General features: G+C 37.6%; 54 protein-coding genes and 1 pseudogene (1 of these 55 running past the window's edge). 45 read left to right on the forward strand and 10 right to left on the reverse strand.

The window, feature by feature from the left end:
* Nucleotides 1-43: 43 nt before the first annotated feature.
* Together ACLIBG_RS03060 and ACLIBG_RS03065 are read left to right on the forward strand one after the other, a co-directional pair.
* Nucleotides 44-1504: an IS1182 family transposase gene (locus ACLIBG_RS03060; RefSeq protein WP_439311245.1), complete on the forward strand. Its 1461-nt coding sequence runs from the start codon at nt 44-46 to the stop codon at nt 1502-1504.
* Between the two features lie 244 nt (nt 1505-1748).
* The gene (locus ACLIBG_RS03065; protein WP_439311246.1) at nt 1749-1982 is read left to right on the forward strand and encodes a hypothetical protein; all 234 of its coding nucleotides are present in this window, start codon (nt 1749-1751) and stop codon (nt 1980-1982) included.
* A 57-nt stretch (nt 1983-2039) separates the two neighbouring features.
* Here ACLIBG_RS03065 and ACLIBG_RS03070 read toward each other — a convergent pair whose 3' ends face one another.
* Nucleotides 2040-2192 carry a hypothetical protein gene (locus ACLIBG_RS03070; protein ID WP_439311247.1) on the reverse strand — a complete coding sequence of 51 codons (153 nt, stop codon included), beginning with the start codon at nt 2190-2192 and terminating at the stop codon, nt 2040-2042.
* Between the two features lie 267 nt (nt 2193-2459).
* A complete protein-coding gene (locus ACLIBG_RS03075; protein ID WP_439311248.1) occupies nt 2460-3311 on the reverse strand; it encodes a DMT family transporter in 852 nt (283 codons plus the stop codon).
* Nucleotides 3312-3513: 202 nt separating this feature from the next.
* Between ACLIBG_RS03075 and ACLIBG_RS03080 the strand changes: the two genes are divergently transcribed.
* Nucleotides 3514-4191: an MgtC/SapB family protein gene (locus tag ACLIBG_RS03080; protein WP_439311249.1), complete on the forward strand. Its 678-nt coding sequence runs from the start codon at nt 3514-3516 to the stop codon at nt 4189-4191.
* An 86-nt stretch (nt 4192-4277) separates the two neighbouring features.
* Here the strand turns inward: ACLIBG_RS03080 and dpsA are convergent, their stop codons facing one another.
* Entirely contained in the window at nt 4278-5150 is an 873-nt protein-coding gene (gene dpsA / locus ACLIBG_RS03085; protein ID WP_439311250.1) for a dipicolinate synthase subunit DpsA, read from the reverse strand.
* 253 nt (nt 5151-5403) lie between these two features.
* Between dpsA and ACLIBG_RS03090 the strand changes: the two genes are divergently transcribed.
* The 7 genes from ACLIBG_RS03090 to ACLIBG_RS03120 all read left to right on the forward strand — a co-directional run bounded on the left by ACLIBG_RS03090 (nt 5404) and on the right by ACLIBG_RS03120 (nt 13352).
* Nucleotides 5404-5757: a (2Fe-2S)-binding protein gene (locus ACLIBG_RS03090; protein ID WP_439311251.1), complete on the forward strand. Its 354-nt coding sequence runs from the start codon at nt 5404-5406 to the stop codon at nt 5755-5757.
* Between the two features lie 53 nt (nt 5758-5810).
* Entirely contained in the window at nt 5811-6974 is a 1164-nt protein-coding gene (locus ACLIBG_RS03095) for an NAD(P)/FAD-dependent oxidoreductase (RefSeq protein ID WP_439311252.1), read from the forward strand.
* A gap of 113 nt (nt 6975-7087) precedes the next feature.
* A complete protein-coding gene (locus tag ACLIBG_RS03100; protein ID WP_439311353.1) occupies nt 7088-7753 on the forward strand; it encodes an aspartate/glutamate racemase family protein in 666 nt (221 codons plus the stop codon).
* 122 nt (nt 7754-7875) lie between these two features.
* Nucleotides 7876-9228: a TRAP transporter large permease subunit gene (locus tag ACLIBG_RS03105; RefSeq protein WP_439311253.1), complete on the forward strand. Its 1353-nt coding sequence runs from the start codon at nt 7876-7878 to the stop codon at nt 9226-9228.
* A gap of 137 nt (nt 9229-9365) precedes the next feature.
* Nucleotides 9366-10709 (forward strand): hypothetical protein, encoded by a 1344-nt coding sequence (locus ACLIBG_RS03110; RefSeq protein WP_439311254.1) that lies wholly within the window; start codon nt 9366-9368, stop codon nt 10707-10709.
* A 197-nt stretch (nt 10710-10906) separates the two neighbouring features.
* On the forward strand, nt 10907-12115 hold the full coding sequence (locus ACLIBG_RS03115; RefSeq protein ID WP_439311255.1) for a threonine synthase: 1209 nt from the start codon (nt 10907-10909) through the stop codon (nt 12113-12115).
* 25 nt (nt 12116-12140) lie between these two features.
* Nucleotides 12141-13352, forward strand: a complete 1212-nt coding sequence (locus ACLIBG_RS03120) for a dicarboxylate/amino acid:cation symporter (RefSeq protein WP_439311256.1) — start codon at nt 12141-12143, stop codon at nt 13350-13352.
* A 130-nt stretch (nt 13353-13482) separates the two neighbouring features.
* Here the strand turns inward: ACLIBG_RS03120 and ACLIBG_RS03125 are convergent, their stop codons facing one another.
* From ACLIBG_RS03125 to ACLIBG_RS03135, 3 genes are read right to left on the reverse strand one after another with little or no spacing between them, the layout of a single operon-like run.
* Nucleotides 13483-14187: a LutC/YkgG family protein gene (locus ACLIBG_RS03125; protein WP_439311257.1), complete on the reverse strand. Its 705-nt coding sequence runs from the start codon at nt 14185-14187 to the stop codon at nt 13483-13485.
* A gap of 10 nt (nt 14188-14197) precedes the next feature.
* Nucleotides 14198-15616, reverse strand: a complete 1419-nt coding sequence (locus ACLIBG_RS03130) for a LutB/LldF family L-lactate oxidation iron-sulfur protein (protein ID WP_439311258.1) — start codon at nt 15614-15616, stop codon at nt 14198-14200.
* Nucleotides 15617-16351: a (Fe-S)-binding protein gene (locus ACLIBG_RS03135; RefSeq protein ID WP_439311259.1), complete on the reverse strand. Its 735-nt coding sequence runs from the start codon at nt 16349-16351 to the stop codon at nt 15617-15619.
* 550 nt (nt 16352-16901) lie between these two features.
* Here ACLIBG_RS03135 and ACLIBG_RS03140 point away from each other — a divergent pair.
* The 12 genes from ACLIBG_RS03140 (at nt 16902) to ACLIBG_RS03195 (ending at nt 30295) form a co-directional block, all read left to right on the forward strand.
* Nucleotides 16902-17981, forward strand: coding sequence for a substrate-binding domain-containing protein (locus tag ACLIBG_RS03140; RefSeq protein WP_439311260.1), 1080 nt, complete (start codon nt 16902-16904; stop codon nt 17979-17981).
* Between the two features lie 168 nt (nt 17982-18149).
* Nucleotides 18150-19670 carry a sugar ABC transporter ATP-binding protein gene (locus tag ACLIBG_RS03145; RefSeq protein WP_439311261.1) on the forward strand — a complete coding sequence of 507 codons (1521 nt, stop codon included), beginning with the start codon at nt 18150-18152 and terminating at the stop codon, nt 19668-19670.
* A gap of 55 nt (nt 19671-19725) precedes the next feature.
* Complete coding sequence (locus ACLIBG_RS03150) at nt 19726-20679, forward strand: ABC transporter permease (RefSeq protein ID WP_439311354.1); 954 nt, start codon at nt 19726-19728, stop codon at nt 20677-20679.
* A 17-nt stretch (nt 20680-20696) separates the two neighbouring features.
* Entirely contained in the window at nt 20697-21905 is a 1209-nt protein-coding gene (mtnK, locus tag ACLIBG_RS03155; protein WP_439311262.1) for an S-methyl-5-thioribose kinase, read from the forward strand.
* A gap of 15 nt (nt 21906-21920) precedes the next feature.
* Nucleotides 21921-22964 carry an S-methyl-5-thioribose-1-phosphate isomerase gene (gene mtnA / locus ACLIBG_RS03160; protein ID WP_439311263.1) on the forward strand — a complete coding sequence of 348 codons (1044 nt, stop codon included), beginning with the start codon at nt 21921-21923 and terminating at the stop codon, nt 22962-22964.
* Between the two features lie 46 nt (nt 22965-23010).
* Nucleotides 23011-23820: a DeoR/GlpR family DNA-binding transcription regulator gene (locus tag ACLIBG_RS03165; protein WP_439311264.1), complete on the forward strand. Its 810-nt coding sequence runs from the start codon at nt 23011-23013 to the stop codon at nt 23818-23820.
* A gap of 38 nt (nt 23821-23858) precedes the next feature.
* The gene (locus ACLIBG_RS03170; protein WP_439311265.1) at nt 23859-24500 is read left to right on the forward strand and encodes an L-fuculose-phosphate aldolase; all 642 of its coding nucleotides are present in this window, start codon (nt 23859-23861) and stop codon (nt 24498-24500) included.
* 266 nt (nt 24501-24766) lie between these two features.
* Nucleotides 24767-25702 carry a heme o synthase gene (gene cyoE, locus ACLIBG_RS03175; protein WP_439311266.1) on the forward strand — a complete coding sequence of 312 codons (936 nt, stop codon included), beginning with the start codon at nt 24767-24769 and terminating at the stop codon, nt 25700-25702.
* A 74-nt stretch (nt 25703-25776) separates the two neighbouring features.
* Entirely contained in the window at nt 25777-26904 is a 1128-nt protein-coding gene (locus tag ACLIBG_RS03180) for a M20 peptidase aminoacylase family protein (protein WP_439311355.1), read from the forward strand.
* 180 nt (nt 26905-27084) lie between these two features.
* Entirely contained in the window at nt 27085-27777 is a 693-nt protein-coding gene (locus tag ACLIBG_RS03185) for a phosphoribosylaminoimidazolesuccinocarboxamide synthase (protein ID WP_439311267.1), read from the forward strand.
* A 187-nt stretch (nt 27778-27964) separates the two neighbouring features.
* Entirely contained in the window at nt 27965-28615 is a 651-nt protein-coding gene (locus tag ACLIBG_RS03190; protein WP_439311268.1) for a LytTR family DNA-binding domain-containing protein, read from the forward strand.
* A gap of 156 nt (nt 28616-28771) precedes the next feature.
* Complete coding sequence (locus ACLIBG_RS03195) at nt 28772-30295, forward strand: succinate CoA transferase (RefSeq protein WP_439311269.1); 1524 nt, start codon at nt 28772-28774, stop codon at nt 30293-30295.
* A 291-nt stretch (nt 30296-30586) separates the two neighbouring features.
* On the opposite strand, the gene ACLIBG_RS03200 is transcribed toward ACLIBG_RS03195, so the two are convergent.
* Complete coding sequence (locus ACLIBG_RS03200) at nt 30587-31951, reverse strand: aspartate aminotransferase family protein (protein WP_439311270.1); 1365 nt, start codon at nt 31949-31951, stop codon at nt 30587-30589.
* A 115-nt stretch (nt 31952-32066) separates the two neighbouring features.
* A complete protein-coding gene (locus ACLIBG_RS03205) occupies nt 32067-32927 on the reverse strand; it encodes a MurR/RpiR family transcriptional regulator (protein ID WP_439311271.1) in 861 nt (286 codons plus the stop codon).
* A gap of 279 nt (nt 32928-33206) precedes the next feature.
* Here ACLIBG_RS03205 and argC point away from each other — a divergent pair, with 279 nt between their 5' ends.
* From argC to pstB, 9 genes are all read left to right on the forward strand, one after another.
* Nucleotides 33207-34244, forward strand: coding sequence for an N-acetyl-gamma-glutamyl-phosphate reductase (gene argC, locus ACLIBG_RS03210; RefSeq protein ID WP_439311272.1), 1038 nt, complete (start codon nt 33207-33209; stop codon nt 34242-34244).
* 35 nt (nt 34245-34279) lie between these two features.
* Complete coding sequence (argJ, locus tag ACLIBG_RS03215; RefSeq protein WP_439311273.1) at nt 34280-35506, forward strand: bifunctional ornithine acetyltransferase/N-acetylglutamate synthase; 1227 nt, start codon at nt 34280-34282, stop codon at nt 35504-35506.
* A 13-nt stretch (nt 35507-35519) separates the two neighbouring features.
* Nucleotides 35520-36299, forward strand: coding sequence for an acetylglutamate kinase (argB, locus tag ACLIBG_RS03220; RefSeq protein ID WP_439311274.1), 780 nt, complete (start codon nt 35520-35522; stop codon nt 36297-36299).
* Nucleotides 36296-37441, forward strand: a complete 1146-nt coding sequence (locus tag ACLIBG_RS03225; protein WP_439311275.1) for an acetylornithine transaminase — start codon at nt 36296-36298, stop codon at nt 37439-37441. Before argB ends, ACLIBG_RS03225 begins: the two co-directional genes overlap by 4 nt.
* A gap of 77 nt (nt 37442-37518) precedes the next feature.
* Complete coding sequence (gene argF / locus ACLIBG_RS03230; protein WP_439311276.1) at nt 37519-38478, forward strand: ornithine carbamoyltransferase; 960 nt, start codon at nt 37519-37521, stop codon at nt 38476-38478.
* Nucleotides 38479-38708: 230 nt separating this feature from the next.
* On the forward strand, nt 38709-39704 hold the full coding sequence (locus ACLIBG_RS03235; RefSeq protein WP_439311277.1) for a PstS family phosphate ABC transporter substrate-binding protein: 996 nt from the start codon (nt 38709-38711) through the stop codon (nt 39702-39704).
* 97 nt (nt 39705-39801) lie between these two features.
* Entirely contained in the window at nt 39802-40758 is a 957-nt protein-coding gene (gene pstC / locus ACLIBG_RS03240) for a phosphate ABC transporter permease subunit PstC (RefSeq protein WP_439311278.1), read from the forward strand.
* 3 nt (nt 40759-40761) lie between these two features.
* Nucleotides 40762-41646 carry a phosphate ABC transporter permease PstA gene (gene pstA, locus ACLIBG_RS03245; RefSeq protein ID WP_439311279.1) on the forward strand — a complete coding sequence of 295 codons (885 nt, stop codon included), beginning with the start codon at nt 40762-40764 and terminating at the stop codon, nt 41644-41646.
* Nucleotides 41647-41695: 49 nt separating this feature from the next.
* A complete protein-coding gene (pstB, locus tag ACLIBG_RS03250; RefSeq protein ID WP_439311280.1) occupies nt 41696-42526 on the forward strand; it encodes a phosphate ABC transporter ATP-binding protein PstB in 831 nt (276 codons plus the stop codon).
* 185 nt (nt 42527-42711) lie between these two features.
* Here pstB and ACLIBG_RS03255 read toward each other — a convergent pair whose 3' ends face one another.
* Together ACLIBG_RS03255 and ACLIBG_RS03260 are read right to left on the reverse strand one after the other, a co-directional pair.
* On the reverse strand, nt 42712-43785 hold the full coding sequence (locus ACLIBG_RS03255; RefSeq protein WP_439311281.1) for a branched-chain amino acid aminotransferase: 1074 nt from the start codon (nt 43783-43785) through the stop codon (nt 42712-42714).
* 122 nt (nt 43786-43907) lie between these two features.
* Nucleotides 43908-45581, reverse strand: coding sequence for a sigma-54 interaction domain-containing protein (locus tag ACLIBG_RS03260; RefSeq protein ID WP_439311282.1), 1674 nt, complete (start codon nt 45579-45581; stop codon nt 43908-43910).
* Nucleotides 45582-45906: 325 nt separating this feature from the next.
* Between ACLIBG_RS03260 and ACLIBG_RS03265 the strand changes: the two genes are divergently transcribed.
* The 14 genes and pseudogenes from ACLIBG_RS03265 to ACLIBG_RS03330 all read left to right on the forward strand — a co-directional run.
* Nucleotides 45907-47061, forward strand: coding sequence for an amidohydrolase family protein (locus tag ACLIBG_RS03265; RefSeq protein ID WP_439311283.1), 1155 nt, complete (start codon nt 45907-45909; stop codon nt 47059-47061).
* A 27-nt stretch (nt 47062-47088) separates the two neighbouring features.
* Entirely contained in the window at nt 47089-48453 is a 1365-nt protein-coding gene (locus tag ACLIBG_RS03270; protein ID WP_439311284.1) for a glutamine synthetase family protein, read from the forward strand.
* Between the two features lie 112 nt (nt 48454-48565).
* On the forward strand, nt 48566-49270 hold the full coding sequence (locus ACLIBG_RS03275) for a type 1 glutamine amidotransferase (protein ID WP_439311285.1): 705 nt from the start codon (nt 48566-48568) through the stop codon (nt 49268-49270).
* Nucleotides 49271-49443: 173 nt separating this feature from the next.
* Nucleotides 49444-50661 (forward strand): M20 metallopeptidase family protein, encoded by a 1218-nt coding sequence (locus tag ACLIBG_RS03280; RefSeq protein ID WP_439311286.1) that lies wholly within the window; start codon nt 49444-49446, stop codon nt 50659-50661.
* Nucleotides 50662-50664: 3 nt separating this feature from the next.
* Nucleotides 50665-52002 (forward strand): glutamine synthetase family protein, encoded by a 1338-nt coding sequence (locus ACLIBG_RS03285; RefSeq protein ID WP_439311287.1) that lies wholly within the window; start codon nt 50665-50667, stop codon nt 52000-52002.
* 94 nt (nt 52003-52096) lie between these two features.
* Nucleotides 52097-52336 carry an aminotransferase class III-fold pyridoxal phosphate-dependent enzyme gene (locus ACLIBG_RS03290; protein ID WP_439311288.1) on the forward strand — a complete coding sequence of 80 codons (240 nt, stop codon included), beginning with the start codon at nt 52097-52099 and terminating at the stop codon, nt 52334-52336.
* A gap of 560 nt (nt 52337-52896) precedes the next feature.
* Nucleotides 52897-53428, forward strand: a pseudogene (locus tag ACLIBG_RS03295) (aminotransferase class III-fold pyridoxal phosphate-dependent enzyme); the annotation flags it as partial.
* Nucleotides 53429-53562: 134 nt separating this feature from the next.
* Nucleotides 53563-54651: an NAD/NADP octopine/nopaline dehydrogenase family protein gene (locus ACLIBG_RS03300; protein WP_439311289.1), complete on the forward strand. Its 1089-nt coding sequence runs from the start codon at nt 53563-53565 to the stop codon at nt 54649-54651.
* A gap of 51 nt (nt 54652-54702) precedes the next feature.
* On the forward strand, nt 54703-55740 hold the full coding sequence (gene dctP, locus ACLIBG_RS03305) for a TRAP transporter substrate-binding protein DctP (protein WP_439311290.1): 1038 nt from the start codon (nt 54703-54705) through the stop codon (nt 55738-55740).
* 258 nt (nt 55741-55998) lie between these two features.
* Nucleotides 55999-56334: a DUF4372 domain-containing protein gene (locus ACLIBG_RS03310; RefSeq protein WP_439311291.1), complete on the forward strand. Its 336-nt coding sequence runs from the start codon at nt 55999-56001 to the stop codon at nt 56332-56334.
* Nucleotides 56331-56741, forward strand: coding sequence for a hypothetical protein (locus tag ACLIBG_RS03315; RefSeq protein WP_439311292.1), 411 nt, complete (start codon nt 56331-56333; stop codon nt 56739-56741). Before ACLIBG_RS03310 ends, ACLIBG_RS03315 begins: the two co-directional genes overlap by 4 nt.
* A gap of 12 nt (nt 56742-56753) precedes the next feature.
* Entirely contained in the window at nt 56754-56897 is a 144-nt protein-coding gene (locus tag ACLIBG_RS03320) for a hypothetical protein (protein WP_439311293.1), read from the forward strand.
* 26 nt (nt 56898-56923) lie between these two features.
* Nucleotides 56924-57049: a hypothetical protein gene (locus ACLIBG_RS03325; RefSeq protein WP_439311294.1), complete on the forward strand. Its 126-nt coding sequence runs from the start codon at nt 56924-56926 to the stop codon at nt 57047-57049.
* Nucleotides 57050-57618: 569 nt separating this feature from the next.
* Nucleotides 57619-57671, forward strand: the beginning of a protein-coding gene (locus ACLIBG_RS03330) for a TRAP transporter small permease (protein ID WP_439311295.1). Its footprint extends 442 nt past the window's final position; 53 of the gene's 495 nt are visible here — the first part of the coding sequence; its start codon is at nt 57619-57621; its stop codon lies beyond the right edge, outside the window.

The raw sequence follows: 57671 nt of genomic DNA on the forward strand, positions 1-57671 counted from the left end.
TAGTTTATAATAGACTTATTATATTTAAAAGTGGGGATTTCCAATGTTAGAACGACAACCGTCATTACCATTAAGCGCACACGACGAACTTTACGATATGTTGATTCCGAAAGATAACTTCCTTCGTCAAATGAAAGAGTTAGTGGATTTCAGCTTTATTGAAGAGGAGCTAAAAGACAAATACTGTTTAGATAATGGAAGAAATGCCGAGCCGCCTGTTCGAATGTTTAAGTATCTTCTTCTGAAACAAATCTATGATTTGTCGGATGCAGACTTAGTAGAGCGCGCTAGGTATGACTTGTCTTTTAAATATTTTTTGGATCTCGTTCCGGAAGCTTCTGTCATCCACTCAAGCTCTCTAACCAAATTCCGCAGACTACGTTTGAAGGATAAAAACTTAATGGATCTGCTTGTGGATAAGACGGTTGAGTTAGCCCTGCAACATGAGGTGTTGGCGAGTAATACGATTATTGTAGACGCCACGCATACGACATCCCGTTTCCATGCGAAAATGGCTAAAGAATATGTCCAAGAAAAATCTAAATTATTGCGTAAGACGGTCTATAAACACCAGGCATCCATTAAAGGAAAGTTCCCAGCCAAGCCAACTACTAATTCGCTGGAAGAGGAACTGGCGTATACGAATACCGTAATCGATGTCATAGAAAAAGAGGAACCATTAAAACAATTGCCGGTCGTTAAAGAAAAAATCAATATGGTAAAGGAAATCATAGATGATATTCAAGAAGAAGCGAATTACGGTGGAGATCCCGATGCTCGAAAAGGCTATAAAGCGACTGATTATTCATTTTTAGGTTATAAAACGCATATCGCAATGTCCGATGAACGTATCATTACGGCAGCGGTAGTTACTTCAGGTGAAAAAAGTGATACAAAATATCTAAAGGAATTAGTGGAGACTAGCGAGAAAAATGGCATGACAGTGGATACGGTGATTGGAGATACTGCCTATTCGGGTAAAGATAATCTAAAATATATGAAAAAAAGAGAAAAACAATTTATTTCCCGCTTACACCCTGTTATTACGAATGGAAAGCGTGAAAGAGGAAAGGAATTCGAATTTAATAAAGACGCAAATATGTATGTATGCCCAGCAGGGCATTTAGCGGTAAAAAAATCAGTCAAAAAAAGAAAAGATGATTCATCAAAAAATACGCAGTTAAAATATTATTTTGATGTAGAAAAGTGTAAGGTATGTCCACTGCGTGATGGTTGTTACAAAAATGGAGCAAAAACAAAAACCTATTCGGTAACAATTAAATCGACTGAACATATTGCTCAGGAGGCATTCCAAGAAACAGAAGCATTCAAACGATTAGCGAAAGAGCGTTATAAAATTGAAGCTAAAAACAGCGAATTAAAACACAGACACGGGTATGTAAAAGCCAATTCCTCGGGTCTGATTGGCATGAAAATTCAAGGAGCCGCCACCGTATTCGTGGCTAATATGAAAAGGATCACCAAGTTAATAAATCAAAAATAGGTGAATAAAACACCTGTGAAATAGAAAAAAAGAAGTATTTTCTGATCATAATCATGAAAATTTACTCCTTTTTTCTTACACCTTTTTATTTTTTAAATAAAGCCAACTTTTTCAGCAGCCTCCTCGCTCTCCCACAGGAGTCTACGTGTATTTCCTTCGCTCGTGCAGAGTAGTGCTTGATATGAGTATTAGTACAAAGAAGCTGTAATACACTATTAAGATGGTTGTTTGAAGCGGAGGGCAGTTGACACCTACGGGAAAAGCAACAAATCTTTTCGGTGGGGCGAGCATTCACGCGCAGTCCCAGCTGAAGATCCCGAAGGAAGCGGTTTTTGCTTCCGAGGAAGCTGAAGCGTTGCTCGTGGAAAGCGACTGTCCGCAGCGGAAAACAACATTGCAGGTACATCGTAGTTTATGGATGTTCAGCAACGAAACTTACGAAAACAACCAAAAGAAAAAAACGAACGGATTCGAATAAAGCAATTTGAATCATTGTTCGGATTTTTCTATATTGACATACTTATATCTCGGATATTTAATCTTCTTCTATTTGACTTCTATATTCATTTGGCTCTTCTCCGCCCTTGCTATTGTGATTTTTGAATTGGCTTTTGCGCCCGTTTCTGTGTTCACCGCTTTGTTTGTTTTTCTTGAATTGATTATTAAATTCTTTTTCTTTATTAACCATTTTCCCTCTCCTTTTATTAGCTATTACAGATAGTTTGAGGTTTTTAGGGGAAATTATGCAGTGATTAAAGAAGCATGGGATCACGTTGAACCAAATAGTTCTTTCCATGGCCGAGAAAATATGTATTCATACATTTGCCTGCAGAGAATATAACATTGCTAAAATTGGCATAAGAATAAGTATAAGAAAACCATCCATTCCTAAGTGAAATCATCTACAGGGAAATGCAGTTCATTCACTTTTCCCTTTCCCCATGTAGGGATGTGCTCAACTGGACCAGTTTGCAAAAAATATACCGACTAAAATAAGTGCACCACCTGCATAACCGAACCATTCAATTTTTTCACCAAGTAATATCCAACCGAACAATACTCCAAAAAAAGGTGCAAGAAATAAAAATGCGCTCGTTTTTCCTGGATCGCCTTTTTGCAATAAAAAGAACCAGACAGCAAACTGGACGATAGAGGCCATAATCGCTAGCCATAATAAAATTAAGATGGATGGAGTAGTAATTTCAAAAAAAGGATCTTCCAAAATAAAACTCGCTGCTAAAAGAATTAGTCCGCCAAACAACATTTGGTAAGCTGTTAAAACCCATACATTTAAAGAAATACCCCATGTTTTGATCAAGAGCGTACCAATTGCCCATGAAACGGCTGAAAGAAATCCGAGAAGTGTACCGATTTTTAAATCAACGTGCGCACCGAAAGTAATAAATACACCAGTGAATCCGATAAAAACTCCAAACCATTGTAAAAAGCGATAACGAAGTTTCAAAAATATGGTTCCGAGTATGACGACAAGCAACGGATTAACAAATGTTAAAATGGATGATTCGCCGGCTGTGATCATGCGCAGACTTACAAAAATACAACCCATTACTCCAGCGGTTTGAAAAAAACCAATAATGCTAATTTTAAGCCAATGGGAAACGCGTGTTGGATGTGGCTGTTTCGCAATTAAAACGATAAATGCCATGATAAGTCCTGCTAATGTAAACCGGAATGCCACTAACAGAAGGGGAGAGGAATAAATTAGCCCGATTTTCCCGATCGCAAAAGATGACCCCATTAAAGATGTAGTGATTACGACTAAAAGTCCAAATACAAATTTATTCATGCGTTCTCCTTTCATAATGAGAATCGAATAAAGAAATAATTTTAATCATCATTCTATTCTTTCAATTGTAACGGATAGTAAATTACTTGTCAGTCGTGTTCATATAAAAAACACTTATTTATAAAATAGAGAAGCAATTTAAATTTTAGTCTTTGAATAAGTAGGGAATAAGTAAAACAGAAAACGGCAGGAGGTGGGAAGCGTGGAGGAGATTTTATTAAGACTTGGATTAGCAGCGCTACTAGGAATGATTATCGGACTGGAGCGTGAATTAAAACATAAACCGCTTGGATTGAAAACATGTATCGTTATTTCCGTAGCGAGTTGTTTACTAACGCTTGTATCCATTGACGCGGCAATGCAATTTGCAGATGCGTCAGCGAATATTCGAACCGATCCAATGCGTTTGGCTGCACAAATTGTAAGCGGGATTGGTTTTTTAGGTGCAGGTGTTATTTTAAGGCGCGGAGGCTTGACAGTTTCCGGTCTTACAACAGCAGCAGTGATCTGGGCTGCTGCCGGAATTGGAATTGCAGTCGGTGGAGGATTTTATTTTGAAGCAATTATTGCTGCAGTTTTTATTTTGTTTAGTTTAAAAATTTTACCGCTCATACTCAAGTTCATTGGCCCAAAACAATTAAGGGCTAGGGAAATGAAATTAACTGTTCTTGTTCATGAAACTAAAAACATAGAAGAAGTTACTGCTGAAATGAATCGGAAAAAGATAGAAATTAAAAATTTAAAAATAGAAGATTTACCGGAAAAAATCCTTCAACTAGGAATTACCGTTATTACAGTACAAAACTATTCAGCTACGGATATCTATACGATGATTCACGGTATTAAAGGTGTGAAGAGTGCAAAAGTGGAAACGGTATAATTGTGAAGGAGAGCATTAAAAATTAACAAGCCTGAACCCGACATCCAGGAGCAGGCTTGTTTGCAAATACTAATGGTTGTAAACGTCTATAATTGTTCTTTTATTAACGAAACGAGTGTCTTTGCGATAATTTCCCCAGCTGTGGCAGGTGCGGTTTTTCCTGGTAACCCTAAGGCATGAAGCGTTTTGATACGATGCGCTTCAGCAGACGCGAAATCTGTTCCACCAGGTGCAGAGGCAAGGTCGATGATGAGGGCAGAGGAATTCATCTGTTTGACGACCTGTGCATCAATTACCGGATGAGGAATGGTATTAATAATAATATCTGTTTCCGGCGCGTTCGATTGTATCTGGTTAATAGAAATAGGCTTCATACCGAGTTCCTTGATTCGTGCCATATCTGTTGAATTGCGAACTGCAACGGCTACTTTTGCACCCACATTGGCGAATAAGCGAGCAACAGTAAAACCGACCCGGCCAAAGCCAGTTACACAAACGTTAGCCCCGTGCACCGTTCTATCCGTATGTTCAATAGCCAGTTTTAATGTCGCTTCAGCAGTAGGAATGGAATTCATAATTGCTACATCATCACGTACAAAAATGCGGGTTAAATCTCTGTTTCTAGTTATTTCCTCCAAGTGCGAATTGGCAACTCCTGTATAAATAACGCATGAATCAGAGGTTGTATTGATCATATCTTTCGTGAGTACAATGTCTGCATTAGCGTAAGTAGGTTTTATCTTTCCTTCCATTGTAGTTCCGGTAACCGGTAAAATGACGGCATCAAGCTTTTCGAAAGCGACGCTTGATAGATCTGTATGTATTATGTGTTCGTCAGAAAAATCCAATTGATCGAACCCAGCTAAGTAAAGTGTCGCCTTCTGGGAGGCAAGCTCTTTTATAACATGCAGATAACGCTCATCGCCCCCTATTATAAGAATATTCAAATGGTTAAACATATTTAATTCCACCTTCCAATAAGATTAATAATAACGTAAAATAGAAAAAGGATTCATGTACATGTCTATGCCCTATCATTATATCAAACGACTGTGGGTAATAGAGGTATTTTTTGGGTAAGATTATTGTCTGACTCTTTTATAATTCTACAAGAAGTCTTATTTTCAGCAAGTGTTATTTACGATGAAAGAATGTTATAGTATAATCACCTCGATATAACTGAATATAACAAATTTTTAGAACGAGTATCAGGTGATTGACACCTTTGACTATATTATGCAGAAAGAACAAATTGATGATATGGAATTTATTCATTATATTTTGGAGGTTATGACAATTAACAGCAATCCAGTCATCTGTAGATGTGAAGAAGTTTTATTAAGTGAAATAATGAATGAATTGGAAAATGGCACCAAAACGACAAAAGAGTTAAAATTGCGTACAAGAGCAGGGATGGGCATTTGTCAGGGGAAAACGTGCCGACCGATGTTGGAAAAACTCGTTTCGGTCCACACAAGTGATCTAACACCACCAGCATCCCGGCTATCCCACAATTTTCCAGCAAGGCCGATAACGTTTAAAGAATTATCACGAAACAATAAATAGTACAGTATTAAACTTATTAGCAGTAAAGTTTATGTTTAAAGGAGATGCATGTAATGAAAACAGCAGATGCTGTTGTTATTGGCGGGGGAGTAGTTGGCGCTTCAATTGCTTTTCGTCTTGCGGAAGTTGTTGATCACGTTATGCTAATTGACAAAGATGAAATAGGCGGGAAAACATCAGGATCCTGTGACAAGGCAATATTTTTACAATCCAAAAAACCAGGGTTCCCCGTACGATTAGCACATGCAAGCAGGAATATTTATGAAAATCTTGAAGCAGAGCTTGACATGTCTTTTGAGTTTAAACAATCAGGGGGCATGATTGTTATAGAGAACGAAGCACATCTGCCATTTATGGAAAACTTCGTTGAAAATCAAAATAAGGCAGGTATTCATGTACAGATGCTGGACAGAGAGGAGGCTTTAGATAAGCAGCCATGCTTTGCACCACATATTGTTGGATCAACTTATTGCAAGGATGATGCAGAAGTTAATCCACTACTATTGAGTTATGCTTTTGCAACTGCAGCAAAGCGTAAAGGTGTGACATTGCAGACGCATACGGAAATAATAGACATTCATACAGAAAAAGGGAGGATAACTGGTGTCGAAACGAACCAAGGAAAGATAGCGACACCAATCGTTGTTAATGCTGCTGGCCCTTTTGCCACAGGCATTGCACGTATGGCGGGCGTAGATTTGCCGATACAGCCTCGTCGCGGCGTTATTCTTATTTCCGAACGAACCAAACCAATGGTTAGTGGGAATGTTTTGTGTTCGCAGTATATTGCGGCAAAACACCTCTCAAGTGACGAACAGGATGTCCCGCCTTTTGGCATTGGGCTTTCACTAGGGCAAACAAAAAGCGGAAATTTATTAATTGGTGGTAGTAGACAGTTTGTTGGGATTGATAAAAATGTCGCACCGGAATTATTCGCAGCTATTGCCGCACATGCAACACGAATTGCTCCTTCAATAAACAACGTTCGGTTAATTCGAACAATGGTTGGTTTTCGACCATTTACTGGGGATGGGTTGCCAATTATCGATGAAGTACCTGAAGTAGAAGGCTTTTTCATAGCTGCGGGTCATGAAGGAGATGGAATTGCACTCGCTCCGATTACAGGAAAACTTACAGCCGACTTAGTTGCTGGTAGACAAAATGAATTACTCGCGCCGCTGACGTTAGACCGCTTTACAGAAGTACGAGTGAAATAAAATTGAGTAATTATTAAAGAGAAATGAAAAATCACAAAAATGACAACGCTTTAAAAATTTGAATAAGAGGGTGGTTGGGTGTTGCTATCTGCCTATGGGCTTGATCAAAAATGATGACTGCAAAAATAGGAATACTAATGTTGGATACACAGTTTCATAGACCGGTAGGAGACATTGGCAATCAACAAACTTTTCCTTTTCCGGTTGTATATAAAAAGATCCAGGGAGCAAGCATTTCCCGTGTGGTTAATGAAGCGGATCCTACATTATTGGAACCATTCATTCAAGCGTCAAAGGAATTGGAGGAAGAAGGGATTAAAGCTATTACAACGAGCTGCGGGTTTCTAGCGATATATCAAAAAGAAATTCAGGAACAGCTGACCGTCCCTTTCTTTTCATCTAGTCTGTTGCAAATTCCTCTTGCTGAGTCAGTTGCAGGAGGACCTATAGCTGTCATTACAGCCTCAAAAGGAAATTTATCGGAGGCACACTTAAGAGGCGTACATGCACATAAGTCTCAATTGATTGTTGAAGGTATGGACGATATGCCAGCTTTTTCGGGGGCAATTATTAAAGAAGAAATCACCTTGGACGAAGCTTTAGTTAGAGAAGAAATGAAACAAGTAATTGAACGGATAATAAAAAACAACCCAACTGTACGCGCAATTGTACTAGAATGTACAAATATGCCTCCTTATAAAGAAGCGATAAGGGAAGTAACGTCTATACCAATATTTGATATTACTACGTTGGTTAATTATATGTATCAACTTGTTTAAATAAATGAAGAAATACTAATTCAATATTTTAGCGGCATTTATTCAATTCAATAAAAGACGAACAAATAGGCAAAACATAGATTCAAAAGTTAAATATTAAATAAAGTTAAGGAGATGATGTGATGTTTGAAATTATTATACCTTTATTGTTATTATTTATTATCGCATTAGTAAAAAGTATTCCGAAAATAGGTGGGAATATTAAAGTCGCTTTACTTGTTGCGGCCATTTCCTCAGCAATTATTTCCGGGCTAGGACCAGGGGAGACCCTTCTGGCATTTATTGATGGTATTGACCGCCTTTCTTGGGTTATTATGCTATCCGTTTTCGGTTCACTGTATGCCGAGTCCCAGGTGAAGCTGGGCGCAATGGATACAACATTAAATACCCTTCGTTCGGCTTTTGGTAATTCGCCTAGAGGATTAATTACTGCAGTATTTATTACATTGATCATTGCTGGATCATTTCTTGGTGATGCCATTGCTGCATCAGCCGTTATTGGGTTTCTCGTTATAAATTCTCTCTATGAGTTAAAGATCAAACCAGAACAAATAGGGATGATTATTTTGGTTGGTGCCTCCATTGGGTCGATTATGCCTCCGATTACACAAGGGGTATTTTTATCCGCATCACTTATTGATACGGATCCTGATCCAGTTATTAAAATTGCCTATTTAACAGTTACCCTTGGAGCAGTTTTTGCCATATTAGAATCATTTCGGTTTGTTCGCGGTAAAAAAATGCCGGAACATTTAAAGACGACCAAGTCCGTTTTTGACATATTGAAAGAGCGGTGGATCACATTAATTCCGCTCGCTGTTTTGGTTGCCATTGTAATTGCCAATACATTATTCGACTATAATATATTTGCAGAATGGGTTATTTTTACAGCTGTTTTGGAGCCGCTTAAAGAAATACCGATTGTTCAAGGTGTTACATTCCATGTTGTGACTGCAATTGTTGTGGCAATCATCGTAAGCTTTATTTTTACTTCCGTTCGAAAGAATACAAAGGGTGTTATTAAGGGTGGTTTGTCGAAGGTTAGTCAAACGGTGCAAATTCAATTGTGTGCTGGTGTGATGGTTGGTGTGTTTTATGCATCCGGCTTAATTGATAAAGTTGCCCTTATGGCGGAAGGTTTAGCGTCCTCTATGGTTAAAATCGGTGGGGCATTGTCGGTTGTAATTGTCGGAATGCTGACCGGTTCCCAAACGACAGCACAATCGGTTAATATTACCTTCTTAGGGCCGATTTTGGAAAATATGAACGTAGATCCAACGATGATTGCGCTTGGTGCCTCCCACATAGCAGCTGCCGGCCAGAATATGCCACCGGTTGGATTGACGGCATTTGTTGTTTGTGGACTGATCGGTGGAATATTAAGTAAAGAGGTCGATCCGATTAAGGTTATGTTTCTAGCGCTACCAAACTCGCTTTACTTCCTAATTGTCGGGTTAATCGTTTGGTTCATTTAAGCGCTTTAAATGGGTAGTTATTTGTCTATTCACACTAATCGTTGTATCATTTAAATCAAGCAGCAGGGAGATAGTGGCTAGTGAGCCTGTACTTCCTGCTGCAGCTAATTTTATATTGACTATTAGGAGCATTTGGATTGAAGAAGATTAGTAATCTATTAGTTATTGTACTTATTTTATTCTTTATTATTGGTCAGTTGATTCCGTTTGCTTATGGATCTATTATTTATATGATTCTATCGTCACTAGTGATTATTCTCAGCTTAATTTACAGTGAAGGTCTGCCAAAGATTTTTGGTACGATTATGGTCATAGTTGGCAGCGTGGTTCTGCTGTATAAGCAGGTTCCCGTAGACATTTGGATAGAGGGTATTAATAAAAACCTACCTCTCGTCGTTCTCATTATGCTTGTTCCGATTTTGGGCATTCCTATAGGCTTGGGAAATTATCACGAACATTTGGCGCAGTTCACGGCTCGATTCAGTAAAAAACCGCATATGTTATACTTATTTATTTCCGGCTTGTTTTCATTGTTAGGTCCGATTACCAATGTGGGTTCTTTGTACATTATTCATTCCATGCTAGGAAAATTGCATCTGCCGAATAATTTGTTGGGTAGAGTGTATGTGCGCGGTTTCACCTCAGTTCATACGTGGGCACCATATTTCGCTTCGGTTTTTCTCGTTGTGTACTCGCTGCAAATACCAATTCATCAATTTTTGCCGTATGGATTTATTTTGAGTGCGTTTCAAATTCTTACAGCCTTTGTTATTTTTCGGACTGTTGAAATGAAACATGTCGCAATTCCGGATATAGAGAATGGCGTTTCAAAAAACCCTAGGAAAATATACGAGTTATTTGCCGTACTTTTGTTGTTAACTGGTTTTATATTTTTATTTGAACCGTTTATCCCGTTGAACGCAAGTGTTCTTATCTCCTTGATTGTATTAGTATTTGCTTTGTTATGGAGCATGTATTTACGAATACCGAAACGATTTGTGCAAGAGGTTAGACGGTATCGGAAAGATATATTGTCAACACGGGCAAATGAGATAAGTTTGCTGTTGACAGCTGGATTCTTTGGGGTTGTCCTATCCAAAACAACAATTGCCAATTATTTTAATGCATGGTGGGGGAAATTAGCTGACACTTCAATCTTTCTATTGATTTTTTTCACCATCGCTATTATTGCCGTTCTATCATTTCTTGGAATTCATCAGATTGTGACGATTAGTGCAATTATTGCAACGGTATCGTATGAGCAGTTGGGAATTCATGTCATTACAATGGCAATGATGTTGCTTAGTTCCTGGGCAGTTTCGACGACGGTTTCGCCAATTACGCCAGTTATAACTGTTATATCGAATTTGTTAAAAGAAAATGTTTTTAAAATTATATTGCGCTGGAATTTATTGTACGCATTCGTCATTACATGTGTACACTCCACTGTTATTTATTTTATTCAATTATTTTGGTTTTAAATTACCAAACTACAAGGAATCAGGAATCCCCTGGTTCTTTTTTTATTGCTAAAATCGTTGATTATTCAATTTCGTTGTCTTTCGTGGCTCTTTTCTTAATAACTGGAAGTCTTGAAGCATATATATGAACGAGGACTTGCTTCTTCAGTTAAGAAAGGAGGAATAGGGAAATTTGCAAATAAGAGGAGGGGCACGTGTTGGCATTTAGTTATATTTCTCATTTGTATTGTTCGAAGTGTTCGTTGAATTATGAGCACCAATCGATCTGGCATTTATGCAGCTGTGGTTTTCCGTTATTAGTTGCATATGATTTGGAAGCATTGCGGAACAATTGGAAGCGATCAAAACTAACTGAAAGGCAAAACAATTTATGGCGTTATCATGAGTTGCTTCCCGTAAAACAGGAGGAATCGATTGTTTCATTGGGTGAGGGAATGACTCCGCTTGTGCCGATGAAAAATATTGGCCAAACGCTGGCAATCGACAAACTTTATATGAAGGATGAAAGCCTGCTTCCGACGGGAACATTTAAAGCACGTGGAGCGGCAGTTGGCATTTCAAAAGCGAAAGAGTTAAACGTACAACAAATCGTTATGCCAACAAATGGTAATGCTGGAGCAGCCTGGTCGCTATATGCAGCAAGAGCATCAATTGCTTCAAAAATTGTTATGCCAATTCATGCGCCAGACATTACGAAAAAGGAATGCATTGTATCCGGGGCAGAATTGTTATTGGTGGACGGATTGATCAGCGATGCAGGCAAAATTGCTGGGCAAATAGTTCGTGATGAACAGATGTATGATGCTGCAACATTAAAAGAACCATATCGCATTGAAGGTAAGAAAACGATGGGACTGGAAATCATGGAGCAGCTACAATGGAATATTCCTGATGTTATCATTTATCCGACGGGTGGCGGTGTAGGACTTATTGGTATTTACAAAGCTATGAAGGAATTGCAAAAAATTGGGTGGATCCGAGATAATAAGCTTCCACGTCTAGTAGCTGTTCAGGCGGAGGGGTGTGCGCCGATCGTTAAAGCGTGGGAAGAGAAAAAATCGATGTCGAATTTTTGGCATGATGCGACTACGATTGCTTTTGGCATTAATGTACCAAAAGCACTTGGTGATTTTCTCGTATTGGATGCTATATATCATACGGCAGGATGCGCTGTTGCTGTAAGTGATCGTGAAATGGGACGTGAATTGGAAGAGGTAGCAACGAGGGAAGGTGCATTTATTTGTCCAGAGGGTGCAGCAGCTTTTTCAGCCACTCGTAAATTGCGAGAGGATAACTGGATTAAAGCAGACGAAACGGTTGTTGTCCTGAATACAGGGGCAGGGATTAAATATCCAGATACGGTGCAAGTTGATTCTTCAGTATATCCATCTTCTTCAAAAAGTTAATAAAACAACAAGGAGGAATGCTGTAATGGACCGGAAATTTGTATGGCAAATTGTCATTGCTTTTATTCTTGCTATTATTGTCGGTGCAATTTTTGGTGAAAAGGCTGTATTCGTTGAGCCATTAGGTGATTTATTTTTACGACTGATTAAATTCATTATTGTGCCACTTATTTTATCCACCATTATCGTTGGAGTCACCAGTGCCGGAAATATTAAAAAACTTGGACGTCTTGGCGGGAAGACGATTTTGTATTTCCTTGCGACGAGTATGTTTGCGATAAGTATTGGGCTAATGGCTGGTTTTGTTTTTCAACCAGGTAAAAATACCGGTGTAACCCTTGAAGGGGAAACAGTGGAAGTAGCGGAGTCGGAAGGTGTCATTACAACGTTACTAAATATTATCCCAACTAATCCGCTAGAGTCATTAACGACTGGTTCTATACTGCAAATCATCTTTTTTGCGATCTTTATAGGCCTTGCCATAACGATGGTTGGTGAAAAGGCATTACCTGTTCAGCGTTTTTTTGAAGGTTTATCAGAAATTATGTATAAAATTACGAGCATCATTATGAAACTTGTTCCGATTGGGATCTTTGGATTGCTTGCGCCAATCGTGGGAGCTTATGGAATTTCCGTTTTGCTACCGCTTATTAAGATTATTTTGGCTATGGCAGTTGCGGCAATTGTTCATGTGGCAATTGTTTATTCGACTGCAGTAAAATCTTTTGGGAAAATGAATCCTGTACAATTTTTGAAAGGGATATTCCCGGCTGCGACCGTAGCTTTCACAACAGCAAGCAGTTCTGGGACGTTGCCGGTTACAATGAAGAATACACAGGAAAATCTTGGCGTATCCAAGGAGACGAGTAGTTTTATTTTACCACTTGGAGCAACGATTAATATGGATGGTACAGCAATTTATCAAGGTCTGGCTGTTATGTTTATCGCCCAGTATTTTGATGTCAGTCTTTCGTTTTCCCAGTTGCTCATGGTTGCACTTGTCGGCACACTCGCATCGATTGGTGCCGCAGGAGTGCCAGGAGCGGGGCTAATTATGCTGACGATGGTATTAACGGCTATCAATTTGCCGCTCGAAGGAATCGCGCTTGTTGCAAGTATTGATCGTATCCTTGATATGATTCGAACGTCAGTTAATATTGTCGGAGATTCTTCAGCTAGTTTAATTGTTGACCAATCAGAAAAAAAGCACAATGATCCTGCAAACAGTTCGGCTTAAAGTGGCGACTTAAATAGCATGAACGCGTAAACATTTTAAAAAATAAAAGCAGGGGTATCCGTTCTCATTGGATACCCTTTTGGTGCCTAACATGCAATACACTACACGAATTATTTACACGAGATGTCGATCAATCAACGACAATATAAGCTGTTTTAACCGGGCCGTGTACGCCGACAATTAAATTCATTTCAATATCTGCACTGTTGCTTGGTCCGGATATAAAACTGATACAGGAGGGGGTATTTTCTCCTTGCTGCACATTTTCGTGTAATTGTTTGGCTGCTTGTGTTAAACGAGGGACAAGGGTGCTTTTTGGGATAATCGCAATATATGCTTCTGGTAGCAGACTGATTGTTCGTGCATTGTTTTCATTGTTTAATAATGTAACCGTTCCTGATTCTGCTAATGTGATATCGCTGAACGTGATACCGACATCGGCTCGCTCTGCAATGATTTGATTATCTTTTCCCAGCTTAGGATCCCAAACATGCATTTCTTTTCCGTGTTGTTTTAATTCTTGGAAAACTTTCGTTAAACCATACTGTTCATTACGTGCATCTTCAGCGGCGATGATAGAGTTTCCATCATATTGCTGTATTATTTCCTTTATAACTGCAGGCAAGTCGGTCATCGGCGTTTTTCTGAAATCAGTATGGATTGCTTTGCATTGTTCTTCCAGTACAGAAACTAAATTATCAATGGAATAATTTTTATATACTTCCCATTGTGGAGCCACAGTCCATAACGGCTTTTTCACTTGATTTGTGCGGGGCGAGCGTCCAAGATTTTTTGCTACATGATCGAGAAAACTGCTTCGGTTTTTAATCGTCATCTCGTATGTTTCACCCTTTCTGTCTTTTCTTGAACCATGTTCGGAAAGGTTGTTTACTTGGTGAGGGGAAATCACGCGTATTTGTCCAAGCTTTGAATGGGCCTGGCCCATTTGCAATTGTACCGTCCTTAGACCAAGGGCTTAAAGCAGTGTGCGCCATTTTGGTACTGATTTTATATGCGGCTGGACTGGAGCTCCATTTGGCAAATCCTTTCATCATTACTTTTTCGGAAGCCGGTGCTTTCTTTTCTTGTTCCACGATAATTTCCCGATGCCGGATCAGTTGTTCGTGAAGCGGAATTTTAACCGGACAAGCTTCAGTACAGGCGGCACATAACGATGAAGCGTATGGTAATTCCTTATGGTCTTCGTACCCATCAAGGAGGGGTGTCAATACGGCGCCAATTGGTCCGGGATAAATTGAACCATATGCATGACCGCCAACGTGCCGATAAACCGGACATACATTAATACACGCTGCACAGCGAATACAATGAAGCGCAGACTGAAATTCCGTGCCAAGTATTTTAGAGCGACCATTATCAATGATTACTAAGTGAAATTCCTCTGGTCCATCGATTTCATTTTCGAGACGGGTGCCAATGATTGACGTGATATAACTTGTAAGCTTTTGCCCAACAGCAGCCCGTGTAAGCAAGCTTACTAAAATATCGAATTCTTCCCATGTTGGGACAATTCTCTCCATCCCCATAATGGCAATTTGTGTATCCGGCAATGACGTTACGAGTCGGGCATTCCCCTCGTTTGTCACGAGTGTGACTGCACCTGATTCGGCTACAGCAAAGTTACACCCAGTTATTCCGACATCCGCACTTAAAAATTCTTTCCGCAACTGTTCTCTAGCAAAACGGGCAAGCGTTTCGGGGTCATCGGACTGCGAATAACCTTTTTTATCTGTAAAGGTTTGCTGAATGCTCTGACGATTTTTATGTAATGCAGGTGCAACGATGTGGGAAGGCGGATCCTCGTCGAGTTGTAAGATCCATTCCCCAAGGTCTGTTTCGACTACATCAACCCCAAGCTCTTCCAATGCCTCATTTAAGCCAATTTCTTCTGAGACCATGGATTTGGATTTTGTTATTTTTTTCGCATCTTTTTGTTGTATGATTTCTTTGACATAAGTGTTTGCTTCTTCAGCAGTTTTGGCAAAAAAAACATGACCACCATGAGCGGCTACTTGCTCACTTAACTCGTGCAAATAATAGTCAAGGTTTTCTAGCGTATGAGAACGGATTTCTTCTCCTAATGTGCGCCAATCTTCCCAATTGCCAAGCTCTTCAAAGGAATTTTGTTTGCCTTTTTTTAATCGCTCTTGGCCTGATGAAACTGCTTCTCGCATAAAACTATTTTCTAAGCAATCCTTAATGCGTGCTTCATACGATTTGTCCGCTGCAATTCGTAAACTCATTTAAGATTTCACCTGACTTTCGTTGCAATTTAAAATCTCTGCAATGTGCACAACTTTTATTTCCTTTCCCTCTCGCTGCATGCGCCCCTGAATATTCATTAAACAAGCCATGTCACCGCCAACGAGATATGCTGCTTCAGTATTGGATATATGCCTTGATTTTTCTTTAACCATTTCTGTTGAAATAGCTGCGTTTTTAATCGCAAATGTACCACCAAACCCACAGCAATCTTCTTTATTCTGAAGTTCTTCGAGGTCTACTCCTGGAATTTTCTTTAATAGTGTGACAGGCGCATCCTTTACACCAAGAATTCTCGTCATATGACATGATGGATGATATGTAACTTTGCCACGGAACTGTGACCCTACATCCGTAATGTGCAATACATCTACAAGAAATTGTGTTAATTCGAACGTTTTTGAAGCTAGCTTTTTAGCTGGTTCCTTCCATTGTGAATCATTTGCCAAAGCTTTTGGATACTCTTTAATCATTCCAACACATGAACCAGATGGACCAACGACATAATCGGAGTACTGGAATGCTTGTATCATTTGTATCATCGCTTGCTTTGAGTCTTTTAAATAACCACTATTGAAAGCAGGCTGGCCACAGCAGGTCTGGCCTTCCGGAAAATCAACTTCACACCCGGATTTTTCTAAAATTTCAACCGTATGCTTACCTACTTCCGGTGTGAAAATATCGCATAAGCATGTAATGAATAAGGACACTTTCATTGATTTTCACTCCTTTTATTTATTTTAAAATATCACTTTTTTTCAACGTGTTTTTGTATCAAGAATCTATGCACCATTACAATCGATTTTAATTAATTTTTGAGGGCAACTTTTAGTATTAAATGTAGTGTTATAATTGCAAAATTTTCTGAATAACAATTGTAAATAAGTTATCATGCTTCATAGAGACAGTCAATCACTTATGCGATAAGGAATGTTAACAAATGTTATCAAAAAAGCACAAATAACAAACCAGAATTGTTATGATGCGTATAAAAAGATTATATTAGAGGACTGAATCTCATATTATTCTATTAATCTAGGAAAAAAGATGTAATATGTATTGACATAATGTGAAGTAGTGTTATTATTGTGTTAATATAACGTGAATTATATGTTAGATTTACACATTCATCTGTTTTTTATTGTTAGTTTTTGTTTTTTGTCGAATGTGTATGCGCTTTATTATGAGAGGGGCGGATGCTTTTCATCAATTGAAACAAATATATTTCTATAATGACGTTGTACAAAATTTAAGGAGGGACTAATTTTGAAAAAAATCTTACTATTTGTAATGTTATCAATTGTGCTTGTTATTTCGGCTTGTGGAGGAAATAATACGGAAGAAGAAGCATCATCTGCTGAACCAAAAGAAAAAGTAGAAGGTGTACCTGAATCAGTACAGGATGATGTGAAAATTGCAGTAATTAGAAACCTTCCATCTGATGATCATACAAAACAGTTTTTGGATGGGGCTCGTGCAGAAGGAGAAGCTTTTGGATTTACAGTAGATACATTTATTTCTGACGGAGACGATGCAAAGTTTCAGGATCTTGTAAAGCAAGCGATTCAAAAAGATTATGACGGCCTTGTTATTTCACATGGTAAGGAAGCGTATTCCAATGATATGATTCAACCAGCACTTGATAAAGGAATGGAAGTCGTTACTTTCGATACAGTAACTGATTTAGAAGGTGTGACAACGACTGTTCAAGATGACCATCAATTGGCAGAGCTTAGCTTAGATGAGGTCGCTGCACTTTCTGATGACGGGGATCCTGTAAAAGTAATCAAATTATGGCTTGGTGGAATACCTCCATTGGACAGCAGAGAAGAGATTTACAAACAGTATGAAGAAGAAGGTAAAATTGAAACACTTGAAACAATTGGACCTGCTAACATGCAAAATGTTCAAGGAGATGTTTCATCGGGTGTAAGTTCTATTCTTGGTAAGTATCCGGAAGGTGAAGTAGATGCGGTTTGGGGTTCGTGGGATGAACTTGCAAAAGGCGGTTACAATGCGATGAAGGATAACGGTCGTTCCGATATTGAGCTAATTTCTATTGATATTTCCAATCAAGACATTAACTTGATGATGGAAGAAGGAAGCAATTGGATTTCTACAGCAGCCGTTGATCCGAATCTTATCGGTGTGATGAACATGCGTTTGCTCGCTAAGAAAATTGCCGGCGAGGATACACCGGAACATTATCAACTGGAGCCTAAACTAATCAAACAGGAAGATTTAACTCCTGAAACAAATATGACAAATCTTGGCGATGTTATTGAAGGCTGGGGAGAATCAGATGATTTTAATGAAGACTGGATGGAAAAACTAAGAAATAATTAATAGATATCATGAGTAGAGGAAGATGAATAGTGTCTTCCTTTACTGAATTTTCAAAACCTATTAATTGATCGTTTTAAAAATTGATCATTATATACGATAAATTAATCTGACAATACGAATCTATGAGTCATACGTTTTACAAGATTCCCATAATGGATAGGTGAGAATATGGCGGACGCAGCGAAAACAAAACTAAAAATGAAAAATATTTCTATTGAATTTCCTGGAGTAAAAGCATTGTCAGAAGTTGACTTTGAAATGGAAACCGGTACGATTCATGCATTGATCGGCGCAAATGGCGCAGGGAAATCTACATTAATGAAGGTGCTTTCCGGCGCCTACAACCATTACACAGGCGAGATATTCTTTAATGATGAGAAAGTAGCGATTCGTTCTCCCAAAGATGCAAAAGAATTAGGGGTAGACATTGTTTATCAAGAAGTTGATACAGCATTAATCCCTTACTTATCAGTAGGAGAAAATATTATGCTTGACGTGCTTGTAAATGATATGGGTAAAAATCAGTTTGTTAATTGGAAAAAGATACATTCGGAAGCGAAGAGAATTTTAAAACATTTAAATATTAACTTGGATACAAAAAAAGGTGTATCGGATTTGGATCTGGCTGAAAAGCAAATGGTGCTTATAGCTAGAGCAATTGTTCAAGAAAGAAAGTTCCTCATACTAGATGAGCCGACAGCACCATTAAGTAATAAAGAGACTGCAGAACTATTTCGCATTGTCAGGGAGTTGGCTACAAAGCAAAACGTTGGAATTATTTTTATTTCACACCGATTACCTGAGTTATTTGAAATATGTGAGGATATTACGATAATGAAAGACGGGAAAATTGTGAGTTCAAGCCCACTAAAAGAGTTAACCACACAGAAAGTGGTTGAACATATGCTCGGGAATGCATCACATGAGGATTATCAAAGACAAGGTAAGACGATTGGTGATACTTTATTGAAAGTGTCCAACTTACACGATAAAAATGGAAAAGTAAAAGATGTATCTTTTCATGTACAGGCAGGAGAAGTTATTGGAATTGCCGGGTTAGTCGGAGCCGGAAAAACGGAATTATGCAAAACGATATTTGGTGCTAATGGGAAAGGTTCGGGTTCAATTAAATTAAAAGAAAAAGAATTAACAGCTAAATCGCCGTATCATGCTGTCAAACAAGGGATTGCCCTCGTCCCGGAAGAGCGAAGAAAAGAAGGGGTACTGGTTGAAGAGCCAGTTTATAGTAACTTGTCAGCAGCAAATCTTAAAAAGTTTACGAAAGCACTCAGTTTTTTAAGGCCCTCTAAGGAAAAGGCAGCTGCACGAAAAATGATTGGTGATATCGGAGTAAAGACACCAAGTGAGACACAAAAGGTGGCCTTATTATCAGGTGGTAACCAGCAAAAGGTAGCTGTCGGAAAATGGCTAATGTCGGAAGCTGATATATATATATTTGATGAACCTACAAAAGGAGTCGATGTAGGTGCAAAAAAAGAGATTTTTCAATTAATAGATGGATTGGCTGTCGACAACAAAGGAATTATATATGCTTCAAGCGAGGTTTCCGAAATGTTGGCAATAACAGATCGAATTTATGTAATGTATGATAATCGAGTTGTAAAAGAGCTTGTTACCGAAGAAACGAACGAAGAAGAGATCATGCATTATTCTACGGGAGGAAATTAAGAAAATGGTGAAAAGCAAGCATACGAGTCCAAAAAAATTATCTACATCCGGAATAATGCAATCCGTTAATAATTGGGGAACCATTATCGCTATTATTGTATTGATCGCATTTTTTGCCATTGCTTTACCGGATTTGTTTTTAACCGGATCAAACGTTGTAAATATTTTAAGAAGTATTTCGATTGTAACGATCATTGCCATCGGTTTAACAGTGTCACTTTCTGTGGATGGTTTTGATTTATCCATTGGTTCATCAGCAACTTTAGCAAGTTCATTAATTGTCTCATTCTTTGTGTGGTACAGCATGCCTGCAGGTGTAGCCATACCATTGGCATTACTGTTAACATTGATTGTTGCTGGAGTGAACGCATTTTTAATTGTCAAAATAAAAATACCTGATTTATTTGCCACCCTCTCTACTATGTTTATTTTTGAAGGGGTCGCAATGACTTATACAGGTGGAGGATCTGTAAGTGTTGGAATGCCTCGCCTAGACGGTTCACCTACAAAGGGGACTCTTCCTGAAATATTTACGAAAATGGGTGAGACTCCTTGGATTATTATTATTATGGTTGTTGTAGTATTAATTGTTCATGTATTTTTAAATCATACAAAACATGGACGCTATATGTACATGATTGGAGGAAATAAAGAAGCTGCTAGACTTTCGGGTATTCCAGTGAATCGATACCGTACAATGGCATATGTTATCTCTACACTATTTGCGGGTTTGGGCGGAATTATCCTAGCTTCTTATATCGGTTCATCTCAAATCAATGCTGGTGCAGGGTACTTGATGCCAGCAGTTGCCGCCGCATTTATCGGGGCATCATTTGCTGGCAAGGGAAAGCCGAACGCAATTGGTACTTTTTTTGGTGCAGTTTTGGTCGGAATTTTGGAAAATGGTCTTGTCATGATGTCTGTTCCCTATTACTCCCTAAATATTGTTAAAGGGCTTGTTTTAGCACTAGCCTTGGCTTCTACTTACTATAATCAGAAGAACCATTAATGAAGGAGGATATTGAAATGGCAAAATTTGCAACGTATTTTTTAATGGATAGCGAAGATGTTTTATCGTATGTAAAAGAAAAAATATCTTTTTTTGATGAAAACAGTGAATTAGAGTGTGAAGAAATTGGTGATGGTAATTTAAATTATGTTTACCATGTCGTTGATCGTTTAAGTAATAAATCCGTTATAGTTAAACAAGCGGGAGATACTGCCCGAATTTCAGAAGATATTAAACTGTCAACAAATCGGATTAAAATAGAATCAAATGTTTTAAAAATGCATGGTGAATTAGCTAAGGGGCATGCACCAGATGTATATTTATATGATGATGTAATGAACTGTTGTGTGATGGAGGATTTGTCTGATCATACAATTTTACGGGATGCACTCCTTGAATTCAAGACGTTTCCGAAACTTGCAGATCATATTTCAACGTTTATGGTGCAAACGTTACTCCCGACTACAGATCTTGTTATGAACCATAAAGAAAAGAAATTACAAGTAAAAGAATATATCAATCCGGAGCTATGTGAAATTTCGGAGGATCTTGTTTATACCGAGCCATTTAACGACTATAACAATCGTAATGAATTGATTGCTTCAAATAAAGAATGGATTGAAAGAGAAATTTATGGTGATAGTGAACTACGATTGGAAGCTGCTAAGCTCAAATTCGATTTCATGAATCATGCACAGGCGCTTATACATGGAGATCTTCATACTGGCTCTTTATTCGTCACGCAGAATTCTACAAAAGTAATCGATCCTGAATTCGCTTTTTACGGTCCGATAGGCTATGACGTAGGTAATGTAATAGCCAACCTAGTATTTGCTCTTGTTCATGGAGATGCGTACAACAAGAAAGATTTTGTAGGCTGGGCTGAAAAAACAATAGTGGAAGTCGTTGATCAGTTCATTGAAAAATTTGATCGATATTGGGATGAACATGTAACCGAACTGATGGCAAAGGAATCAGGCTTTAAAGAATGGTATCTAGAACAAGTATTATGTGATACAGCGGGAGTTGCGGGTCTAGAATTGACGCGTCGTATTATAGGGTTGGCAAAAGTAAAAGATATTACATCTATTGAAGAAACAGATGCAAGAGTACGAGCAGAAAGAATTTGTTTAACGTTTGCGAAGCAACTTATAAAAGTACGTCACGCATTTAAAACAGGGAATGTTTATCTACAAGCGTTAAAACAATCAATACAAAATAATTAAAATCAGAGGTGCCTTATGACTAAACCATTGTTAACAATTGAATGGAAAGATGATAAATTAATATTGTTAGATCAAACTATTTTACCTAACAAAATTTCCTATGATGAGTACACAACATTGGAATCTGTTTGGGATGCGATTCGAGAGATGAAAGTGCGTGGCGCTCCAGCAATTGGGGTATCAGCAGCATACGGCGTTTATTTAGGTGTTAAAGATGCTCCGGAAACTTCCTTTGAAGATTTCTGGGAGGTAATGGAAAAAGGAACAGATTATTTAGCAACATCTAGGCCAACAGCTGTCAATTTGTTTTGGGCCATAGATAGAATGAAAGCTTTTGCTCAAGAAAATAATACGTTAGCTATACCGGAATTAAAACAAGCGTTGCTCAATGAAGCAATCAATATTCATAAAGAGGATGAAAAAATTAACAAACAAATTGGCGAAAACCTGCTAAGTATGCTAGAAGATGGAATGGGGATTTTAACACATTGTAACGCAGGTGCACTTGCTACGACCAAGTATGGAACGGCAACCGCTCCAATGTATCTGGCTAAAGAAAAAGGATGGAACTTGAAAATATACTCTGATGAAACACGACCTAGATTACAAGGATCTATGTTGACGGCATTTGAATTGTATCAATCGGGGATTGATGTAACAGTCATTACGGATAGTATGGCAGCTGTAGTTATGTCTCAGGGTAAAATTGATGCTGTTATTGTTGGTGCAGATCGGGTTGCAGCTAACGGTGATGTTGCGAATAAGGTTGGAACGCTTGGCGTATCAATTTTAGCAAAACAATTCAATATTCCGTTTTATGTTGCAGTTCCAACGCCGACGATTGATATGAATACAAAAACAGGGGAAGATATTCCGATAGAGGAAAGAGATAAAGAAGAAGTAATTAAAGGGTTTGGGCAATATACTGCACCAGCAGATGTAGCTGTTTACAATCCGGCCTTTGATGTTGCACCTCATGAAAATATAACAGCGATTGTTACGGAAAAGGGAGTCGTCCATGCCCCATTTGCTGAGAATTTAAAAAAGCTGTTTAATTAAGTAGGTTGTGATATACCAAAATAAGTATAGAAATGAGAGAAGATGTATGGTGCTTTTGCCAACTGCGAGAAGGGAAGAAATTGTAAATATATTAAAAACGAAAGATTATGCGGAAATATCCTATTTAAGTCAAAAGTTTCAAGTGTCAGAAATGACGATTAGACGAGATATTGAAAAATTGGAAAAAAGAAATAGAGTGAAAAGGGTTTATGGTGGTGTTCGCTTAAAGGAAGTTACCGAACGAGAACTCGAAAGGCCGATTGACGAAAGGAAAAGTACGAATACGCTCGAAAAGCAAGCAATTGCTAAAAAGGCAGCAGCATTTATTGAAGATGGAGATGTCATCGCTTTTGATGCAAGTACAACCGCATATGAATTAAGTCGTTATATTAAATATAAAAAGAAAGTAACCGTCGTGACCAACAATATTAATATTGCCGTTGAATTATCGGACGATCCGGAAATCACTGTTATTCTACTAGGCGGATTTGTAAGAAGAACTTCCCTTTCTTTAATTGGTTCATCCTTGTCCAAGTACTTGGAATCAATTTTTATTGATAAAGCCTTTATTTCGTGTAAAGCATTAAACTTCACGGATGGCATTACAGATTCCCTGATGGATGAGGGAGAGGCAAAGCAAGCAATAATTGAGCGTTCCAATAAATTGTTCATTGTAGCAGACCATTCCAAGCTTGACACAATCGCTTTTTTTAAGATATGTCCAGCAAAGCGAGTAGACTCATTAATAACAGACTCATTTATTCCGCTAACGGATAGTCAAAAAGCGTGTCTTGATCAATACAAAGACAATGGAGTCGACTTAATTATTGCAGAACCAATACCATCTCACTTATAATTTATAGTGTGAACTGATTGTTGGGAGGGGCATTTTAATTGCTACTGGAGAAAGAAAGAAAAGATATAATAACTTATTGCCAAAAGTTGCTCCATAGCGGACTAACTAAAGGAACCGGGGGCAATATCAGCATATTTAATCGTGAACAAGGACTAATGGCAATTAGCCCAAGTGGAATCGACTATGATGAACTTGTGCCAGAGGATATTGTGGTGCTGGATATGGATCATAATATTGTTGATGGGATGCGAAAACCATCAAGCGAACTAGAGATGCATTCCATTTTTTATAAAAAGAGAAATGATTTGAATGCGATTGTTCATACACATTCTACCTTTGCAAAGACTTTATCTGCATTACGGTGGCGTCTACCAGCAATTTCCTATTTAGTCGCCTATGCGGGTAAAGATGTACGTTGTGCTAAATATGCAAGTTTTGGTACGATGGAACTGGCCGAAAATGCGTTTAAGGGAATGGAAGATCGCAAAGCGGTTTTCTTAGCAAATCATGGTTTGCTTACTGGTGCGACAGACGTAAAAAATGCGTTTAATATTGCGGAAGAGATTGAATTTTGTGCGGAAGTCTATTATCGTGCCAAATCAATTGGTAATCCGGTTATTTTGGATAATATGGAGATGGGTCGCATGCAAGAAGCATTTAAAACATATGGACAAAAGTAATTTATAATAACATACTTCAAAAGATGACATTTTTAACAGGATCGGTTTTTTCCGATTCTGTTTTTGTAATTGAAGTAAATTTCGGCTCTTAAATTTAAAGTTATGAATTAAATTACTGGAATACTTTTCATCTGCATTATAGATTTACTATAGATTGTCGATCACTTCATATATATTTCAACAATTTATGGACAAATAATGATAAAATGTTCTCATTCGATCTTATTTGCTATAATAAATAATTAGAATGCATTATGTTTTTTTAAATGACTATTGGAGTGAACAACGTGTCAAAAATTTCATCGACGCCAGGTCGAATTTATAGTGAAAGTTCTCTGTTGGCTGATATAAAATCGCTCCTTAAAGGGCTTGTTTTAGTTGCCAATGTTTTGCCGGTGCTTACTGGTTTTTGGTTAGCTACTCATTTTGCGGGAGTATCCTTTGTCGATCATTTCAACACCTTCATACTTACTATAATAGGGAGTACACTGACCGTTGCAGGGGCTTTAATGCTCAACAACTGGTATGAAGTTGATCTAGATCGTGAAATGCTGCGGACAAAGCAGCGGCCGACAGTTACGGGCCATTTTTCTTTGCAAGCTGTTTTGTTTACCGGTGTTGCAAGTTCAACTATTGGCATTGTCCTATTAATGCTTACCACAATGGAAGCTGCTCTTTATGCGTTTTTGGGCTGGTTTACGTATGTCGTCTTGTATACATTCTGGTCGAAGCGTCGTTTTACATTAAATACAGTAATTGGTAGTGTGTCGGGAGCTTTTACCCCTTTAATTGGCTGGGCTGCTATCGAGCCTGCATACCATATTGTGCCAATTAGTTTATTTCTTATTTTATTCTTCTGGCAAATTCCACACACTTTTGCTATTGCAATTAGAAGGTATAAGGAATATAAAGCGGCAGGTGTACCGATGCTTCCGGTTGTTGCGGGCATTGAGATGACAAAGCGCCAAGCGGTAATTTATATAACTTGTCTGCTTCCATTACCTTTATTATTGTCTTCCCTAGGCACTATTTTTATTATTATTGCATCCATCTTAAACGTCGTATGGATCGTAATAGGGGTTCGGGGCTTTTTCTTAAAAGACGATATAAAGTGGGCGAATATGAATTTCTACTATTCTTTAATTTATTTAGTCGTGCTGTTATTTACAATGATGGTTGTAACATATCCTGGCGCAAGCTGACTATTTAGTCGTGTGAGTCGTGATAAATTTGGAACTGCGGTGTAATACAATAATTTTACAAAGGCTGGCTGACTATTTTGGATTCCATTAATAAACGAGTTATCGATACGTTTGCTTATTTGCATGACAATGCGGAAATTAGTTGGGAAGAAACGGAAACGACGAAGTATATTGCAAAATTATTAAAAGACAATAATTGTTATGTAGAAACATTTGTTGATTGCCCAGGAGTAATTGGGAAGTACGGAGATTTTAGTCGTGGCCTTCCGGTTGTAGCGATTCGCGCAGATATGGATGCATTGTGGCAGGAGGTAAATGGCAAGTTCCAGGCGAATCATTCTTGTGGTCATGATGCCCATATGTCTATGGTGCTCGGTTTGCTATGGAAGTTGCAAGAAAATCCTTCCCTCAAGAAAGAAATAGCGATTAAGTTTATTTTTCAACCTGCCGAAGAAGAGGGTACTGGCGCACTAAAAATGGTAGAAAAAAAAGTGATTGACGATGTCGATTATTTGTATGGCATCCACTTAAGACCTATTCAAGAAATGGAAATGGGAAGAGCGGCACCAGTAATTGTGCACGGGGCAACACAAAGTATCGAAGCGGAAATTGTTGGCGAAGATGCGCACGGGGCAAGGCCGCACTTAAACCAGAATGCGATAGAGATTGCTGCACAAATTGTAACGATGATCGGTAAAATACATCTTGATCCTCGGATACCGCATTCAATCAAAATGACAAATTTTCATGCAGGCGGTAAAAGCACAAATATTATTCCGGGAAGCTGCAGTTTTGCGTTGGATTTACGGGCGCAAAATAATGATTTAATGGATATATTGGAACGAAAAGTTGGTTATATATTTGAAGCGATTGAAAATTTATACGATGTCGAAATTAACATAACGAATCATACAGGGGTAGCAGCAGCTAAAACAGATGATGATGCCATAAGCATAATGCGACAAGCAATCAAAACAACGCTCGGTGAAGATAAGGTGGATGCGCCTTTAATAACACCGGGTGGGGATGATTTTCATTTTTATACGATAAAAAAGCCATCTTTAAAAGCTACAATGATCGGGTTGGGCTGTGATTTGAAGCCAGGATTGCACCACCCTAAAATGGCTTTTAATCAAGAAGCGTTGATGGATGGGATTAATATATTGTATCATGCAGTTTTGCGGACGTATCGTATCGATTAATTATGCTTAAAAATAAACGGTGTATTTAAAGGCTACACCCCTTCTAAATACGCTGTTTGTTGCGTAGCGTGGTATAGGGAAAGTACAAAATTTTTTTCATATGGGACGTTCATCGAAAGACAAATTTTGTATGATAGATATAAATAGAACTAAAATTATTTCCAGAAAGGAACTTACAGGATGAAACTTATTTATCAAGGAAAAACAAAAGATGTTTATCGTCTCGATAATGAAAACGTCGTATTGAAATTTAAAGATGATGTGACAGGCGAAGATGGTGTGTTTGACCCTGGTGCAAATACGGTTGGACTAACGATTGAAGGCGTTGGTAAAACAGGTTTACGCATGACGGAATTCTTCTTTCAAAAATTAAAGGAAGCGGGCATACCGACTCACTTCGTTGAAGCTGATTTGGATGAAGTGACGATGACAGTTAAAGATGCAGCGATGTTCGGCAATGGGCTTGAAGTTATTTGTCGTTATCGAGCTGTTGGCAGTTTTTATCGCCGATTTGGTGCATATTGCGAAGAAGGACAACCGCTTGATGGATTTGTCGAAGTTACGTTGAAAGATGATGAACGGCAAGATCCACCTATTTCAGGAGATGGTTTGGCTCAACTAAATATTATGTCGAAGGACAGTTACCAAGCCATAAAGCAATTGACACGCACTATTTCCGATATTGTTAAATTAGAGCTGGCGAATAAAGGACTTGAATTATATGATATAAAATTAGAATTTGGGCGCGATCAAAGGACAGACGACATTATGCTGATTGATGAAATTTCCGGTGGGAATATGCGTGTATATAAAAATGATAAATATGTAACACCGTTAGAATTGGAACAATTGTTGTTAGGAAAAATGAATTAATATAAATTGGGTCTGAACCATGTGCTTCTAAATGTGCAGTTCGGACCCATTTTTATGCGTTTGGCACAATGATTTAAACGATTGGCTTGAAAATTGTTTTTCTGACTGACATGCATACTATTGTTCTGTATAATTTGAATTAACAATATTCTAGTTTTTTAAATCGATATAAAGAGAGATGATTGAGATGAATCGTGAAAGTATATTCGCTCTGATGAGCAGCTTTTATCAATTATTCCCAGGTGCAAAATCAATTGCTGTTGCTGATCCGAACAAATTTATTTACTACCAACCGAGCAGTCAGATCGATTTAAAAATCCGGCCGAACGAACCTGTTGAAGAAGAAAAGGTGACACACAAAGCGATTCAAACCCGAGAAAAAGTGGCCGAACAGATTAATCAGACGAATGAACATTCGCCATACTATGGTATAGCGGTTCCTATCTTGGACAATAACGAATTACAAGGCGCAGTGGCGGCATTTTATCCAAGAGCACCACAATCATTACAAGTTCCCTTTTTAACGGTGAAGGCAGATGACCGATGGCTACCTATTCAGTTAGAACAAGTTATTTATATGGAAGCGCAAAATAGAAAGACGTACATACTTTCAGCAACTGGTAAAGGAACGCATCGAAATAATTTAACAGAGCTCGAAATGATTTTGCCGCAAGAAATGTTTATCCGGTGCCATCGTTCTTATATCATTAATATGAACCAAATAAAAGAGATCCATCCTGATTCTCATTCCACTTTTATTTTAGTAATGAAAAATGATTCACGTGTACCTGTTAGTCAAAGCTATGCAAAATACTTTAGAAAACAATTTGGATTTTGAGAATAAGTATTGTTGTTTAATCATTTCTAATGTATAATATTTAGTGTCTCAGTACAAATAAAAGCCCTTTCATACATAAGAGAGTGAATGATTCATAGTAGGTTGGTAAAATGACAATTATATAATCATGTATAATTTTAATAGAGGTGATTTAAAATGGCGGCTGATTTGAGTAAGTTAATTAGAAACAAAGCATTTTCAGATAAGGTTGTATCAGTAGAAGAAGCTGCATCTTGGATTAAGGACGGAATGACGATTGGGATGAGTGGGTTCACATTATTTGGAGAGCCAAAAGAATTCCCAATGGCGCTTTCTGAGAGAGGCAAGAAAGAAAATTTTAAAGTGAACCTGTATACAGGTGCATCACTCGGCCCGACAGCAGACCAATCCATGGCGGAAGCGGATATTATTAACATGCGAATCCCTTATCAAGGTAACGCGGTTATGCGTAAAAAAATCAATAATGGTGAAATGTACTATATTGATCAGCATTTATCACACACAGCAGAAGAAGTACGTAAGGGTACACTTGAGCCCATAGACTATGCAGTTATAGAAGCTGCTGCAATCACGGAAGATGGAATGATTATCCCGACAGGTTCAGTAGGTAACTCTCCAATTTTCGTCCAGGAAGCCGAACATGTTATTATTGAGCTGAACACGGCAGCACCAAAAGAGTATGAAGGAATTCATGATATTTATATTCCGGCCGAAGCAGGTGAACGTGATCCTATTCCGTTGGATATAATCGATAAAAGAATTGGCGATATTGGAATCAAGGTAGATCCAGCGAAAGTAAGAGGTATTGTTATATCCGAACAGCTAGACATACCATCTCCATTAACCGAGCCAAATGAAGTGACGCAAACAATTGCAGATAATTTGCTCGACTTTTTCCGTGATGAAATTAAAGAGGGACGTTTAACGAAAGAATTGGCACCACTTCAGTCTGGTGTTGGTTCGGTTGCTAACGCTGTGCTTAATGGAATGAGAGAATCGGAATTTCGTGATATTGAAGTTTACTCCGAAGTTTTGCAAGATGGCGTTTTCGATCTAATCGATGCCGGAGTTGTTAAATTTGCTGCAGGTACGGCATTTTCACTTTCCAAGAAAAGAGTCGATTCCCTTGCAGAGGATTTGGCTAAATATAAAGATAGAATTGTCTTTAGACCGCAAGAAATTTCAAACAATCCGGAAAACATTCGTCGTCTAGGTGTTATTTCATTCAATACACCAATTGAAGTCGACATCTACGGTAATATTAACTCGACCCATATTGGTGGTACGAAGGTGATGAACGGGATCGGCGGTTCAGGAGATTTTGCGCGTAATGCGAGAATTACGATATTCGTAACACCGTCAATAGCCAAAAACGGAGATATCTCCGCAATTGTACCATTTGTTACTCATGTGGATCATACAGAACATGATGTTGATGTTATTGTAACAGAGCATGGTTATGCAGATCTTCGTGGGAAGGCACCTACACAAAAAGCTGTTGAAATCATTGAGAACTGTGCTCATCCAATGTATAGAGAGCAGTTAAAAGGCTATTTTGAAGAAGCAAAGGAAAAGGTTGGCGGTCAAACTCCGCATATGCTTGACAAAGCGTTTTCTTGGCATACACGATTTGCTGAAACCGGCACAATGCTTGAGAAAGATGCTGCAAAAAAGGAATAATAAATTTGAAGCGAGAGCCTTTCCCCCTCGCTTTATAATTAGAAAATTTTCTAGTTCATCCGGTATGTTTTAAAAACGTATCGGCTGGACTATTTTTTTGAGGGGGAGTAGATATACAAAATAATGTATACGATGTCAGGTGCAATTAATAGTAGTGAGCTTTCTATATCCAATTATAAGGGGTATGGAAGGTTAGGCAAATAGTGGCATCGGTCAATTTTTCGTCTTGGAGAAAACTTTTTAATTATTTAAATAAACGTACCCCTGTTTAGCGTAGGTGTGACTGCTATATTAGTTGAATATGTTTTGTAATGCGAACTGATGTGCACGGACGGTTCGTTCAATATCTTCTAAGGTATGAACGGTTGACAATGAATAGCGGTTCAGTGGTTTAATATAAATTCCTAGATTTAACAGTTGTTCATCGATCGACTGACGTAACATACTGTCAGAAAGCCATAAATCTCGATAGTTTCGAATAGGGTGCGCTGTGAAGACAATGTTGAAAATACTGCCAATGCCAATGGTCTTCATGTTTATATCGTACGTTTCATATAATTTTTCAAGTTTGTTCCGCAGTACCATCGTATGATGAAATAGACGTTGTAACGTATCACCTTCTTCCAATATACGAATGGTTTCCAGACCAGCCGCCAAAATGATTGGGTGCCCATTGTATGTGCCACTATGAAAGACGATTTCATCTTTCTGTTTGCTTTGGCCTCCAACGGAAAAAATATCTCCTTCATCACTTGCAGCAGTCAACATCATGATCTCTTTTTTTCCACCGACTGCTCCGATTGGATAGCCGCCACCGAGTACTTTCCCCAATGCTGTTAAATCCGGCGTCACTTGATAAATGCTTTGTGCGCCACCAAGTGCAACGCGAAATCCTGTTTTTACTTCATCGAATATAAGCAAAATACCAAGCTCTTCGGTCAATTTTCGTAAACCATGAATAAATGTTTTTTCTGCTGGGATGAAACCGCCTTGGACAGGTTCTAAAATCACAGCGGCAAGTTCATTTGAATGTTTTCGTACGAGACGTTCTGTTGATTTCAGATCATTGAAAGGCAGAACGATTGTGTTTTCTTTTTCCTCCTGAGTAATACCTTTCGATTCGGCTACTGGAATAGGAGAATGATCATTTCCCGCTTCATGTTCATTTGGATTAACGCTCACAAGCACTTGGTTATAGCCTCCGTGATAATGGCCTTCAAATTTGGCGATTTTCGGTTTGTTTGTATATGCAATGGCAAGACGGTTGGCAAACATTGTTGCTTCAAGACCGGAGTTTGTATAACGTACTTGGTCTATCCCTGGATAAAGTTCAATCAGTTTTTTTGCCATCTGTATTTCCAGTTCATGTGGTGTGCCAAAAATTGCAGTACCAATTGATTCCATGTGCTTACTAACAGCCTCTTTCACTCTGGGATGTCCGTGTCCGGTCATTAAAGCTCCATAACAAAGAGAGTAATCAATATATTCCTGATTATCAACATCGGTTAGCTTACTTCCATTTCCGCTCTTCATGAAAATAGGATGGGGAGAAAAAAACTTAATATTGGCTGTTACCCCGCCCGGGATGACTTCTTTTGCTTCCTGAAACATCTTTTCCGACTTCTCTTTCGATTGTTGAGAAGTTGTTTCCAACATGAAATACCCCTCGCATTATTGTATTTGATCTTTCACTATATAGTATATGCGAGGAAGGAACTTTATGCAATTAATATTTCATAATATAAAAATAGTGAAATAAATATTACAAATATTAATTGTGATCGTAAAAAACATTATAATCATCCCATAATTGTTCGAGTGTTTTTAGTCGTTTGTTTATTTGAATATGATCTTGGTTGCCGATGTATGTTATCAAAGTGTTGATCAGACTCAGCGGTGCGACAAATGAATCAAGGAAAGCCGGCATCTTGCTTGATGAAAATAACGCTACATCCGCGTAAGCAGTAATAGGTGATGAAAGATAATCGGTCAAAGCAATAATTCTCGCCCTTTTTGTATGGGCATAAGAAACAATGTCAAGTGTATTTTTTGTATAACGGGCAAAGCTGATTCCGATTACAACATCCTCTTCATTCACATTATGAATTCGATCCAATGCGGTAGCGGTCGTATGGATAAGTTCACTTTTTCCAAAGATGATATCCAAATAATATTGAAGAAAAGTACCTAGCGCGATGGCACTTCGGTTAGCGACGATGTATATTTTTTTTGCCTGTGCAATATCGTCTGCTGCACGTTGGATGTCGGTAATGTTTAAGTTTTCCATCGTAGATCTTATGTTTTTTATATCGTCATTAAAAATATCGTAAACAGCTCTTTCGGTTTCACTATAAACAGTACGAGCCATTTTTAATCGTTCCACCGTGTTTAATTGTTTCTCTGCAGACTCAACTAGCTGCTGTTGTAACGCTTGGTAACCGGAATAACCGAGAAAGGTTGCAAATCGAACAATGGTCGCCTCACTTACATTGGTTAGCTTTGCAAGCTTATTTCCAGTTAAAAAGGGTACAGAATGTGGGTTTTCCACGATATAATCTGCAATTTTGTGCTGTGACTTACTCATTTGATTCCTTGAATTTGCTATTTTTTTATAAATGTTTGCATGTTCCATGGATTCACCTCTTAATTGTACTTCGGAAGTATTGGTGCTTTTCATCATTGTAGCAATGAATAAATAATTGTTCATCCTGTACTATAGAGCGACTTGTTGCCTTTATACATAAATATACACTGTTTGTGTATAACAATTGTATACAGGATACAGGTGTATATGTTGATAATTCAACGTTAATGCATTAAAAAATAATTAAATAATTTATAAATATACTATTGATTTTATTTTTATACAGTATATAATAGGTTTTATTAGAAAAAAGGAGTGAATGAAATTATGAAAGTGGCAATTATAGGAGCGACCGGATATGGTGGTGCCGAATTAGTTCGAATATTGCACAATCATCCGAACGTTTCCATTCATTCCATTCATGCTACTAGTTTGCTAGGGGAGCAAATTCAGGCAAGTTATCCTCATATGCAAAATGTAGTTGATTTACAGCTTGATTCCGTAGATGCGGAAAAATTGGCAAGTCAAGTGGATCTTGTTTTTACGGCGACTCCCTCCGGGGTGTCAGCAAAACTCGCTCCTGTGTTTTTGGAGCAAAACGTAAAAGTTATTGATCTTTCAGGAGACTTCCGAATTACCGATCGTCAAGCATATGAGGCGTGGTATGGGTTGGAAGCTGCTGATGAGAACTTGTTGAATCAGGCGATATATGGATTAACGGAGTGGCTTGATGGGGATGTTTCGGATGCAAAGTTGATTGCGAACCCTGGATGTTACCCCACAGCTGTATTGTTAGGCCTAGCACCTTTGGCGAAACAAAAAATGATTGATGAAAAAACAATCATTATCGATGCAAAAACAGGCGTGAGTGGCGCAGGTCGAGGAGTTTCGGGTGCAACCCACTTTGCTGAAACTAATGAAAATCTGAAAATATATAAAGTAAATGCACATCAGCATACAGCGGAAATTGAACAACTGCTTCACCGTTGGAATGAAAATATAGATGTAGTGACATTTTCTACGCATCTCGTTCCAATGACGCGAGGAATTATGTCAACGATGTATGCAACAGCAACAAACGAAGTAACGACAGAGCAGCTCTTTAACCTGTATAAAGAAAGTTATCAAGATCATCCTTTTGTTCGTATACGAAAACAGGGGACATATCCAAGTACAAAAGAAGTGTATGGTTCCAATTTTTGCGATATTTCCTTAACGTATGATCAACGAACAAACCGAATTATGGTCGTGTCTGTGATCGATAACCTAATTAAAGGAGCATCCGGGCAGGCTGTGCAAAACATGAATAAAATGATTCAACTTGATGAAAAGACGGGACTGGATTTTATGCCGGTCTATCCTTAATAAAAAATTAAAACGGGAAAGAAAGGAGATTGAAAATGCTCACGAGTCAAAAAAGTGTTCAAAAATTAGAAAGAGGTACGATTACAACACCGGCGGGTTTTCAAGTGGCTGGCTTGCACTCTGGTGTGAAAAGAAAAAGAAATGATTTAGGTATTCTTTATTGTAATACACTTGCAAATGCAGCGGCTGTTTATACATTAAACGAGGTTAAAGCAGCCCCACTATATGTGACGAAAGAAAGTATTGCACAGGAAGGGAAACTGCAAGCAGTGATTATTAATAGTGGCAATGCTAATGCATGTACGGGCGATCAAGGGAAAAAAGATGCTTACACAATGCGTCAAGTGACTGCCGAGCATTTTTCACTCCAAGCGCATCACGTTGCAGTTGCTTCAACGGGAATTATCGGTTTACAAATGCCAATGGATAAGATTGTTCCACATATAAAGAAGCTTAAGCCAGAAGCAACGGAAGATAGTGCTGCACAGTTTGGCCAATCTTTAACAACGACAGATACGTTCAAAAAATCCACTTGCTACCAGGCGACGATTAATGGAAAAACCGTAACGATGGCTGGTGCCGCAAAAGGGTCGGGCATGATTGAACCAAACATGGGGACGATGCTTGGGTTTGTAACAACCGATGCTGTTATTGAATCCGATATGATCCAATTGGCCTTAAAAGAAGTGACGGATAAAACATTTAATTGTATTACCGTTGATGGAGATACGTCAACAAACGATATGGTAATCGTTATGGCAAGTGAACAAGCAGGAAATGAAACATTAACACCAAAACATGAGGATTGGGATCAGTTTGTTACACTGCTAAAAAACACTTGTGAAGATTTAGCTAAAATGATTGCACGTGATGGAGAAGGTGCAACCAAACTTATTGAAGTGGAAATAAAAGGTGCCAAAAACGACGAACAAGCGATTCAAATCGGAAAGTCAGTCGTCGGGTCATCACTTGTGAAAACAGGCGTTTATGGATCTGATGCGAATTGGGGCCGAGTTATTGCGGCGGTTGGCTATAGCGGTGCAGTCGTTAATCCGGATACAATTGATATGGCAATGGGACCGATAATGTTATTAAAAAATAGTCAGCCTGTTCATTTTTCAGAGGAAGAAGCGACCGCATACATGGACAATGAAACAGTCAAGATCATGGTTGATTTACATGTTGGTGATGGTGTAGGCAAAGCTTGGGGCTGTGATCTTACGTACGATTATGTACGCATCAATGCAAGTTACCGTTCGTAAGGAGGATATCGAAGTGCACGATACAATTGTTTTAAAATGCGGCGGCAGTACCATTGATGAATTGCCTAAAAGTTTTTTCGCGAATATTCGCGCTTTGCAAAAGTCCGGCTTAAAACCGGTAATCGTACATGGTGGTGGTCCGGCGATTAAAGAAATGCTAGCAAAGCTTCATATTTCGTTTGAATTTATTGACGGCTTGCGAAAAACGACTGAACCGATTATGGATGTTGTTGAAATGGTATTGTGCGGACAAATCAATAACCGATTGACGAGACAATGTAATGATGCTGGAATGCAGGCGGTTGGTTTGTCGGGATCGGACGCTAATTTATTGAAGGCAAAACCAGTTGATTTAAAACGGTATGGCTTCGTTGGAGAAATCGAAAAGGTCAACGGTAAATTGCTGGAACAATTGCTGGAACAAAACATTGTTCCCGTGATTGCGCCGATTGCACTTGGGGCGGACGGAGAACGTTATAACGTCAATGCGGATACGGCTGCCGGAGCGGTTAGTAAAGCGCTGAATGCGAAACAACTTATTTTTGTTACCGATGTTCCTGGTGTCATGAAAGATGGAAGACTGATGGAGCAGGTGACAAAAGACGATATAAAAAAGTTGCTGGATGATGAAACGATATATGGCGGTATGATACCCAAAGTGACCGCTGCATTGGATAGCTTGGACGGAGATGTGAATGAAGTCATGATCGTTGACGGAAAAAACACTATCCTTCAGTCCGATACACAGCTTATTGGTACGGTCATTACAAAGGCAACGGAGGTAGTGTTATGACCTATCAGTTACCGACGTACAATCGAGTGGACCTATCAGTTGCACGAGCGGCAGGAACCATAATAGAAGATGTCAATGGGCAAACATTTTTGGATTTTGGATCCGGAATTGGTGTCTGTAATTTGGGCCATCGTCATCCCGCTGTTCAGCAAGCAGTAGAAAATCAACTGAATCAATATTGGCACGTATCGAATCTATATAAACAGCCTATTCAGGAAGAAGTAGCAAAACAACTTGTAGAACATAGTGCAGGAGATTATGTGTTTTTCTGTAATAGTGGAGCGGAAGCTAATGAAGCAGCGATAAAACTTGCACGAAAAGCTACTGGAAAGAAAAAGATTATTACGTTTAAACAGTCCTTTCACGGCAGAACATTTGCAACAATGGCTGCTACCGGTCAGGAAAAAGTCCAAACAGGTTTTGGTCCAATGCTCGAAGGCTTTAAATACGTGAACTATAACGATTTGGCAGCAGTTGAAGAAGCGGTGGATTTAGGAACAGCCGCTATCATGCTGGAGGTTATTCAAGGGGAAGGCGGCGTTCACCCGGGAAATTACTCCTTTATACAAGGAGTAGAGCAATTGTGCAAGAAGCATGACATTCTGCTCCTTGTAGATGAAATTCAGACCGGAATTGGTCGTACCGGAAAGGCGTTCGCCTATGAGCATTACAATATTGCACCAGATATTATAACGACAGCAAAAGGCTTGGGTAATGGTTTTCCTGTTGGGGCAATGATTGCAAAAGTCCCGCTTGAAGAGCATTTTGGCCCAGGCACACACGGATCAACGTTTGGCGGGAATCCACTGGCAATGGCTGCAGCAAAAGAAGTATTGCAAACCATATTTCAAGCGGAATTCCTACACGAAGTTACCGAAAAAGCGGATTATTTACTTGAATTGTTAAAAAGTCAAATCGGAAAATATGATTCTGTTACGGCCTTTAAAGGCAGAGGCATGATGATCGGTATCCATTGCTCGAAAGATATATCGACACTTGTTCCCAAGCTTTTAGCAAACGGCTTGATCGTGTTAAATGCTGGACCCAATGTTATTCGTTTATTGCCCCCGCTCACCGTATCGAGAGAAGAAATGAAAAAAGCGGTATCAATTTTGGCTGACACATGGAAAAACGAATCATGAGAAATTGGAACGAAAATGAAAACTTGGAGCGAACAATTTAAGATTTTAACCAAAAAAGATAAGGAAGTGAAGGTGTCATGATTAATCCCGTAGTGGTACAAAATATGAAAAGCAAATTAGAAGGTAAACATTTTTTGAAGCTTGCAGACTTTACAAAAGCAGAGTTAATGGATTTAATTCGCTACACGATACAATTAAAAAACATGCAAAAAGTGGGAGAATCCCACCAACTGTTGAAAGGAAAAACGTTGGCGATGATATTTGAAAAGTCTTCAACAAGAACCCGCGTTTCTTTTGAGACAGGAATGTATCAACTTGGCGGTCATGCAATGTTCTTAAATAAAAATGACTTGCAAATCGGTAACGGAGAAACGATTGCCGATACAGCAAAAGTACTATCCCGCTATGTAGACGGAATTATGATCCGGACGTATGACCATGCGATTGTAGAGGAACTTGCTGATAATGCCTCCATACCGATCATTAACGGATTGACTGATGATTTTCACCCTTGTCAAGTGCTCGCTGATTTAGTAACGATTTATGAGGAAAAGGGTTCATTTAAAGGATTAAAGCTTGCCTTTGTTGGTGATGGCAACAATATGGCGCAATCGCTATTAATGGGTTGTGCAATTATGGGAATTGATTGTACTGTCGCCTCTCCGGATAACAGTCAAGTTGATCCTGAAGTATTTAAGCAAGTCATGGGAAAAGCCGCTGTGTCAGGTGCGAAAATAGAACAGACAAACGACCCGCACAAGGCAGTAGAAGGTGCTGATGTGATCTATACGGATGTGTGGGCGAGCATGGGCTGGAACGGTGACTTAGAAAAACGGAAACAAAGCTTTATGAAATTTCAAGTGAATGATGAGCTCGTAAAAGAGGCGAAAGAAGATTATTTATTTCTTCATTGCCTTCCAGCACATAGGGAAGAAGAAGTTACTGGTACCGTAATTGACGGCGATCATTCGGTCGTATTTGATCAAGCGGAAAACAGACTTCACGCTCAAAAAGCAATCCTTACATCCCTTTTATAAGAAATAGAACGATATAATTAATCCCCCGTTTTCCATTAAGGAGAGCGGGGGATTGCTGTTTTTAAAATAAATTTCTAGTAATCACGGAAATCAATATTTTATTAACGTAAAGGCTTGAACTTTACAAAACCTTTACATTCAATACATACCCACTTAATATTTGACTCCTATACTAGGAATTGTGAGGGAGAGAAATTCTCCTATAAATCTACTAAAGGGAGGACAAAAGAATGTCTTTTAAAAAGTACTTCATTTTTTTAGTATTGGCAGTTTTTTTAGTGCTGTTGGCGGCGTGTGGCGCGGATGCACAGAAAGAAACGGATCAAACAGAAGAAACATCTGATAACGAAGAGAAAACGAATGACGCCGAATCGGAGGGACTCGATGGGAGTGTCGTCATAGACGGGTCTGGTACCGTATATCCCTTAATGGCTCGGTTGGCTGAAGAATATATGACAACGGAAGAAAATGTTTCTGTAGAAGTAAGTCGATCAGGTACAAGTGCCGGGTTTGAAAAGTTTCTGTCAAAAGATGGTACAGATTTTAATGATGCTTCACGAACAATTAAAGATGAAGAGCAAGCAAAAGCAGATGAACTTGGAATTGAAGCGAAAGAACTAAAAGTGGCACTGGACGGTTTGACATTTGTTATTAACAAAGATAACGACTGGGCTACAGAAATGACTGCGGAAGAATTAAAAAGTATTTTCTTAGCTGAGAGAGACGTAACAAAATGGTCCGATATTAACCCGGACTGGCCGGATGAAAAAATAAATGCGATGGGGCCGAATGAAAATCACGGGACATACGAATTCTTTTATGAAAGCATCATGGAAGAAAAGGATTTAGTAGATGATATCAATCTACAACAGGAATATCCAACATTAGTTAAATTAGTTTCAGAGGACGTAAATGGCATTGCCTTCTTCGGATTTGGATACTATGTAAACAACAAGGACAAATTACAAGCGGTGAATGTTGACTTCGGAAACGGAGCTGTGGAACCATCCCTTGATACGATAGCTGAAGACGGGGAATATGGAGACTTCACTCGTCCCGTGTTTACGTACTTAAATTTAAACCAGGCGAAGGAAAAAGAACAAATTCTTGACTATGCAATCTATGTGATGAATAATGTGAACCAATTTGCTGGTGAGGTGGGATTTGCACCAATACCGGATGCGGAAGCACAACAGCTTATTACTGATTTGGAAACTTTCAAATAAGAAGCTAATTGTAAGAAGGATAAAACAATAGGATGAGAGAGTCACTTGCTCTTATCTTATTGTGATTTATATCTTTCGGAAAGGATTGCGGTATATTATGGCGGTAAATAACACTTTGGATAGCAATCAACCAGTGAATACAAGAGCGTTGATCAATAAGAAAAAGCGATCGAAAAGTTATTCGGTAATGATGGAAAAACTGGTTTCTTTTATTCTATTTTTAATTGCAGCTGTATCCGTTGTAACAACTATTGGGATATTGTACACATTGCTCAGTGAAACGATAGCTTTTTTTAAGGAAGTGGCATTTATTGACTTCTTTACCGGCACAACATTAAAACCATTAAGCAAAAATCCAGAATTCGGTGTGTTACCGCTGATTAACGGTACCATTTTTTCCTCTTTAATCGCCATGCTCGTTGCCGGGCCAATTGGAATGATGACTGCTATTTATTTAAGTGAATATGCGACAGAAAGAGTAAAAAGGTTGTTTAAACCTTTATTAGAAATTCTTGCCGGTATACCGACAATTGTTTATGGTTTTTTTGCATTTACGTTTGTAACTCCGTTATTAAAACATGTGATCCCAAGCTTGGAAACAACCAATATTTTAAGTCCAGGGCTTGTAATGGGAGTGATGATTATCCCGATGATTGCCTCGTTGTCTGAGGATGCAATGAATTCTGTTCCCAATTCGCTGCGGGAAGGGGCACTAGCGTTAGGGGCTACGAAATTGGAAGTAACATTCCGTATCGTCATTCCGGCAGCATTATCCGGAATTATCGCTTCATTTGTATTGGGAGTTTCTCGGGCGATCGGCGAAACGATGATTGTCACGATCGCCAGTGGAAGTACAAAAAACTTCACTTTTGATATTACGCAGTCTATGCAGACGATGACCGCTTATATCGTTGAAGTTTCTGGTGGAGAAGCCCCGGCAGGATCGACAATTTACTATAGTTTATATGCCGTGGCAATGACGTTGTTCGCTTTCACATTGTTGATGAACTTACTTGCACGCTATATCTCTCGTCGGTTTAGGGAGGAGTATTAAGAGATGAGGTACGTTGATAAAGATCAAGTAGACAAAAGGATGTATCGCCGTCTACTGAAAAATCGAATTTGTACAAAACTGTTTTTACTCGCTTCATTATTTGGCTTCATTGTATTGGTTACTTTAATTATACGCGTTTTATCGGATGGGATCGCTTGGATTAATATTGACTTTTTAACTGGAAAGTTATCAACACAGTTTGACCGTGCGGGAATTATGGGGGCTATACTTGGTACAGCATGGTTAATGGTCGTTGTAATACCTGTCACGTTTATACTTGGCGTTGGAACTGCAATCTATCTGGAGTTATATGCACAAAAAGGAAAGCTGCAATCATTAATTCAAACGAATATTGCTAACCTGGCCGGTGTACCATCAATTGTTTATGGGATCGTGGGGCTGACCATTTTTGTAAGAGCACTGGATTTTGGGAATATCGTTTTAGCAGGTGGGCTGACAATGTCGCTACTTATTTTACCTATCATCATTGTTGCAAGTCAAGAAGCGATTCGCGCCGTCCCTCTTCATTTGAGTGAAGCTTCTTATGGTATGGGGGCAACGAAATGGCAAACTGTTCGAAAAATCATCCTCCCTACAGCATTACCGGGGATTTTAACCGGAGGAATTTTATCATTGTCACGAGCGATTGGGGAAACAGCGCCACTCGTTGTTATTGGCATCCCGGCATTACTTATTCCTTTTCCGGGCGGGATTTTAGATAAATTTACGGTACTACCAATGCAAATATACTATTGGACACTGGATTCTGCCTTAGTGGATGAATATTTGAATTTAGCTGCCGCAACAATTATTGTCCTGCTGTTCTTTTTATTTTTACTGAATTCATCTGCAATCATTATACGAAATAAGTTTCAGAAAAGATATTGAGGCTTAAAACTTTTGAAGACTAAATTACATTTTTCAAGGAGTGAATCGGATGGCACTGTTGAAGGAAAAGAAGATTGTTGATTTCAAAATAAATCAGGAACCGACACAGCATATTCGTTTGGCGAAAGATGCTGTTTATCAGACAATCGATTTTAATCTATGGTATGGCGGCACACATGCTTTGAAGGATATTAATGTATCGTTTCATCAAAATGAAGTAACAGCGATTATTGGTCCTTCCGGTTGTGGAAAGTCATCGTTTATTAAAGCATTGAACCGAATAGTTGAGCTTGTTCCGATCGCAAATCTTTCAGGGGATATTTTGTATCGTGGCAAGAATGTCCTTCATAAATCGTTTAAAGTGGAAGACTTAAGAACGCAAGTTGGGATGGTTTTTCAAAAACCGAATCCATTTCCTAAATCGATCTATGAGAATATCGCTTACGGCCCTAAAATTCACGGCATACGAAATAAAAAAATATTGAACGAAATCGTGGAACATAGTTTGCGCAAAGCTTATATATGGGATGAAGTAAAAGATCGTCTGAATGACAATGCGTATAGTTTATCAGGGGGACAACAGCAGCGCTTGTGCATTGCACGTTGTCTAGCGATTGAACCGGATGTGATTTTAATGGATGAACCAACCTCTGCCCTAGACCCGAAATCTACGTTAAAAGTGGAAGAGCTGGTGCAAGATTTAAAAAAGGAATATTCGATTATTATGGTGACACACAATATGCAGCAAGCTGCCCGTATTTCCGATCAAACAGCTTTTTTCTTTGAAGGTGAAGTAATTGAATATGATGCTGCTGATGTTATTTTTACGAATCCAAAAGATAAACGGACGGAGGATTATATTTCGGGGAGATTTGGGTGAGAAAATGAGAACAGTTGATTTTATTTATGAAGAGAAAATCAGTGAACGAACCAACGTGAAAGTAGCATCATTGGTTCGTTCATTTTATTTCAAGTAATGAAGAATTGATTTCTCTGATCATATACTTTGACGCTGTAAAAACAATTCGCCTCTAAATTCATAAAAATCACTAAAGAATCTACATGCTAATCAATTTTTACAATCCAATGGAATGGATCTTCTTTTCGGCCATACTGAATGGCTGTTAACGTGTCGTAAACTCTTTTTGCAATTTCCCCAGTTTGTCCTTCGTTAATAACGAGATCTTTTTCTTCCCATGTCAGTTGTCCGATTGGAGAAATAACGGCTGCCGTTCCTGATCCGAAAGCTTCTTCTAGTGTGCCATTTTTATGAGCATCTAATACTTCCTCCATCGAAATTTTTCTTTCTGTTACAGGCACGTTCCAATATTTCAGCAATTGGATAACGGAATTTCTCGTTACCCCTTCCAAAATACTTCCATTCAGCTTTGGGGTGATCACTTCACCATTAATTTTAAAGAACACGTTCATGCTGCCAACTTCTTCCACGTACTTCTTTTCTACCCCATCAAGCCATAATACTTGGGCAAAACCCTTATCTGCAACTAGCTCCTGGGCCATTAATCCAGATGCATAATTTCCGCCAGTTTTTGCTTCTCCGGTACCACCTTTGACCGCTCGAACAAATGTGTTTTCGACAGCAATTTTTACTGGATTGATTCCTTCTTTGTAATAAGCTCCGACTGGGGAAAGGATTACAATGAATGTATAACGCCGGGACGGTGCAACACCAAGGTACGGTTCGGTTGAAATGATAAATGGTCGAATGTAAAGCGATGTCCCTTCTGAGGTAGGAATCCATTCTTTATCGATAGCAACAAGCTGTTTAATCGCTTCAATCGCAAATTCTTCATCTATTTTCGGGATACAAAGCCTTTCATTAGATCGATTCAATCGCTCCATGTTTTTTTCGGGTCGAAACAATTGGGCTTCGTTATTTGGAGTGAGGTACGCCTTTAAACCTTCAAAAACGGATTGGCCATAATGAAAGATCATCGCAGCCGGATCAATTGTCAACGGTTCGTATGGCACAATACGTGCGTCATGCCAGCCAGCTTCCGGTGTATAGTCCATCATAAACATATGGTCTGTGAATACCCTGCCAAATTCAAGCTGATCCGTTTGTGGTTTTGGTTTTTTGTTAGAAGCTAGTGATTTTTGTATGATTCGTTCCTTCATTGTATAAACTCCTATCCTTTATTGTTGAAAACTCATTATTTCCTACTAACATATCACATTCGAGCGCTATTGTGATAAATTAATTTGCTTTTAATTTAACTTATGTGTTTGAATAATTGTTTCTACTTAGTAGCAATATTAAATTTTTTTAATTTATAGTTAAGATTTTGACGCGAGATACCTAGTTTATTACTAGCTTTTGTAATGTTGCCGTATGATTCATTAATTGCTTCTTTTATTAAATTAATTTCAAGGTGCTCCAATTGTTCCGTTAAGGTTCCATTAGTTTTGGTATTAGGGATCCTTGGTGGGAAAGATCCTTGCTGAGTATTTACTTCTTCCAACATTTGTTGTTGAAACGTATATGGGAGATGGTCGAATGTTATAATTTTTTCGTCATTTATTAAATTTAAAGCCCCTTCAATTGTATGTTCCAATTGTCTTGTATTTCCAGGCCAAGAGTACTCTTGGAAAAATTTAGCAACATCTTCTTGCACACCGTCAATTTGTATATTTAGTGCTTTAGAATGCTTTTCTATAAAATGATTCATCAGTACGGTCAGGTCAGTTTTTCTTTTTCTTAACGGTTGAATAACTAGGTTTACAACTCCTAACCGATAATATAAATCTTCGCGTAGTCTACCTTTTTGTATTGCTTCTTGTGGGTCTTCATTTAATGTTGCCACAATACGTACATCTGCATCTATCTCTTTATTGGAACCAAGTCTTCTTACCTTTTTTTCTTGTAATACCCGTAATAATTTTGCTTGTAAACTCACTCCCATAGAATTTATTTCATCTAGTAATAATGTACCTTTATGAGCCTGTTCGAAAATACCGCTTCTTTCAACTGCACCAGTAAAACTTCCGACACTTGTACCGAAAAGTAATCCCTCCAATAAACTTTTAGGAAGAGCAGCACAATTTTGAGCAATAAATGGTTTTTCACTTCTTGGACTTTCATTATGAATGCTTTGTGCAAATAGTTCTTTTCCTGTTCCCGTTTCCCCGATAATTAACACATTTGACGGAGAGCTTGCTGCTCGTTTAGCGAGTTCAATAATTCGACCCATCTCTCTACTTTGAAAAACAATGTTTTTAAACTGAAATCGTGTATTATTTGAGGGTTGATCATCATTCAGTTGAATCATAGGAGCATCGTTATTGTTTTTCAAACGGCGAATAGTATCTTCTAACTCTTTCTGTTTAGTTATATCTTTTAAAATTTCAACTGCACCCATCTTTTTAGTCCCGCTCATGAGAGGATACGTTTTCGATAAAATAGTCACTTCTTTTCCATCGGACTTAAAATGTGTTTCCCTATGATTTAACGTCTTTTGAAGCTTCAATGTTTTTAAAAGCTTACTATTATCTTCTTCTAAATTCGGAAAAGCTTCAAACAAATTTTTATTTTTTATCGATTCGGGTTCACGTAAATTAATCTCCCCCATTTTTTTATTATAAAACAAAATTTTTAAATCCTCATCAATGACACATATACCTTCTTCCAGTCTATCTAAAATAGTGTCGTATGTGCGTAGCCTTTCGTGTAATAAATCTAGCTTATATTTAATTCGTTGTTTTTTAGTTACGTTATTAAAGATCAATAAAAAGTAATCTTCAACTGAGGATATCGATAAAAGTAATTCTTCTGTACCAAATGAGACAGATATCCCAGTTGTTTCTTTTCCAGGTGTAAAATATTTTTCCAATTCATCAGGCATAAGTTCATAGATAGAAGTGTTGTATAAATTGGATGAATTAAGAGAAAACAACCGCATCGCTGATCGGTTCATTTGCAGTACATCTCCGTTATCATCAGTAATGACCATACTTTCAAAAAAATTATTCCATACATTTTTTAATGGAAAATCAACTATGAGAATCACCTCAATAATATATATTGGAATTGAATCTGTATATTTCATTATAGCGAAAAAAAGTTTGCTGTACAATATTTTTCTTTTGAAAAATTCTTTTCATTCAAAATTTTGAATAAATAAGAGAAACATGTGCTTACTTCCTTGTTTAAACCTATTTGATGTAATAATAGTCTGCTGATTTAAAGTTGGCATATTTATTGCAATATATTATTTACAACGAGAAAAAGGAGGATTAAAGTTGCACATTAATTTACAACAAGTGAAAACAATTGATGTTCATTGTCACCCATTTTCAGCAAACGAAAAATTATTTACAGAAGTTGATTTTTTGGAACACTTATCTTTAGCAGTTGTTCCAAATATGTTTAAGAAAAAGAAAAGTTCAGAATACCTGTATCCAGGAATGAATATGTACATGCAAATTACTATTCAAAAGCTGGCAGAGTATTTTAATTGTGAACCAACTGTTGAACAAGTAGTAACAAAAAGAAATGAGTATGCAAAAGATTTTTCAGGATACACGAAAAACCTTTTTCACAATGTGTCTTTAAAAGGATTATTGGTTGATTATGGGTATCCAACGCCACCAATAGACAGAAATGAATTTGAAAAATTAGTAGGTTTTTCTACAATGGAAGTTTACCGAATTGAACCAGCCATGGATCGGCTTCGTGAAGAGTGTAAAACTTTTCAACAGTTTATAGACGAATATAGAGCTGATTTAAGAAGCTCTTTAAATAATAAACACGTTCTTGGATTAAAGTCTATTATTGCTTATCGTTCAGGATTGGATATAGGAAAAATGGATATAGACATTGCTTCTAAACAATATGAAGATTTTCGTATGGATAGAAGAGCTAAAGTGAAGTCGTTAAAAGACTATTGTTTACATGTTGCTATGGAGGAATGTACTCGATCGGATAAAGTCATGCACATTCATACAGGTGTTGGTGATGGAGAAGTAATTTTGCAAAAGGCGAGTCCAAGCTTGCTCATTGATATGCTTCGGGAAGAAAAATATGCAAATACGAAAGTACATTTTGTTCATGGGGGCTATCCATGGATGGAAGAGGCCGCGTTTATTACGAGTATCCTACCAAATGTATATATGGATATTTCTTTACAAAATCCATTTAGCGGTCACGGTGTAAAACGAATCATTTCCCAAGTATTTGAATTTGCTCCGTTTAATAAAGTGATGTATGGATCTGATGCTTTCACTGTACCTGAAATGAACTGGCTTGGTGTAGGTCTTTTCAAGGAATGTTTTGAGGAAGTACTATTGGAATGGATTGATCAAAAATATATGGATGAAAAAACAGCACAAACTATTGGCGAAATGGTTCTTTATAAAAATTTTGAAACCGTATACAACAAAGATATAAATGGATAAGTATTTTCATGGGAGGGGGAGATATAGTTGCTTAAAACTAAGTCACATACCAGTTTAGAAGAAGTAATGAAGCTAATTGAAGCTAATAATATTGAATTTATTCGTGTAGAGTTCTTAGACTACTCTGGTATTACGAGAGGAAGAACGATTCGGAAAGACAATGTTGCCGAAGCGATGGATAAAGGCGTAAACTTCAGTACAGCTATTATGAGTTTTGATGTTTTTGATGAGTATATTCCAAATCCGATGTATGGGGCAGAAGACGGAGATTTTTTTGCATTGCCTGATCCAAATACATTTGCGATTTTACCACACCGAAAAAATACAGCTCGCATGTTGTGTGATCTGGTGGATATTAATGGAGACCCATGGGAAGGGTGTCCTCGAAGTATGTTAAAAAAAGTGCTCCATAAATTGGAATCTATTCTGGACGGAAAGTTGTATATGGCCTATGAACAAGAAGCGTATTTGCTAATGGAAAAGGATGGGAAAAAGGTTCCAGCTGATAACAGTCATTGTTTCTCGACAGTTGGTGTCGATATTCAAGAAGATTTTGTACATGACTTTGTTTACTTCATGGATCAAATGGGAGTTAAAACAGAGCAAATTTCTAGTGAGTATGGTCCAGGTCAATTAGAAGTGAATTTAAAGTATACCGATGCTTTAAAGGCCACAGATGATCAAGTAACCTTTATGCACTTGTTCAAACAAATTGCTCATAATCACGGAATGATAGGAACCTTAATGCCAAAACCATTTGAACATTTAGCAGGAAGCGGCTTACATGCTCATATTAGCCTGTACAACGATGATGGGGAAAATTTATTTAAGGATCTAGCCGATCAAAAAGGATTGGATATGTCTCAGGAAGCTTATTATTTTATTGGTGGTTTGTTGAAGCACGGACGATCTCTTGTTGCTGTTGGAGCACCAAGCTTTAACTCATATAAACGGATGCAACCAGGTTCGTGGGCGCCTGCACACGTTTGTTACGGGGCTGGCAATCGTTCTGTCTTAGTAAGGATTCCAGAAAAAAGACGGGAAAGGAGATTTGAATTTCGTGGAGCAGACGGAACATGCAACCCCTATTTATTAAGTACTTGTCTCTTGGCTGCTGGTTTGGATGGAATCCAGAATAAAATTGACCCAGGGGAACCAATTGATGAAGATGTTAGCCAGATGAATGCATATGAATTAAAGGAAAAAGGAATCTCGTGGGTTCCAAGAACATTGGAAGAGGCGCTTCAAAGCTTGGCTGAAGATACTATTCTGGCCGACACGATTGGACGGGACATCTGGGAGGAGTTTATTAAGGTAAAAAAGACAGAGTGGAACAAATTTTGCCAGATAGTAACTAACCGTGAGTTAGATGTTTATTCAGATATGTTTTAAAGAGTAATAGTGTAATCCTGTTTTTGGAAGAGGTCAAATTATATCGTTTTAAGGAGGTGGTTTATCTGTAGGATCTAATACAGAATAATAATTTTATTGAAGGTGAGTAGGAATGAGGATTCATGCATTAATTAACTATTCGGTAGCAGATTTAGGCACGATCGGTGATTGGGCAAAAGAAAAAGGATATTCCATTCGGACAACTCATGTTTCTACAGAAAGGAAGTTTTCTGAAATAGATTCGTTTGACATGTTGATCATCCTTGGTGGAATTATGGGGGCTTATGAAGAAAGCCAATACCCATGGTTAATAGAAGAAAAAGAATTTATCCTTAGGGCTATTCGGTCAGAAAAAATGGTATTGGGAATTTGTCTAGGTGCTCAGATGATTGCAGACGTACTTGGCGGTAAAGCCTACCCGCATGAACATTACGAAATAGGGTGGTGGGAGGTTCGGTTTGATGAAAAAATAAATCGAATTCCACTATTTAAAAACCTGCCAAGGAAAGTAACGTTTTTTCAATACCACGGAGATACGTATGAGCTACCTGGGGATGCGGAATGGCTTGCTGGAAGTGATGGGTGTAAAAATCAAGCATTTCTATACGGTGATAGAGTAATAGGTCTGCAGTTCCATCCTGAATTTAGTGAAAAAAAGTTGCAAGAAATAGTCAAACTAAACGGCGATGAAATAAAGGAAGGAACCTACTCTCAATTACCAGACCAATTTCTAGGTCAAGAAGAATACGCGCTAAAGGCGAAACAGTTTTTATTCCAACTATTGGATAACATGGAAGAAACCTATAAACATATTTAACAGCTGACTTTGGTAGAGGTCTTATCTGAATGATTGCGCTGTTTATTTTTCACAAAAACTTGACACAAAATGACAAACGAATTGCCAATAAGGAATACTCAGCCGATACAAAAGTTGCAAAATAAATAGGAAATAATTTGACATCAAAGGAGTAAGTAAAAGGAGTAAGTAATATGCAGTTAGAACAACTAGGCCATCTATTTGCAAAAGAGACTTCAAAATTAGAACAGGAGTTTATTACAATCCGAAGACATTTACACAAATATCCCGAGCTTTCTTTTATGGAATTTGAAACGAGCAGTTACGTGGAAAAGCAACTAAATGATTGGGGCATATCTAATAAACGTGTTGGAGATACAGGAATTGTAGCATGGATTACAGGACAAAAAGAAGAGTTGCCATCTGATAATTATACAATTGGGCTCCGTGCTGATATGGATGCACTACCAATAAAGGAGGAGACGGGTCTCCCGTTCTCCTCTGTGCATGAAGGGATAATGCATGCGTGTGGGCATGATGGGCATACAACTATTTTATTGGGAGCCGCGCGAATATTGCATGAAAATCGAAAACACTTTAGCGGCAAGGTAGTGTGTGTGTTTCAGCCTGGTGAAGAAGATGATGGAGCGGCAAAGGAAATGATCCGCTTAGGCGTATTGAATGATCCAAAAATTGATGGAATGATTGCACTGCATTTATGGCCATATCTACCATTTGGTACAGTTGGTGTTAAAAGTGGAAGTATGACAGCGTCCTGTGACGATTTTACAATTGAATTTTTTGGGAAAAGTGGGCATAGTGCGAGGCCACATGAGGGAATTGATGCTATTTCCGTTTCGATGCAATTGATGCAGGTATTTCAACATATGGTCGTAAAAATGAATAATCCGCTTGATCCGGTCGTTGTGCATATCGGTAAAATCTCGGGTGGTACCGCCCGCAATGTTGTGGCGGATTATGCTGTACTTGAGGGGACGACTCGTTCTCTTACTATTGAAAATCGAGAAAAGGTTGCTACCGAAATCAAAAGGCTGTCAGAGGAAATTGCAGCGACATATAACACACAGGTTCGTGTAACGTATAAACACGGAAATGCTCCTGTAATTAATGATGAGCAATTGACAAAAGTTGTTGCTGAAGCTGTTCGGGAGCAATGGGGGAGTGGAGATGTAACAGAGTTAAAACAACCTTCATTGGGAGCGGATGACTTTGGGGAATTCGCATTGGAAGTTCCCAGTAGCTATTTTAGACTCGGTATAAAAAGTCCGGATAAGGAAACATACAGCCTACATCACCCTAAGTTTGATTTTGATGATCGTCTGGTTTCCAAAGGAGCTGCAATCTTTGCATATACAGCATTAAAAGCAATATACAAAATGGAGGATAAGTAAACGATGCTAACTAAAGAAGAAGTCATTGAGTTAATTAAAAAGAATAATATTAAGTTTCTTGATATAGGTTATATGGACTATGCATCTTTATCACGAATCAGGACAGTCCATGTGGACCAGTTGGAGAGTCTTTTTGAAAATGGATTGAATTTTTATGGCGGGATGATGAGTTTTAATGGCTTTGATGAGCCTATACCAAATCCAACATATGGGATTGAAGGGGGAGACTTTTTTGCGGTACCTGACCCTTCCACTTTTGCAATATTGCCACATCGGAAAGATACTGCACGAATGTACTGTGATCTAGTCAATGAAAATGGAGATGCTTGGTTTGGTTGTCCAAGGCAAACATTGAAAAAGGTATTAAAAGAAGCGGAAGAAGTTTTAGGCGGGAAAATGCATATGGCATTTGAACAAGAAGCTTATTTATTGCGCGAAGTGGATGGAAACCTTGTTACTGCCGATGATACACATTGCTTTTCTATAGAAGGTATACAATTGCAGGAGAAATTCCTTCACGAATTCGTTGATGCAATGGAGGCAGCGCGAATTGGTGTAGAAAAAATATCGAGTGAATATGGTCCAGGGCAGTATGAAATTAATTTGAAGCATAAACCTGCATTAAAAGCCGCTGATGAACAAGTGAATTTCATGCAATTGTTTAAACAGGTTGCTTTAAATAATGGACTAGTCGGTACATTGCTTCCAAAGCCATTTGATCATTTGTCTGGCAGCGGACTTCATGTGCATATTAGCATGAGTGATAACCAAGGAAGAAATTTGTTTGAAAACCTTGATGACCCTCTTGGATTAACAGAGCAGGCCTATTATTTTGTTGGTGGGTTAATGAAACATGCACGGTCACTTGTAGCGATTGGTGCACCAAGTGTAAATTCATATAAACGTCTTTATCCAGGATCCTTTGCACCATCTCATGTGAGTTATGGGATTGGGAACAGATCAGTATTAATTCGGGTTACAGAAAAAAGAAGAGGAAGTCGATTTGAATTTCGAGGTGCTGATGGAACATGCAATCCTTATATGCTGGCCACAGCGTTAATTGCTGCTGGGTTGGAAGGTGTAAAAAACAAGATCAAACCGAATGATCCTGTTGACTATGATGTTGGTATGATTAGTTTGGAAGAAACAAAAAAGAAAAATATTGAACTTGTCCCAAGCTCATTGGAGGAGGCGATGGATGAGCTTGAAAGTAATCAATTGATGGCCAAAGTATTAGGTCCTATTTGGAAAGAATTTATTAGTGTAAAACGGTCTGAAGCAGCTAAAGTGGCTAGACATGTAACGCACTGGGAAAGAAACACATTAACGCAACGCTTTTAAAAATCAATGGCGCGGGAGTTCGGATATTAAAATTAAAAAGATAAAAGATATTGAATTACGATCGATTTTATTTTAATGGAGGGAAAAGATATTTATGCAAAACGAAATGTGGTTACAAAAGGATAACGATTATGTTTCAAATGCTATGAAAATCAGATTTTATCCTGCTGCTGTTAAACGAGGGCAAGGATCGAAATTGTATGAATATAATGATAAAGAGTATCTGGATATTTCTGCTGGATGGGCTGTGGCCAATATAAGGTATGGCAATTCAAAAATGGCACAAGCACTAAAGGGTCAATACGAAACATTATCTTTTTCATCGAATATCTAGATAGTGCTGTAAGTTAATTAGGCGATGTTTTTAATCTGCGAAAGTTGAGATCCCAAGTTGGAGACGCTTTTTGCTTTCTTTGAGTGCGACTACGATTAGTAAAGTGCGTACGTTAACTGGACTTTCGAAGAGTTTATTCCAGATTTGACACAGTCGTATATTTATCATTGTAAAATACTCATTTTAGTAAATAGCATAGAAATTTTTCGAAAAAAAACTTTCGAAGAAAAAATTTTTTCGCATTAAGTTATTATAATGTTGTATAAATTATGAGAAAATACTTGAAAAAAGTTGGCATGTTTTTTGCATAGTAATAATTATGCAAACTTATTGCCTTGGAGGGATCGACTGGGTAATAGATTTAGAAAAGACTAACACCATTGATGTTCTTGTGACTTTAGAAAAAGCACAATATATAGTTGAACTTGTTTAATATAGAAATTTTGAGGATTTATATGGTAAGTTGTATGTAATTACAGAGTGATCAGCTATTATTGTTTTTTCACGAAATGTTTATAAAGAAATGAAAGGGAATACATTAGTTATTTGTAAGAATAAATAATATCTTATTCATAGCTGACGAAATTCAATCAGGGTTAGGACGAAGTGGGAAGCTTCTAGCATGTGATTGGGAAGATGTTAGTCTAGATATTATTATTTGGAAAAGCTTTAGGAAGTGGTTTTTTTCCTATTTCTTGTATCTTGGCTAATAAAGGAATTCTTAGCGTATTTGAGCCTGGATCACATGGATCAACTTTTGATGGTAGCCCATTAGCATGTGCTGTGTCAATTTTTGCACTCGATATATTGGAGAAAGATAAATTAGTATAAAATTCAAAAAACCTTGATGAGAATTTCAAATCCGAATTAAAGAAAATTAACAATTCTATTATAAAACAAGTACATGGAAAAGAATTATTTATCGAAATGGAACTTACGGATCCGGCCCGACCATATTGTGAATTATTAAAGGATAAGGGGTTACTATGTAAAGAAACACATGTTAATATGATTAGATTTACTCCACCTTTAATTATTACAAAACAAACCTTAGACTGGGCATTAAAACAAATTAGAATAGTGATGAAATAATACTATAGTCGTTTTCATCTAGTGATTGTAAAAATTTCAATAATGTTTAAAAGTATCTATATGCTATAAGAAAAGAGAGGAGATTATTTTGACAATACTTTTAAACATTAAAAAATAAATAGGAGTGAATTTAATTGCAAAAAAGTAAAAATTTACGTTGGGGAGTAATCGGTGGAGGAAATGGTGGTCAAGCAGTTTCTGGTTACTTAGGAACTAAATATTCATCAGTGCGATTATATGATATAAAACCTGAAACAATAAATACTATAAATAAACAAGGAGGAGTTCAACTATCGGGAATTGTTAATGAACTTGGAAAAGTGGAAGCTACTTCAAGAATCGAAGATGTCGTTACTAATTCAGATATAATTTTAGTAATATTACCTGCATATGCTCATAAACAAATAGCGAAACAATGTATCCCATTTTTAAGAGATGGACAAACGATTGTATTGTTACCAGGGTCAACAGGTGGAACACTAGACTTTTATAATGAATTTAAGAAATCATCAATGAATAAAGATGTTAAATTAGCTGAGACTCAATCATTAATTTATTCATGTGATTCCTCTAGATCTGGTCATGTACAAATTTTTGGTATAAAAGACAAGTTATTATTATCTGCATTACCATCTATGGATACAGATTATATAGTTAATATAATGAACGATGTTTATCCCCAAATTATACCAGCTGAAAATGTATTAGAAACTAGTTTATCCAATGGTAATGCAATAGTTCATCCCATACCTACGCTGTTAAATGTTTGTAGAATTGATGGCAAAGTACCATATCTTTTTTATATGGATGGAGTAACTCCAGCTATAGGCGAATTGACAGACAAAATTGATCAAGAAAGATTAAAAGTAGGTGAAAAATTAGGACTTTCCTTAGAATCAAATATAGAGATGTTAAAAACCTTTTATAAAATTGAAGGTAATAATTCGTATGAGTTAATTATGAATAATTATGCATATGAAGAAATTGATGGCCCGCAAGATATTAATCATAAATTCTTTTTAGAAGATATTCCTATGGGATTAGTTCCTATGGCTTCATTAGGAAAAAAAATAGGGGTTGAAACCCCCATTATGGATGCAGTTATTCAATTAACAAGTTCTCTTTTAGATAAAAACTTTATCAAAGAAGGAAGGACTTTAGAAAACTTGGGGTTAGGAAGCTTATCTATAGAAGAAATTTTAAACTTTGTTAATAAAGGTTAACATTATTTGTAAAAGATAATGAATTTAAAATATAAATCTTGGAGGTAGAAAATGATTAACAAAAATATATTAACCATAGTGTCTTCTATATTATTAATTATTTTCATTACAGGTTGTACTAATGATCAAAAAAGTAATGGAAATGGAAATGACACTTCAGTAGAGTCTATAGAATTAAAAATAGGTACAACTGAACCTTTAGAAGATCCAATAACTCAATCGATGGTGGAGTTTACAGAAAAGGTTGAAGAAAGAACAGACGGGCGTATTAAATTCAGTATATTCCCTTCTAGTGAATTAGGAGATTATGAATTAATGTATGAAGAAATGTCAAAAGGAACATTGGATGCTGGATTGCTTGCAATTCCACCAACTTTTGATCCTAGATCTCAAGTACTTATGATGCCATATTTAGTTGAAACTTATGATCAAGTTCCTGAAATGTTTGGAACAGATTCATATTTATATAAATTAACAGAAAAAATAGTTAATGATCAGAATATCCATCTGTTAGGATTACGGCCTATAGGATTTGGAGCAACAGGGTCAACAAAAGAAGTGAAAAATCCAGCAGATTTTGAAAGTGACAAGAATTTACTTATACGTATTCCTGATTCCAAAATCTTTGATTCACTAGGGACTAATATGGGGTTTAATACTACTTCTGTTCCTTGGGCGGATTTATACACTGCTATACAAACTGGTACAGTTGATGCAGCACTAGGTGGACAACCATCCACATATTATAATAGTTTTCGTGATGTAATAAAATATTACTATCAATTTAATTACAATTTTGAAGCAATGCCTTTATTAATCAGTAAAGAAATTTGGGAAGAAATTAGTGAAGAAGATAGAAATATTTTAGAAGAAGAAGGTTTAGCTTTCACAGATAACAGTATAAAAAACGCTAAAGAAATTGATGAAGAATATAGAGAGAAACTTAGAGATGAAGGTATAGAAGTAGTAGAATTTACTGATGAGGAGCTTCATGTTTTTGGAGAATATATAAGAAAAAAAGTATGGCCTCAAATTAAAGATGAGGTTGGAGAAGAAGTTATAGAAAACTTGCTAAAAGAAATTAATTAAAGATTTAGGGGCTTTTGTATGTTTTAAAATTAGCGAGCATGGTGTTATTTTAAAAATCTATGCTCGCATATATCTAGAATAAAATTGATATCATTAGTGCTGCATAAAAAAACTTTACATTTGTCAAGTGTTTTTTGAGAGAATATTAGTTTGCCAAAATTTCAAATATTGTTAATTTTATCTTTAAATCCATAAAAAAACCCCTTATAATTAGGATAGGGAGTTCTGTCCAAATCCAAAATTATAAGGAGAAACCTTATGGACAAGAATACCACAAATTCCACAATAAATGAACTATTAAAAGTACTTGATGAACAGAAATTTCTAAAGGTAATTAACGTCTCAAGCGTTGATAACTACATCAAAAAGCTGACTTCCTATAAATTTTTACAACTATTTATTATCGGGCAGTTGAATGAGATAGAAAGCTTGAGGGCTTTATCCAAACATCTCAAGGATAATGAAAATTTTCAAAAAACGATAGATATGGACATGATTAGTACAGCGCAGCTTTCACGCAAACAGTGCGATCTCTCACCAGCGTTATTTGAAAAAGTTTTTAGGCATCTTGTTTTGAGGTACAAGCAAAGATGAAAAACAAATCCATGATACGTGATATTGGAAAGTTGCTTGTCATTGATTCATCCACCATATCTATGAGTTTAAGTCAATATCCTTGGGTAACGTTCCATAAAACAAAAGCTGGTGTACGACTCCATTTGAGAGTCGTCGTAACGAAGGATGTAACCTTTCCGGATAAGGCCGTTATTCTCCCAGCTAAACATGCCAATCGAACACAAATGAATGAATTGATTGATATTGATTCAGATGCGATTCACTTGTTTTATCGTGGCTATAATGACTACAAACAATTTGATAAACTTTGCTTTAACGATATCCGGTTTATCACAAGAATAAAGAAAAATACCAAAGTTGAAGTTGTCTCGGAACAGCTCCAAACACAGAACATAATATCTTTCTTGACCAAGAGGTGTATCTAGGAAATACACAAAATGGAACATCCATTACGTATGATCAAGACGAAAGACAGCGAAGGCAATGTAGTCATTATTATTACCAACTGCTTTGATTTATCTGCCAAAGACATCGGAGATTTGTATCGTTATCGTTGGCGTATAATCCAAATGTTTGGATAAGGACAATAGAAACCTTTTATAAATGGATGAAGCAGCACCTAAAACTAAAAACATTTTATGGAAAAAGCAAAAACGCAGTGTATACACAAATTTGGATCGCACTAATTACATACTGCTTACAAGTGTTACTGCAGTTGAAGTTCAATCATTAAGGGCCATTATTAGAGTTGAAGCGAATACTTCAAAACCTTTTATTTGAACCTTTGAACGAATTTATACGGTCATTATTTAGAAAGCCGACACCGAACGTCAAATGGCCGTATTACATGCAACTGGGAGGACGAATTTCAACTCATTGTAAGCCAATTTAACGAAGGCGAGGTGGCACATCTTAACGACTTAACGTACGACCCAATATTTTTTTAATCAACAAATGGAAATAATTATTAATTGTGAATAAGAACTTTTACCGTTCATGTTCCCACTGTCTTTTTTTTACAATAGGTATAAATTAGTATTCGGAATATTCAATATACCTATTTTATGGTAAATATAATCAATTTGACAAAACGAAATAATTTTTATGCAACACTAATGAATTGATATATATTAAATAATATAGTTAAATAACTTCACCTGAGAGTTTGTCCCCCTCTTTATCTTTTAACAAGATCTTTAGGTTTACAATCATGTAATATAAGCAACTGAAAAGCAAATTAATATAATTAAAGTAGGAAATTAAGAAAGTTCGATGATACTATTCGATAGAAGGTGAAAGCTGTTGAATGTTTATAAAAAAATATGGAATACACATTTATTCATTGAAAAGATAAT

The organism is Virgibacillus sp. W0181, assembly GCF_051846915.1.
Classification (GTDB): Bacteria; Bacillota; Bacilli; order Bacillales; family Amphibacillaceae; genus JBPYCR01.

Coding starts and splice junctions, on each gene's coding strand:
- ACLIBG_RS03060 (WP_439311245.1), top strand. CDS start 44: ATGTTAGAACGACAACCGTCATTACCATTAAGCGCACACGACGAACTT.
- ACLIBG_RS03070 (WP_439311247.1), bottom strand. CDS start 2,192: ATGGTTAATAAAGAAAAAGAATTTAATAATCAATTCAAGAAAAACAAA.
- ACLIBG_RS03075 (WP_439311248.1), bottom strand. CDS start 3,311: ATGAATAAATTTGTATTTGGACTTTTAGTCGTAATCACTACATCTTTA.
- dpsA (WP_439311250.1), bottom strand. CDS start 5,150: ATGTTTAACCATTTGAATATTCTTATAATAGGGGGCGATGAGCGTTAT.
- ACLIBG_RS03095 (WP_439311252.1), top strand. CDS start 5,811: ATGAAAACAGCAGATGCTGTTGTTATTGGCGGGGGAGTAGTTGGCGCT.
- ACLIBG_RS03100 (WP_439311353.1), top strand. CDS start 7,088: ATGACTGCAAAAATAGGAATACTAATGTTGGATACACAGTTTCATAGA.
- ACLIBG_RS03105 (WP_439311253.1), top strand. CDS start 7,876: ATGTTTGAAATTATTATACCTTTATTGTTATTATTTATTATCGCATTA.
- ACLIBG_RS03120 (WP_439311256.1), top strand. CDS start 12,141: ATGGACCGGAAATTTGTATGGCAAATTGTCATTGCTTTTATTCTTGCT.
- ACLIBG_RS03125 (WP_439311257.1), bottom strand. CDS start 14,187: ATGACGATTAAAAACCGAAGCAGTTTTCTCGATCATGTAGCAAAAAAT.
- ACLIBG_RS03130 (WP_439311258.1), bottom strand. CDS start 15,616: ATGAGTTTACGAATTGCAGCGGACAAATCGTATGAAGCACGCATTAAG.
- ACLIBG_RS03135 (WP_439311259.1), bottom strand. CDS start 16,351: ATGAAAGTGTCCTTATTCATTACATGCTTATGCGATATTTTCACACCG.
- ACLIBG_RS03145 (WP_439311261.1), top strand. CDS start 18,150: ATGGCGGACGCAGCGAAAACAAAACTAAAAATGAAAAATATTTCTATT.
- ACLIBG_RS03150 (WP_439311354.1), top strand. CDS start 19,726: ATGCAATCCGTTAATAATTGGGGAACCATTATCGCTATTATTGTATTG.
- mtnK (WP_439311262.1), top strand. CDS start 20,697: ATGGCAAAATTTGCAACGTATTTTTTAATGGATAGCGAAGATGTTTTA.
- mtnA (WP_439311263.1), top strand. CDS start 21,921: ATGACTAAACCATTGTTAACAATTGAATGGAAAGATGATAAATTAATA.
- ACLIBG_RS03165 (WP_439311264.1), top strand. CDS start 23,011: ATGGTGCTTTTGCCAACTGCGAGAAGGGAAGAAATTGTAAATATATTA.
- cyoE (WP_439311266.1), top strand. CDS start 24,767: ATGACTATTGGAGTGAACAACGTGTCAAAAATTTCATCGACGCCAGGT.
- ACLIBG_RS03185 (WP_439311267.1), top strand. CDS start 27,085: ATGAAACTTATTTATCAAGGAAAAACAAAAGATGTTTATCGTCTCGAT.
- ACLIBG_RS03190 (WP_439311268.1), top strand. CDS start 27,965: ATGAATCGTGAAAGTATATTCGCTCTGATGAGCAGCTTTTATCAATTA.
- ACLIBG_RS03195 (WP_439311269.1), top strand. CDS start 28,772: ATGGCGGCTGATTTGAGTAAGTTAATTAGAAACAAAGCATTTTCAGAT.
- ACLIBG_RS03200 (WP_439311270.1), bottom strand. CDS start 31,951: ATGTTGGAAACAACTTCTCAACAATCGAAAGAGAAGTCGGAAAAGATG.
- ACLIBG_RS03205 (WP_439311271.1), bottom strand. CDS start 32,927: ATGGAACATGCAAACATTTATAAAAAAATAGCAAATTCAAGGAATCAA.
- argC (WP_439311272.1), top strand. CDS start 33,207: ATGAAAGTGGCAATTATAGGAGCGACCGGATATGGTGGTGCCGAATTA.
- argJ (WP_439311273.1), top strand. CDS start 34,280: ATGCTCACGAGTCAAAAAAGTGTTCAAAAATTAGAAAGAGGTACGATT.
- ACLIBG_RS03225 (WP_439311275.1), top strand. CDS start 36,296: ATGACCTATCAGTTACCGACGTACAATCGAGTGGACCTATCAGTTGCA.
- argF (WP_439311276.1), top strand. CDS start 37,519: ATGATTAATCCCGTAGTGGTACAAAATATGAAAAGCAAATTAGAAGGT.
- ACLIBG_RS03235 (WP_439311277.1), top strand. CDS start 38,709: ATGTCTTTTAAAAAGTACTTCATTTTTTTAGTATTGGCAGTTTTTTTA.
- pstC (WP_439311278.1), top strand. CDS start 39,802: ATGGCGGTAAATAACACTTTGGATAGCAATCAACCAGTGAATACAAGA.
- pstA (WP_439311279.1), top strand. CDS start 40,762: ATGAGGTACGTTGATAAAGATCAAGTAGACAAAAGGATGTATCGCCGT.
- pstB (WP_439311280.1), top strand. CDS start 41,696: ATGGCACTGTTGAAGGAAAAGAAGATTGTTGATTTCAAAATAAATCAG.
- ACLIBG_RS03255 (WP_439311281.1), bottom strand. CDS start 43,785: ATGAAGGAACGAATCATACAAAAATCACTAGCTTCTAACAAAAAACCA.
- ACLIBG_RS03260 (WP_439311282.1), bottom strand. CDS start 45,581: ATGAACCGATCAGCGATGCGGTTGTTTTCTCTTAATTCATCCAATTTA.
- ACLIBG_RS03275 (WP_439311285.1), top strand. CDS start 48,566: ATGAGGATTCATGCATTAATTAACTATTCGGTAGCAGATTTAGGCACG.
- ACLIBG_RS03280 (WP_439311286.1), top strand. CDS start 49,444: ATGCAGTTAGAACAACTAGGCCATCTATTTGCAAAAGAGACTTCAAAA.
- ACLIBG_RS03285 (WP_439311287.1), top strand. CDS start 50,665: ATGCTAACTAAAGAAGAAGTCATTGAGTTAATTAAAAAGAATAATATT.
- ACLIBG_RS03290 (WP_439311288.1), top strand. CDS start 52,097: ATGCAAAACGAAATGTGGTTACAAAAGGATAACGATTATGTTTCAAAT.
- dctP (WP_439311290.1), top strand. CDS start 54,703: ATGATTAACAAAAATATATTAACCATAGTGTCTTCTATATTATTAATT.
- ACLIBG_RS03310 (WP_439311291.1), top strand. CDS start 55,999: ATGGACAAGAATACCACAAATTCCACAATAAATGAACTATTAAAAGTA.
- ACLIBG_RS03315 (WP_439311292.1), top strand. CDS start 56,331: ATGAAAAACAAATCCATGATACGTGATATTGGAAAGTTGCTTGTCATT.
- ACLIBG_RS03320 (WP_439311293.1), top strand. CDS start 56,754: ATGGAACATCCATTACGTATGATCAAGACGAAAGACAGCGAAGGCAAT.
- ACLIBG_RS03325 (WP_439311294.1), top strand. CDS start 56,924: ATGAAGCAGCACCTAAAACTAAAAACATTTTATGGAAAAAGCAAAAAC.